We start from the raw sequence: 54,318 nt of genomic DNA on the forward strand, positions 1-54,318 counted from the left end.
GCGCTGAAGTCTGCCCGGCTGCCGGCCCTTTCCCTCGTCAACCATGTGATCGTGTACGTCGCGAGCGGTGGGGGGCGAAGTGAGCGAGTGGGGCGACCGCTCCACCGTGTGCGCGCAAGGGTCCTCGATGGTGAGACGTACCGGGGCCTTGTCGTCGACGAGATCGGGCCCGTGATCAACGGTCCCCGTCCTGCCGGTGACGGGACACCGCGAGCAGGAAAGGCGGCAATACCGGCGAAACCGGTCCGGAGAGGCCATTGATCCACTAGATATCTGGTCATGACAATAAACGAGCCGCATCTGTCCGAATCGAACGGCCTGAGCAGGCGGCGGTTCCTGGCGGTGGGCGCCGCCACATTACCCGCGCTCACCCTGGGCACGTCCCGACCGGCGTTCGCCGCGACGGTCCAGACCGCGGGAGTGGCGCCGGCCGCGCTCGTCGGCTTCGACAACGTGATGAAGACCTACATCGTGGAGCGCGGGATCTCCTGCGCGCAGCTCGCCATCACCAAGAACGGCAAACTCGTGCTGGCCAGGGCCTACCGCTACAGCGACGACCCGGCCGTGCCGACGTTCACGCCCATCTCGCTGTTCCGGATCGCCAGCCTCAGCAAGCACATCACCGCCGTGGCGATCATGAGACTGGCGCAGGACGGCAAGCTGAGCCTGGGTGCGTCCGTCGCCACGCTGCTCGGCCTGCCGACCACGGCCGACCCCCGGCTGGCGAACGTGACAGTGTGGCGGCTCCTGCAGCACACGGGCGGGTGGGACCGCGACATCTCGGGCGACTACCTGTACATGGACCACACCATCTCCAGGTCGCTCGGCGTCTCCCTGCCGATCACGCGCGACCACATCATCCAGTACGCCTGCGGCCGCCCGCTCGACTTCGCCCCGGGCAGCAGGTACGCCTACAGCAACTACGGCTACATGCTGCTCGGCATGATCGTCGAGAAGGCGTCGGGCATGGCCTACGAGTCGTACGTCAAGCAGAAGATCCTGGCGCCCGTCGCCATCAGCCGCATGCGGCTCGGCCGTACCCTCAAGGAGCAGGCCGCGCCCGGCGAGATCGTCTACGAATCGGCGCAGACGAGCCGGACCGTCACGGACGCGTCCGGCACGATGGTGCCCGCGCCGTACGGTGGGTTCAGCATGGAGAACCGCGGGCCGGGCGGCGGCTGGCTGGCCTCGGCCGTGGACCTGGTGCGCTTCGCGCGCATCCTCGACGCCCCCGGCACCGTGCTGAACGCGACCTCCATCGGCAGGATGGTGGCCAAGCCCGAGATCGGCGTCACGGAGAGCGGCTCGTGGTACGGCGCCGGCCTGTGGGTCCGCCAGGTGACGGGGCACCTCAACACCTGGCACAGCGGCGGGTTGCCGGGGACCTACACCTACACCGCCCGGCTCCAGGACGGCTTCACCTACGCCGCCCTGTTCAACCGGAACGAGGAGAGCGGGTCGCTGGACTTCGACGTGCTCAGTCCGCGGATGAACGCCCAGATCGGCAAGGTGACCACCTGGCCGACGACGGACCTGTTCCCTCGCTATCCGTGATCCGGCGCCCCGCGACCCGGCGGCCGGGCGAGGGGATCAGGGGCGCGCTCCGGCACGTCCGGCGAGCGCGGGGACGGCGGCGACCAGGAATTCCCGGATCGAGCGTTCCATCTGCACCGAGTCCCGGTCGAAGAGCCACTGGGCCTGCACGCCGTTGATGAGCGCGATGGTCATCGTGGCGAGCGTCTCCGGATCGCTGGACGAGCGCAGCTCCCCGCGGTCGGCCAGGGCCTGGAACGCCATGGCGTAGAAGCGGCGGAGCATGCGGTAGCGCTCGGCGTAGTACGCGTGCGCCGGATGGTCGGGAGAGGTGGCCTCCCCCGACACGACACAGTGCAACTCCATCAGGCCGGGCTGCAGCTCGTTGTCCACGATGACGGAGAGCATGCCCCGGAGGCTCTCGACGGGGTTGGCGGTGGGATCGAGGGCGCGTGCCGATTCGAGGTAGGCGGTGCCGCGTTCGTCGCGCAGCTCCAGCACGGCCGCGAGCAGCTCCTCCTTGCTGGAGAAGTGGTGCAGCAGGCCCGTGTAGCTGATGCCGGCGCGCTTGGCGATGTCTTTCATGGTCGCGCCGTAGAACCCGGTCTGGCCGAAGGCGTCCACGCAGGCCTCGACGACCCGGCGGCGGATCGCGGCCGTCTTGGCGTACGGCCCGCGGCTGGTGCTCTGGCTCACGGTCTCCTCCGGCGGCGTTAAATTCGTACTCCTATTCGGGTTTGATGGTATCGCGGCGGCGCGCCGACCCTCGCCCGGCGCGCCAAAATAGTATCGCGATTCGAGTTTCGGTGTTACCGTGTGTCGACCCCGCAGTCTCGAGCAAGGACCGAACGATGACCCGACCCGGATTCCTCTGGGGCGCGGCGACCGCGCCACACCAGGTGGAAGGCAACAACGTCAACAGCGACTGGTGGGTTCTCGAGCAGCGCATGCCGGGCATGGAGCGCAGCGGCGACGCGTGCGACAGCTACCACCGCTACGCCGAGGACATGCGCCTGCTGGCCGAGGCCGGGCTCGACACCTACCGCTTCGGCATCGAGTGGGCCCGCGTCGAGCCGTCTCCGGGGCACTTCTCCCGGGCCGAGCTGGCCCACTACCGCAGGATGATCGACACCGCCTTCGACCTGGGGCTCACCCCGGTCATCACGCTGCACCACTTCACCAACCCGCGCTGGTTCGCCGAGGAGGGGGGCTGGATGGGAGAGCGGGCGATCGAGCGCTTCCAGGCCTACGTCCAGGCGGTGACCGGCATTCTCGACGGGGTCGAGTGGGTCTGCACGATCAACGAGCCGAACATGCTCGCCCTGATGGTGACCATGAGCAGGGCGGCGCAGTCCGGCGACGCCAGGTCGTGGATGAGCCCGACCGTGGAGGGCGCCGCGCGACCGGTGCTGCCGAACCCCGACCCGGAGGTCGGCCACCGCCTGGCCGAAGCGCACGACGCCGCCCGCGAGATCCTGAAGAAGCACACCGGCGCGGCCGTCGGCTGGACGGTGGCCTGCCAGGCCCTCACCCCGACGCCCGGCAACGAGGACAAGCTCCGCGAGCTGCGCTACATCCGCGAGGACCTCTACCTGGAGGCGGCCCGCGGCGACGACTTCATCGGCGTGCAGTCCTACTCCAGCCAGGCCGTGGACGAGCACGGCGTCGTCCCGCACCCGCAAGCCCCGGACAGCACCATGACCGGCAACGCCTACCGGCCCGACGCGATCGGCATCGCCGTCCGGCACGCCTGGGAGGCGACCGGGCACACCCCGATCCTCATCACCGAGAACGGCATCGCCACCCCCGACGACACCCGCCGCATCGCCTACACGGACGAGGCCCTGCGCCACCTGTTCGCCTGCATGGACGAAGGCATCGACGTACGCGGCTACATCCATTGGACCGCGGTCGACAACTACGAGTGGGGTCACTGGGGGCCCACGTTCGGCCTCATGACCGTGGATCGCGAGACGTTCGAGCGCAAGCCCAAGCCGAGCCTGGCCTGGCTCGGCGAGGTCGCCCGCCGCGGCGGGCTCGCGTAGGCCCCGCGTCAGGTCGACGCGCGGTGGACGACGTGCGGGTCCAGCGAGGTCGGCGGCAGCCGCGGCCTGCGGCCCGACAGGCTGGCCACGACCGCGTCCGCCAGGGATCGGCCGACCTTCTCCAGGTCGAAGGCGATCGTGCTGAGCGGCGGTTCGGCCGCCTGGGCGAGCGGGATGTCGTCGGCGCCGATGACCGCCAGGTCGCCGGGCGCGGTGAGCCTGGCCCGGCGCATGCCCGTCAGGAGCGCGATCGCGACCTCGTCGTTGTAGGCGCACACCGCCGTCACCGACTCCCGCCGCCACCGTCGCGCGGCGCGGGCCATGGCGGCGGTGTCGAGCTTGGTATCGAGCGCCAGCGGGGGTTCCAGGCCGGCGTGTGCGCAGGCCTCGGCGACGCCGCGCATCCGGTCGTCGGCGATCCTGCGGAGCAACGGGTGCTCTGGCATGGCGTAGCCGAGGCGACGATGGCCCAGGTCGATGAGGTGCTCGGCCTGAAGGCGGCCCATGCGCCGCATGGTGGGATGGGCCTCGACCTCGGTGGTGAAGACGAGGTCCGCGCCCGCCCGGCGCAACGCCTGCGCGGTGTCGTCGTCGAGCGGGTCGAGGCTGGCGACCACCGAGGCGTCGATGGCGGCGCAGACGTCGGGCAGTGACCGGCCGGGCGCTCCGGCCAGGTGGGTGACCAGGGTCAGGCCGGCCTGGGCCAGGCTGGCGGCGAACTGCTCCACGAACCGGGTGATCCCGGGGCCGATCGACAGATGCGGGATGGACAGCAGCACGACGTCGCTGCGACCCGCGGCCAGCGAGCGGGCCGAGCCACGCGGACGGTAGCCGAGCTGCTCGACCGCCTCGAGGACCCGGCGCCTGGTCTCCTCCGGGATCGACTGCCCTGGCGTGTCGTTGAGCACGTAGCTCACGGTCGTGGCGGAGACGCCGGCCGCCCGGGCGACATCAGCGCTGGTGGCCCGCTTTGCTGGGGGTGTCATGTCACTTCATCGTATGACGTGCTGGAACACATATGTGACTCATGTCTCCGTTGCGCAGTTGTTACGGGCGGATGTCTTGCGATCTGGTCCGCGGTCAACGGTAGGTTACTGATGCGCTTAAGTAACGAGCTGCACTTTCTCTGGCCCTGACTTCTCTGGAAGGGGTGTTCATGGCCACTCCCCCCTCTCTCGAACCCCTCGACGCCGAGGCGTCCGACAACCTGCCGAGGGCACGGGCGAGCTACATCTTCTGGATGATGGCCGCCAACTTCGGCATCTCCATGGCGTTCGTCGTCCCGCTGTCGTTCTCACTGGCGGTGCGGATCGACGAGCTCGTCCCCGGACGCGAGGAGGTGCTCGGGTACGTCACGGGCACCGCGCAGACGATCTATCTCGTGCTCAGCCCGCTGCTCGGCGTGTGGAGCGACCGCACCCGCAGCCGCCTCGGCCGCCGCCGCCCCTTCATGCTGGCCGGCCTGGCCCTGGGCCTGGCGGCGCTGGCGGGCATCGCGGTCGCGCCCAACGTGCTGCTCGTGGGAGCCGGCTGGATCGTCGCGATGCTGGGCTGGGCGACGGCCGCGCAGGCGATCCTCAACGTGCAGGCCGACCGCATCCCCGAGGAACAGCGCGGCAAGATCGGCGGCTTCACCGGGCTGACCGGCCAGATCGCCCCCATCATCGGCATCGGGATCACCTCCGCCGTGGCGGGCAGCACGTTCCTCGTCTTCGTCCTGCCCGGTCTCGTCGGCGCGGTGCTGCTGGTGGTCTTCCTCGTCGTGGGCAAGGAGGCCGACACGCGCGGCACCGTCCGCACCGCGCCCGTGTCGGTGCGGACGCTGGCCGCAAGCTACGTGTTCAATCCCCGGAAATATCCGGACTTCGGGTGGAACTGGCTGGGCCGCCTGATGTTCTTCCTGGGCCTGTACTTCAACACGACGTTCACCACGTTCTTCTACGCCCAGCGCCTCGACCTGCCGGTCAGGGAGGTCGCGGGCACGGTGGCCATCATCGGCGTGGCCGGCGTCGTCGCCGCGGCCCTCGGCGCGGTCGGCGGCGGCTACCTGTCGGACAAGCTGCGCAGGCGACGGCTGTTCGCCCTCATCGGCGCGCTCTTCTTCGTCGCCGGCGGGATCGTCGAGGCCTTCGCCCACACCTTCGTGACGCTGATGATCGGCTCCGTGCTGATGCAGCTCGCGATCGCGTTCTTCAGCGCCGTCGACCAGGCGATCGTGCTCGCCGTGCTGCCCAGCCGGGAGGAGGCCGGCCGGTACATGGCGGTGGTGGCGTTCGCGCACAAGCTCCCGAGCGCGATCGCACCGCTCATCGCGCCGTTCGTCATCGGCATCGGCGCGGGCGGCGGCGACAAGAACTACACGCTCCTCTACCTCGCGGGAGCGGCGCTGGCGCTGATCGGCGGGCTGCTGGTGTTCACCCGCGTGAAAGCGGTGCGCTGAGCATGGGCGCACCTTACGACCTTCGGATCGACGCCGGCGGCGACCAGTTCCCGGTCTCCGAGGAGCGGCCGTCGCTGTCCTGGAAGCTCCCGCCGACGTGGAGCGGGCAGGACGGCTACGACCTGCGGTTCCGCGTGGACGGCGAGGAGCGGGCGGTGGCCGACGTCGCCTCCGGCCGGCACCTGTTCGTCGAATGGCCGCTGCCGCCGCTGCGCAGCCGCCACTCCGTGGCGTGGCGGGTCCGCGCCCGGCGCGGCGAGGAGGTCTCGGGCTGGTCGTCCTGGCACGCCTTCGAGTCGGGCCTGCTGGACCGGGACTGGTCGGCACGCTGGATCTCCCCGCGGGAGGACGGCGAAGACCCCCGTCCCGCTCACGTCCTCGCCGGCAGCGCCAACCTGCGCGACGACATCGCCCGGGCCCGGCTGTACGCCACCGCGCTCGGCGGCTACGAGGCGTTCGTCAACGGCACGCGGGTGGGGACGGCCGAGCTGGCGCCGGGCTGCACCTCGTACGGGGACACGCTCCACGCCCAGGCCGCCGACGTCACCGAGCTGCTGCGCGGCGGCGTCAACGACCTGGAGATCCTGCTCTCGGACGGCTGGTACCGGGGCAGCAACGGCACCTGGCGCAAGCGCGACTGCTGGGGCACGGCCACCGCGGCCAGGCTCCAGCTGCACGTCCGCTACGCCGACGGCACCGAGGCGGTCGTGGTCACCGATGCGGGCTGGACCTCGCGCCGCAGCCACATCGTCGCGGCCGACCTCATGAACGGCCAGACGACCGACTTCACCGCCCCGCCCGGCACGCCCCGGCCGGTCCTGGTGGACGCCGTCACGGCTCCGCCGATCAGCTACTCGCCGGCCCCGCCGGTGCGACGGGTCGAACAGCTCGCCCCGCGCTCGGTGACCCGGCACGACAACGGCGCGTACATCGTGGACTTCGGCCAGAACGCCTCCGGCTGGATCGCCCTCGCCGACCTCGGCCCGGCGGGCACCCGCACGGTGATCGACCACGGCGAGCACCTGGACCCCACCGGAGACCTGACCACGAGCCACCTGGACAGCCGGAGGCCGGGCGAGAGCCCGATCCCGTTCACGCAACGCGACGAGGTCGTCTCCTCCGGCAGGCCCGGCGAGGTGTTCGAGCCCCGGCACACCGTCCACGGCTTCCGCTACGCGCGCATATCGCGGGCCGTGGACCCGGCGAGCATCACCATGCGGGTCGTGCACACCGACCTGCGCCCGACGGCGACCTTCGCGTGCAGCGACGACGACCTCAACCGCCTGCACGAGGCCGCCCGCTGGAGCTTCCGCGGCAACGCCGTCGACCTCCCGACCGACTGCCCCACCCGCGAGCGCCTCGGCTGGACCGGCGACTACCAGATCTTCGCCCCGACCGCCGCCCGCCTGTACGACGTGGACGGCTTCAGCCGCAAGTGGCTGCGCTCGGTCCGCGACGACCAGCTCGCGGACGGCCGCGTGGTCAACTCCTCGCCGGACGCCAACCGGCTCAAGATCCACGACGACCCGATGGCGGACGCGATCACCGGCTCGGCCGGGTGGGGCGACGCCGTCGTCCTGGTCCCGTGGGTGCTGTACGAGACCTACGGCGACACCGCCGCCCTCGCCGAGAACTGGCCCGCGATGCGCCGCTGGGTCGAATGGGCGCTCACGACCGCCCGCCAGGCCCGGCACCCCTCCCGCGTCGAACGCTCGGCCGAGCCCCTGCCCCACGAGGAGTTCGTCTGGGACGGCTCCTTCCACTGGGGAGAGTGGCTGGAGCCGAGGCGACGCGCCTCGGACGGCACCCTCATCGACCCCGTGCTGGCCGACCCCATCGCCTGGTACGCGGCGGACAAGGGCGAGGTCGGCACCGCCTACCTGTACCGCTCGGCCGACACCCTCGCCGCGGTGGCGGAGGTGCTGGGCCGAGCCGGCGACGCGGCCCGCTACCGCGAAACGGCGCGAAAGGTACGCGAGGCATGGCAGACCGAGTTCCTGGACGCGGCGGGCCGCACGAAGGCCGGCACCCAGGCGAGCTACGTACGTGCCCTGGCCTTCGGCCTCGTCCCGGAGGAGCTGCGGGAGAAGGCGGCCCGGCACCTCGTCGGCCTGATCGGCACCGCCGGCGGCCACCTCGGCACCGGCTTCCTCTCGACGGCCGACCTGCTGCCCGTCCTGGCCGACACGGGCCATCCCGACGTCGCCTACGCGGTGCTGTACCGGCGGTCGTCCCCCTCGTGGCTCGGCATGCTGGACCGGGGCGCGACGACCATCTGGGAGGACTGGGACGGCGTGTCCGAGGACGGCACCGCCACCGCGTCGCTCAACCACTACAGCAAGGGCGCGGTCATCCGCTTCCTGCACACCCACACCCTCGGGCTGCGCCAGGCCCCGGGCTCCGCCGGGTGGGAGTCCTTCGTCGTCGCGCCGGTGCTCAATGAGGCGATCACCTGGGCCACGGGCACGTACGACAGCCCGCAGGGTCTGATCACCGTCGGCTGGCGCGTCGAGGACGATCACCTGGCCATCTCGGTCGACGTGCCCGGCGGCGCCCAGGCGCAGGTCAGCTTCCCGGACGGCCACACGTTCCACACCGGCCCGGGCCGTTTCTCCCGGCGCCGGCCCCTTTCCCACTGAAGGAGATCATTCATGTCCACTGCCGATGTGTCGGGCAAATCCCTGGCCGAGCTCGTCTCCCTGCACGGGCGACGCGCGGTCGTGACCGGAGGTGGCCGAGGGCTCGGCAAGGCGATCGCGCTCCGCCTGGCCGAGGCGGGAGCCGACCTGCTGATCGGCGACATCGACGAGGAGCTGGCCGTGACCGCCGCCAAGCAGCTCGCCGAACGCCACGGGGTACGCGCGATCGGCGCCGCCATGGACGTCACGGACGCGGCGGCCGTGGCCGCGGCGGCCGACCGCGCGGTCGCCGAGCTCGGCGGCCTGGACGTGTGGGTGAACAACGCCGGGATCTTCCCGAGCGTCCCGCTGCTGGAGATGAGCGAGGAAACGTGGGACCAGGTGTTCGCCGTGAACGCGCGCGGCGTCTTCGTCGGCGCGCGCGAGGCGGCCCGCCGCATGTCGGCGGCGGGCCCAGGCGGCAGTAGGGATGGTCGCGGGGGCGGTGTCATCGTGAACATCGTCTCGACCGCCGGCTTCCGCGCGAGCGCGCCCGGCCTGGCCGCCTACGTCGGTTCGAAGCACGCCGCCCGCGGACTGACGCGCGAGCTGGCCCTGGAGCTGGCTCCGCTGGGCATCCGCGTGCTCGGGGTGGCACCGAGCTTCGTCCCCACGGAAGGCAACATGATGATGGCGGCGGCCGTGATGACCGACGGCGTCCCGCCGACCGACCTCATGCTCGACAGCCCGATCGGCCGGGTCGGCGTTCCTGATGACATCGCGCGCGTCGTCCTGTTCTGCGCCTCGGACCTGTCGGCCTTCATGACCGGCAGCACCTTGCTCGCGGACGGCGGCGACACCGCCTGAGCAGCGGCCGACCGGGTCACGGGAGAGCCGGCGGTCAAGCGGGGCCGGGCGGGAGCTGGACGGTCATGATCAGGCTGCAGGTCCCGGTGCCCGAGCCGCGATAGACATGCGGGACGTCGCCGTTGTACGTGGCGGTCTGCCCGGCCTCGACGGCGTGCTCGGCGCCGTCGATGATCAGGGTCATCCGGCCGGAGGTGACGCTGACGGTCTCCACGACTCCGGCCTGGTGGGAGTCGCTGGCGTATTCCTCGTCCGGTTCCAGCTCCCAGCGCCACACCTCGACCGGGGCCGGGCCCGAGGTCGTCAGCATGAGCCGGGCCTGGCTGCCCCGTTCGCCGGTCCACAGCGGCGCGACGGCGCCGGCGGTCACGACGCGGACGCGGCCTTCGGACGGCCCCTGCATGAGGGCGGACACCGAGATGCCGAGGGTGTCGGCCAGGCGCACCAGGGTGGCCAGGTTGGGGTTGCCCTGGGCTTTCTCCAGTGCCACCAGCGCGCCCTTGCTGACCTGCGCGCGCCGGCTGAGCTCGTCGAGGCTCAGGCCCGCGCGGTTGCGGGCCGCCCGGACGTTGTGCGCCACCGTCCGCAGGGCTGTGGCCGTCTCGGCCATCTGATCACCATCCTCACAGCTGGACCACTTCAATGCACCATGCGGTCGTTTGATTAACCCTATCCGGTCGATCTATTGTACGCTCTGGTCGTTGTACTGGTAGTGAAGGATGTGCTGTGATCGCTCTGCTGCTGGCCCTGGGCAGCTCGCTCGCTTATGGGTGCGCCGACTTCCTCGGTGGTCTCGGTGCCCGTAAGGCTCATGTGCTGCGTACCGTGATGATCGCCGCCCCGGCCAGTCTCGCGATCGAGCTGCTGCTGTGGCCGGTCCTCGGCGCCTCGTTCAGCGCCGGGGCGCTCGGCTGGGGCGCCGCCTCGGGGGTGGCCTCGGCCGCCGCGTTCGCCCTGCTCTACCGCACCCTGGCGATCGGTCCGATGAACGTGCTGTCGCCGGTGACCGCGCTGGTGTCCGCCGTGCTGCCCGTCAGCGCGGGCCTGCTGCAGGGCGAGCACCTGTCCGCCGCCGGGCTGGTGGGCCTGCCGCTCGCCCTCGTGGCGGTGGTGCTGGTCAGCGCCGGACACGGGACGGGTGCGGCGCGCCCGTCCCGCGCCGCGCTGCTGCTGGCCTTCGGCGCGGGCGCCGCGATCGCCCTTCAGCTGATCTTCCTGCATCAGGCGCCGTCCGACAGCGGGGTGGCGCCGCTGATCGTGGGCCGGGCCTTCTCCTCGGCCCTCACCCTGGCCGCGGCCGGGCTGATGCGCCGCAAGCTGGGCCCCGAGCGGCCCGCCTACGCGATGTCGGCCGCCGCGGGTGCGCTGGACTCCGTGGCGAACCTGCTGTTCCTGCTCGCCTCCCGCGGCGGGGACCTCGCCGTCGTCGCCGTGATCGTCGCTCTCTACCCGGCCGGCACGGTCCTGCTCGCCCGTGGCGTGCTCGCCGAACGCGTCGGTCGCGCCCAGCTCGTCGGCCTGGGCACCGCCGCCGTCGCCGTCAGCCTCCTCGCCCTGACCTGACCGAAGCCGCCCGGCGGCACGCGACGGCCTTCAGGAGGCGTCCGGCCCCGAGGAGCCCCGCGGGTCCTCCGTGCCCGCCGGTTCGCGGCCGGCGAGCGCCGTCCAGCGGGCCCGCAGCGCGTGGGCCGCGGCCTTCGGCCTGCGGTCGCGGGTGAACACGCCCTTCCTGTTGCCGTCCACGCGGTGGATGCCGTGGGAGGTCTGGAAGTCGGCGAAGTTCCACACGTGCTCGCCGACGAACGCCTCGATCCGGTCGAACACGCGGTGGTTCATCGCGAGGTAGGCCTGCTGGTACTCCTCGGTCCACGGCGTGTCCCACACCGAGTGCAGGCCGGGCAGGGTGTCGGCGCCGTACTCGCTCATCATGATCGGTTTGCCGAACTTCTCCGCCCAGCCGCGCAGGTCGTGCTCCAGGTAGGTCTCCGCGGTGGCCAGGTCGCCGGTGGCGATGTACCAGCCGTAGTAGCGGTTGACGCACAGGACGTCGAACAGGTCGGCGATGCGGTCGTTCTCGTGCGTGGCGAAGATGACGGCGGCGTAGCAGACCGGACGGGTGGGGTCGAGCTCGCGGGTCAGCTCCACCAGCGGCTCGAAGTACTCGCGGGCGCCCTCTTCGGCGGAGGACGGCTCGTTGGCGACGCACCACATGACGACGCTGGGATGGTTCTTGTCGCGGGCGACCAGCTCGCGGATCGCCTGGGCGTGCGCCTCGCGGGTGGCCGCGCCGAAGGTCTCCGGCGAGAAGGTCGGCCGGGGCGGCACGCCGGAGAGCCCGCCCTGCACCGCCAGGTTGAGCCCCACGGCCGCGGTCTCGTCGATGACGACGATGCCGTGCCGGTCGGCGAACTCCATCACCTCCTCGGCGTAGGGGTAGTGCGAGGTGCGGAAGGAGTTGGCGCCGATCCAGTCCATGAGCTGGAAGTCGTGCACGAGGTAGGCGTCGTCATGGCCCTTGCCGCGCACCGGCGAGTCCTCGTGCTTGCCGAAGCCGGTGAAGTAGAACGGCTCGCCGTTGATGAGGAATTGCGTGCCCCGGACCTCGACGGTGCGCACTCCGAACGGCTCGGTGCAGGTGTCGACCACCCGGTCACCGTCGAGCAGCTCGACCACCAGGTCGTAGAGGTAGGCCGCGCCGGGCCGCCACAGCGTCACGTCGTCGATCCGGAGCACGCCGTTCTCGCCCTCGGCGGCGGCGACCTCCGCTCCCGAGGCGTCCACGGCACGGACCCGGACGTGCCCGGGGGCGCTGGTGCGGACGGAGTAGGCCACCGTCCCGGAGTCCCCCTCGACGCCGGTCACGATCGTGATGTCCTCGACGTGCACGTCGGGGACGCTGCGGAGCCACACCGAGCGGGCCAGCCCGGCGTAGTTGTAGAAGTCGTGCAGGTAGGTCTGCTGCCGCCGCCCGTCGCGCGTGACGGTGACCGTGCCGGGCGGGATGGTGCGGCCGGTCAGCTCGTTGTTCACGCCGATGGTGAGCCTGAACTCCGCGCCCGGCCTCACCCGCTCGGTGATGTCGGCCTCGAACGGGGTGTAGCCGCCCACATGCTCGGCGACCAGGACGTCGTCGACGTAGACCCTCCCTTCGTGCGTGGCGGCGTCCACGCGCAGGAACACCCGCTCGCCCGTCCAGCCGCGCGGCACGCGCACGGTCCGCTGATACCACACCCAGCCGACATGATCGCGGATCGCGGGGTCGGTGAACAGGTCGTTGTAGCTCGCCGGCACCGCGGCCTCGAGCGGGGTGTCGAGCGTCCCGCCCCACGGCCGCTCACCGGCGGCGGAATCGACCGCGAACCGCCACAGGCCGTCCAGATTGACCAGCTCACGGGTGGCGGTGGCACGTGGCCTCAACATCGCGATGCCTCCTTGGCGCGTCTTTGAACGGCCACCCTAGCATCGAAAACCGAATTGCAATACGAGTTTCAAGGGAAGGCCGCTCGATGACTACCCAAGCGGATAGTTTCTTGACCCGACGTGGTAGTAAGCTATCCGAGCGAATAGGAGCGACGACATGACGACAGCAGCAGCTCCCGAAGACCTGACCGCCCGGGCGCGCATCAGGGACGCGGCCATCCAGCACTTCGGCGAACTCGGCTACGAGCGGGCATCCCTGCGCGGCATCGCCGAGACGGCCGGGGTCTCGCCCGGTCTGGTGCGCCACCACTTCGGGACCAAACAGGGCCTGCGTGAGGCCTGCGACGAGCACCTGATCAGGATGATCCGCCAGACCAACGACCATGCCAGAGCCGGCTTCACCTCGGGTGCGCTCGACTCGGCGCTCGCCGCGCGCGCGATCCCCGAGTCCCAGCGCCGCTACATGATGCGGGCGCTGGCCGAGGGCTCGGCGGGCGCTCTGTTCGACGAGCTCGTACGGCTGACCGTGCCGTGGCTGCTCGAAGCCGACCGGAGCCGGCCGGATCCCCCCGCCGTCGACGTGCGGATCCGCGCGGCCATCGCCACGTCGATGGCGCTGTCCGTCGGGATCCTGCACGAGCACCTGTCACGGGCGATCGGCGCGGACGTGTCCAGTCCGCGCGGCGACCGCCTGCTCGCCAGGGGGCTCGTCGACCTCTATTCGCACCCTCTCCTCAGCCTCGAGGACGCGCGCCGGATCCAGGCCGCGCTCGACGAGGCCGAGCGCACATCCTCCGAAGGAGAATCACGATGACTGACGCCATCGCGGTGTCCGGTCTGGTCAAGACATTCGGTACGAGCCGGGCACTGAACGGCCTGGACCTCAGGGTCGGCACCGGCGAGGTGCACGGCTTCCTGGGGCCCAACGGCGCCGGCAAGACGACGACCATCCGCGTGCTGCTCGGCCTGCTGCGGGCCGACGCCGGGAAGGTGAGCCTGCTCGGCGGCGATCCCTGGCGCGACGCCGTACGCCTGCACACCCGGCTGGCCTACGTGCCCGGCGACGTGAGCCTGTGGCCGAACCTCACCGGGGGCGAGGCCATCGACCTGTTCGGCAACCTGCGCGGCGGGCTGGACAGAGCCCGTCGCACGGAGCTGGTCGAGCGCTTCCAGCTGGATCCGACCAAGCGCTGCCGCACGTATTCCAAGGGCAACAGGCAGAAGGTGGCACTCATCGCCGCCTTCGCCTCCGACGTCGAGCTGTTCGTCCTCGACGAGCCCACCTCCGGCCTGGACCCGCTGATGGAGGCGGCCTTCCAGCAGACCGTCCGCGAGGTGAGCGCTCGCGGGGCGACCGTCCTGCTGTCCAGCCACATCTTCTCCGAGGTCGAAGCCCTCTGCTCGGGAGTGAGCATCATCCGTGACGGCGTCACGGTCGAATCCGGCACGCTCGCCCAGCTCCGCCACCTGACCAGGACCTCGCTCGCCGTGGAGGCGACCGAGCCGATCACCGGGCTGGCCGCCCTGCCCGGCGTCCACGACGTGGTGGCCGACGGCACGCGTGCGCGGTTCGACGTGGACTCGGCGCAGCTCCCCGAGGTGCTGCGGCACCTGGCCGGCTTCGACGTGCGGGCGTTGACCAGCCATCCGCCGACGCTGGAGGAGCTCTTCATGCGCCACTACGGCGACGCGCCCGCGGTCGGAGCAGGTCGATGAGCGCCTGCACGGGCACGGGCCGGCTGGTCCGCCTGGCGCTGCGGCGCGACCGCGTCCAGCTGCCGATCTGGATCGCCGGCTCGGTGCTGCTGCTGGCGGCCGGTGCCGCGGCGGTGGCCGACGAGTTCCCCGACGAGGCCGGACGGCTCGCCGCGGTGAAGGGCGCCGGCACCAGCCCGGCCGTCCTCCTCATGCGCGGCACACCGGTCGGCACCGACCTGGGCGCGGTGGTGAACTTCCGCAACTTCGCGTCCATGCTGGTGCTGGCCGGGCTGATGAGCACCTTCGCGATCGTCCGGCACACCCGGCAGAACGAGGAGAACGGCAGAGGTGAGATGCTCGGCGCGGGCAGCGTCGGCAGGTACGCCGGTCTCACCGCCGCTCTGGTCGTGGTCGGAGCGGCCGACCTGCTGCTCGGCGCCGCGCTGACCGGCACCCTGCTGGGGGCCGGCCTGCCCGCCGACGGCGCGGTGGCCTTCGGCGCCGCGACGGCCGCCACCGGCCTGGCCTTCGCCGGCCTGGCCGCGGTCGCGGCCCAGCTGTTCCAGAGCGCGCGCGGGGCCAACGCCTTCGCCGCGACGGCCGTCGGCGTGGCCTACCTGGTACGCGGCGTCGGCGACGCGCTCGGCGAACGAGCACCGGACGGCATCCAGGTGACCAGCGCCTGGCCGTCCTGGCTGTCACCCATCGGCTGGGGCACGCAGGCGCGCCCGTTCGGCGAGGAGGTGTGGTGGGTCCTCGCCCTGCCGCTCGTGTTCCTCGTCGCCTGCATGGCCGTGGCCTTCGCCGTGGCCGGCCGCCGTGACTTCGGCGCCGGCCTGATCCCCGACAGGCCCGGACCCGCTGCGGGCACTCGCCTGCTGGTGAGCCCGCTCGGGCTGGCCTGGCGGCTGAACCGCGGCACGACGCTCGGCTGGCTGATCGGCAGCGCGCTGTTCGGCCTGGGCATCGGCACGCTCGGCGACACCGTCGACGAGGCGATGACCGGCAACACGGGCGTCACCGAGCTCCTGGACCAGCTCGCCAACGCCGGCGGCGCGACCCTGGTGGACACGTTCTACGCCGCGATGATGAACGTCTACGGCGTGCTCGCGGCGGCTTTCGTCATCCAGGCGCTGTTGCGCCTGCGTTCGGAGGAGGCCGGCGGACCGGCCGAAGCGGTGCTGGCCACCTCGGTGGGCAAAGTCCGCTGGGTGTGCGCGCACCTGGCCTGCGCGGCGATCGGCGCGACCGCGCTGCTGGTGCTGGCGGGCGCCGGCATGGGAGTGGCCGATGCCGCCGTCGGCGGCGTCACCGGCGTGGGCCCGCTCGTCGGCGCCGGGCTGGCGCAGCTGCCCGCCGCGCTCACCCTGGCCGGCTTCGTCGTGCTCGTCTTCGGCCTGCTGCCCCGGCTGACCGTCATGCTCGCCTGGGCGGCGCTGGTCCTGAGCATCGCCTTCGGGCTGCTCGGGGAGATCTTCGGGCTGCCCGAGGCGGTGCGCGACCTGTCACCGTTCACCCACGTGCCCCCGATCCCGGCGGCCGCCGTGACGGCCGGGCCGCTCGTGGCGCTGGTCATCGCGGCCGCCGCGCTGACGGCGGCCGGGCTGGCACTGTTCCGGCGCAGGAGCCTGGCCTTGTAGTCCCACGATGGCCGGCCCGCCGCCCTGGTGGTCTCCGCCGGGCTGTCCCGGTGACCTGCGGGCCCGGCTCACCGGCGACACCGGTGGGCCGGGGACCGGGAGAGGGCTGAACGTCCCGGGCGCCTGAGCCCTACTCCGCCAGGCTTCCGCAGGTGAAGCCCTTCTTGCGGTCGGGGGGCCACATCTGGACCTCGGTCAGGATCGTGCTCTCGGAGAACTTGCGGAAGGTCAGCGCCTTGTCGCAGTCATAGATGGCGTACCCTCCCTCGCGCTCGCCGAGCACCATCATCCAGCGGCTGTCGTACAGGGGCTTGCCGCTGCTGTCCTGGAGTTTGGCCCACTGCGTCTGGAAGCCGACGGCGTCCAGCAGGGCGGTGGACTCCCCCTTCTCCAGCACCGCGATCGCACCGTAGATCATCTGGATCATGAGGAGGTAGCCGAGCCCGATCCCGGTGAGCGCCCCGACCAGCACCTTCAGCCCCGCCCGGCCCATCGGTTTGCGGCGCAGCAGGCGGAAAGGCACGAGGTAGGCCAGCACACCGATCCCGGCCGCGATGAGCACGTCACCGGCTTCGACGGTCACTTTCGCGGTGGGATCGGCGGCGTCCAGAGCGGTCATGAAGTACATCCAACCCAGATAGGACGCACCCGCCCATGCCGCTGCGAGCGCGGCGATGATCCACGGCTGCTCCCGGGTCCGCTGCACGGCCCGGCCCACCAAGCCGCGCGTGATCACGTTCAGCAGCCAGCCCAGGCTGATGAGGATCCCGACGACGATGGCGCCGAGGATCAGCAGGGGCAGCAGCGTGCCCAGCAGCCGGCCCAGCAGCACCGACTGGTCGATGCCCGCCTGCTCGGGGGTGATGCCGAAGATCGCGTACATGCCCTGGTAACCCATGTAGAGCAGCGCGTACAACGTCACGCCGAGCGGGACGACGACTGATCCCACCTTTTCGAGCAGGTCGAGCACGCCCACCCTGTCGTCGTCCTCCTGGCGCGACCCCACTTCCGCGGGCTCTGCTGCCACGGGAGCCGGTAAATCGGAAATCTCCTGACTGGGAGAGTTTTGTGTATAGGGCGGAAAAGTCATGGGCGGAAGCATAGGGCGATGGCCTCCTTGGTGCGATCTGGAGGCCCGCGCCGGAGCCCCGTGCCCGGTTCTCGGGTCAGGCCGGATCGGGCCGCGATCCGGACCCGGCCAGCCGGTCCAGCAGCTCGCGGAGCAGGCCGTGCTCGCCGGCCGTCAGCCCTGCCGGGTCTTCGTCGACGAGCGTGCGCAGCGTCAGCGCCGCGCCGGCCCGCGTCGCCGTGGCGGCCGCCCGGTCGGGAGCCGGTTGTCTCGCGGCCGGGTGGAGGACGGCGGCCAGCGCCGCTTCGCGGACGCGATCGGACAGCCCCATGTCGCGTTCGCCCTCGGGCTGGGTGATCAGCGACAGGGTGGTCCCGACGTTCGCGGCCAGGATCTGCTCGGCCGCGTCGTCCACGGGGACGCCCAGCAGGCCACGGCGGGCGGCCTCGGTCAGCAGCTCCCGCAACATGGCGTGCGCGGGCGCGGTGATGGCGCAGGGCCTGCCCGGCTCGACCTGCCCGTACAGCAGCGCGTAGAAGGTCGGATGATCCAGCCCGAAGCGGACGTGACGCTCCCAGCCCTGACGGATGTCGTCCACGGGGTCAGCGGAGCCGCTGGAGGCATGCGGCTGGACGTACTGGGTGAACCCGTGGTTGAGCACCGCGTCGATCAGGCCCTGCTTGCTGCCGAAGTGGTGGTAGAGCGTGGGCGCCTGAACGCCGGCGCGCTCGCACACGGCGCGGGTCGACAACGTGCGGCCGCCGGAGCCGTCCAGCAACTCGGCGGCGGCGAGCAGCAGCCGGTCGCGAGCGTTGCCGCTCCGTCCTCGAGTGGTCATATCGCTATAGTAGCTTCTGTAGCGCTACATTATGTCGTATAGCGAAATTATCGACCCCTGAAGGAGAGCTCATGAACGTCACCGTTCCCGGTGCTGTGGCCCGCTACTTCGAGGCCGACGCGCGCCGCGATCCGGACGCCGTCGTCGCCCTGTTCACCGAGGACGCCGTGGTCACCGACGAAGGCCGGACGCGACGCGGGGCCGAGGAGATCCGGGCCTGGCGAGAAGGCGCCGCGTCGCAGTACCAGTACACGACCGAGCTGCTCGGCGCCGAGGTCGCCGACGAGGACACCGTGCTGGTCACCGGCCGCCTCGAGGGCAACTTCCCGGGCGGCACGGCGGTTCTGAAGTGGCGCTTCTCCCTCACCGACGACCGCATCCGCCGGCTGGAGATCGCGCCCTGACAGGAGGCGGCGGAGGCGTGTGCCAGGGCGCCGAGGCCGGGGCCGCAGACGGGAGCCGCCGAGATGGGAGCCGCGCTCCCACGCACGGGCTACGCGCCGTGGTCACCAGGCGCGTCGGCTCACTTGCCGAGGAAGCATCCCTGGGCTCTGCGGTCTTCTGGCTGAGGGAGAGGCGCCGCAGGAATAGCATGCCTGGTGGGGCCGTTGTGGCCGGTGTGCGCGCCTGGCGGGCACCGTGGCCAGTGATCGCGCGTTCGGTCGCCGCCACCACCACGGGAAACCCCGCTGACCATCCTTGATCCACTGCAGTGCCGGGAGTGTGCATGACCGACCGCCTCACCGCCGTCATGATCAGCCAGGCGGCCGAACGGTTGCGGCCGGTGATCCGCCGTACCTCGCTGGAGCCGAACGAGCGGCTGTCCGGCCTGCTCGGCGGCCAGGTGCTGCTCAAGCGCGAGGACGCGCAGGTCTGCCGCTCCTACAAGGTGCGCGGAGCGTTCAACCTGATCGCCTCGCTCACGGAGGAGGAACGGCGGCGCGGCGTGGTCTGCGCGAGCGCGGGCAACCACGGGCAGGGCGTCGCGTTCGCCTGCGCGCGTCTGGGGATCAGCGGTCGCGTGTACGTCCCGTCCACCACGCCACGGCAGAAGCGCGAGCGCATCGCGGCGCTCGGCGGCGACCGGGTGGAGGTCGTGGTCGGCGGCGGCACCTACGACGAGGCGAGCAACGCCGCGCACATCGACAGCGAGCACGCCGGCGCGATCTACGTGCATCCGTTCGACGACGTCCGGACGATGGCCGGGCAGGGCACGGTCGGCCTCGAGATCCTCGCCCAGGGCGGGGAGGCGCCGGGCACCGTGGTCGTCCCGGTCGGCGGAGGCGGCCTGATCAGCGGCATCGCCGTCTGGCTGCGCGAGCACTCCCCCGGCACCCGCATCGTGGGCGCCGAACCCGCCGGAGCGGCCAGCATGAGCGCCGCCCTCGACCACGGCGGGCCCCTCGCCCTGCCCGAGCTGGACACCTTCGTGGACGGCGCCGCCGTCGGAAGGGTGGGAGACGCCACCTTCCCCCTGGTCAAGGACCTGGTCGACGAGGTTGTCGCGGTCGACGAGGGCGCGGTCTGCACCGAGATGCTGGACCTCTACCAGACCGACGGCATCATCGCCGAACCCGCCGGCGCCCTCGCGGGCGCCGCCGCCCGCGAGCTCCTGCCGCACGCCCCCGGAGGGCCGGTCGTGTGCGTGGTGTCGGGCGGCAACAACGACGTCAGCCGATACAACGAAGTGCTTGAACGCTCTCTCGTGCACATCGGCCTGCGGCACTACTTCCTGGTGACCTTCCCGCAGCGCCCCGGCGCCCTGCGCCACTTCCTGGACGATGTCCTGGGCGAGGGCCAGGACATCATCGCCTTCGAGTACGTCAAGAAGAACAACCGCGAAACCGGCCCGGCACTCGTCGGCATCGAGCTCGAACGGCCAGGCGACCTCGACAGCCTCCTGCTCCGGATGAAGGCCGGCCCGCTCACGGTCGAGCGCATCCCCCCGGGCTCGCCCCTGTTCACGTTCATTCTCTGACCTCCGTCGAGGGTGGCCGAGCCCGGCCCTGGGGCATCCGTCCGGCCGGTTCCTCTAGGGATATCCCTGAGCGGCTCCCGGTGTCCGCCCTTCCGCCTCCGCCCGTACGGTGACGGCACCATCACGTGGAGGGAGGCGCCAGATGACAGCGGCGTACGAGGAGAAGCTCGTCCCGGGCCTGCTGCGCACGTCATGGCGGGAGGGCGCCCTGACCCGGATCCGGGAGCTGGAGGTGCTGTCGGCCTGGGCGCACGGCCAGGGCGAGGACCCGAAGCGGCACGAGGGCATCATCCGGGCGACCGAGGAGCACATCCGGCGGGCCAGGGAGGCCGTCGCCTACGACCGCAACTCCTTTCGGTCCTTCACCGGCGCGCTGTTCGAGGCGGCCAACAGCAACTGCGACGCGGCCGAGGCCAACCTGTTGCGCATGGCCCCGAACTACTTCCTGCTCGGGCAGCTCCCGAGCCTGACCGCCCACGTGACCCGGCACCTGCCGGAGGGCGACCCCCGGCTGCAGGGCTTGGACGAGCTGCGTACCGACCTCGCGATCAAGGGCGAGGGCGCCTGTACCGAGCAGGCCAGGACGCAGCTCGTCGCGCTGGTGCGGGCGGCGAGCTCGGAAGCGGGCCGGGAGTTGATGAGCGTACGCCGCTTCCGCAACGTGCTTCTCGTGGCCACCTTCGTCCTGTCCCTGATCGCCGTGGCCGTCGCGGTCGCGGGCATGCTCTTCAAGGACGTGCTGCCGTTGTGCTTCACGCCGCAACGGGGTGCGGGCGTGTGGCTGGTGTGCCCCACGGGCGAGATGTCGCTCGCCTCGACGCCGCTGCGGCAGGCCGTCGCGGCCACGACACAGCCGTTCGACCTGCTGGTCGTGGAGCTCCTGGGCTTGGTCGCCGCGGCGGTCACCGCCGGGGCGGGCATCCAGGGCATGCGGGCGCGGACCGGCGCGATCGGCCTTCCCGTCGCTCTGGCGCTGTTCAAGCTGCCGTTCGGGGCGCTGACCGCGTTCATCGGGCTGCTGCTCATGCGCGGGCAGTTCGTGCCGGGCCTGAGCGCGCTGGACACCTCGGCGCAGATCATCGCCTGGGCGGTGCTGCTCGGCGGCTCGCAGCAGGTGTTCACCCGGCTGGTGGACCAGCAGGCCAAGATCGTGGTCGGCCGGGTCCGCGGGGCGAGGCAGGTCCGCCAGAACGCGATCAGCGCGTCACCCGCCTGACCACTCCGGGAGCGATCATGGCACTTCCCCTCTTCGGGGTGTCGACGGGGAACCGGCCGTCCGGGCTGGTACCGCCGTACGTCGATCTGTCCGGCTGGACCGAACTGCGGGTTCACGGCGTCGGCGGCTCCACGCCACAGAACCTCCTGGGCGACCTGGCGCCGCAACAGGTCTGGGGGGATCGTCTCGCCGGTTTCTACCGGACGGCGGACACCGCGGGCCGCCACGTCGAAGGCTACTCATGGGGCGGGCTGACGTCCCGGAGCGGGGCACGCGTGCTGTGGCTGCTTCTCCTGCCGTTCACGCTGGCGAACCTGGCGGGGTGGATGTGGCCGTTCGCCGTACAGAGGACGCCGCGAGGATTCCGGGCGTTCCGGCTCTTGGTCCGGATGGCGGCGCTGGCGCTCACCCTCAACGTGGTCCTCCTGGTCGGCGCGCTCGCCATGGACTACGCGGCCTATCAGTGCGCGGGGGACGTGAGATGTCTGGATCCGTGGTGGCCGGACCTCCTGCCGACGGCCGCGGTCACGTCCCATCCCGGACGCCGCCTCCTGGTGGGGGCTCTCGTGCCGCTGCTGGCCATCGCTCTGCTCGCGTGGCTGTCGCAGAGGTCCCAGAGCCGCTACGAGGCGGTCCCGCCACCGGGTACGCCGGATCCGCCCCCGCCGTGTGACCACAGCGCCGCGGGCCTGCCGGCCGGATTGCTGGACCCCGACTTCTGGAACACCGCCCCGTATGTGCGCGTGCTCGGCCGCATCCACGTCGCGGCCGCCGTGGCCCTGCTGGCGATCCTGCTCACCCACACCGTCCGTTCCGCGGTTCCGGCCTCGCCCTCCATGGCGGGGCTGCTGATCCTGGCCCTGGCAGGGGCGATCCTCACCGGCGCGGTCGTGGCGCTCGTACCCGAAAGGGCTGGGCCCGTTCTGCTCAAGCTCGGCTCGGTGCTCGAATACGGATCGTTGCTGGCTGTGACACTGGCCGGGGTGTTCGCATGGCTGACGCCCGGTGCTGCCGCCGCTCCCCCGCAGGAACTGCCCGGCCTGGGCGAGATCATGTCCTGGGTCTACGGCGGGACGGCCCTCACCCTGCTGCTCGTGCTCGCCTGCCTGGTCGCCGGCGCCGTATCCCGCTCCGTGTCCTCACAAGGGCCACGTCGGGCCTTCCGCTGGGGCGCGCCGTTCGTACTGCTCGTCCTCGCGATCGGCCTGACCAACGCCGTGATGATCGGCCTGATCATCAACGTGGCGGACGCCTTCGGCGAGATCCGGTACGCCTCCCGTACCGCCGCCGACGGCTCCGAGCCCGTCATCGTGATCTTCCCAGGGTTCAGAGATTTGGCAGTGCAGCTGAACCTGGTTCCTGTCGCGCTGGCAGTGCTCTTCGCCGGCTGGCAGGCGGCCCGGTGGCGGGCGGGGCGGCGTGAGAGCGCCGCGATGGTTGCCGCGGAGTATCGCGAAATGGACATGCCTGTGCCCGTCACTGCGGACATCTGGTCGGTCTCCGCTGCCGACGGCCCGTCGCCGTCACCGCTCCCCGACGTGGCCACATGGTCCCGCCGGGTCGCCAGAGCCAGGCGTTTCGCGGGGCTCCCGCTCCAGGTCGATCTGTTACTCAGCGCCATCGTCCTGGTCGGCCTGCTGGTGCTGCTGCTGCCGGGCTGGGGCCTGCGGGCGGTCGATGCCAACGGCACCGCCGGCTGGGTGGTCGGCACGGCCACCGTGCTCGCTCCGCTGCTGCCCCTGGTGATCCTCATGCTCGTCCGCGCCTCCTGGAAGGACTCCAGCACCCGGCACAACGTGGGCGTCCTGTGGGACATCGGCACGTTCTGGCCGCGCGGTTACCATCCGCTGGCGCCGCCGTCGTACGCCGAGCGCGCCGTGCCCGAACTGCAGCGCCGCATGTGGTTCCTGCACGACCGCGGAGCGCGCATCCTCCTGGTGGGCCACAGCCAGGGGGCGGTCCTCGCCGCCGCGGCCCTCGCGCAGCGTGGCTCCGTCCGCCCGCCGGACCTGCGGGTCACCCTGGTCACGTGCGGCTCGCCCCTGCGCAAGCTGTACGGCTGGGGCTTCCCGGCCTACTTCACCGAAGAACTGGCGGCGGCCCTGAACAGCGCCGAACACGTCGCCTTGTGGCGGAATTACCACTACCCCACCGACTGGGCCGGCGGCCCCTGCGCGGCCGGGACCAACCCGGCCGTGGACCGTCCGCTGCCGGATCCTCCGACCTGCCGCTTCCTGTACGGCGACACCCCGCCGCAGATCGGCGGCCACAGCGGCTACTGGCGAGACCCCGCCATGTGGCAGGAGATCGACAGTCTGCTGTCTCCTCCTGCTGAGCGGCCCAGTACTGGCCCGCGTCCACCTCCCTCATCACTCCAGCCCTCACTTCAGTCACCGTCCCGCCCGGCCGAGGCCCTTTCCCCCGTCCGCGGGACGACGCCGGTCTCGCGAGGGGACGCGCTGGTGCGCCTGACCGATCTGGAAACCCGGACCGGCTGGCTCGAGCAGCGGTCAGGCCATGGTTCGGCGCAGGTCTATGTCGTGGTGCGCGCCCACCTCGAAGCCGCCCGCAGAGCGCTCGACCATCGTTCCGGCCGGGACCTGCGTGCGCATCCGGGCCAGGCCCAGCGCGTCGTGGAGCATCTCGACGAGGCGGAGACGACCCTCCTGCTCATCGCCCCCACGGACTACGTGCGCGGACAGATGCCGCAGGTTCTCACGTACGTGCGCCGCCTTCCGCTGGGCGATCCCCGCAGGCTGGCCGCCGAGCGGATCGACGCCGGGCTCGGCGGGCGTGATCTGACCGACGTAGACCGTACCGTCCTGATGGCGGCTGTGCGCGCCGCCACCTTGCGGGCGGGGCAGGGGCGGCTGCGGGCAGGCGACCTGTTCCGGCAGTTCGTGGTGGTGGCGGTGGTTCTGGCGTCGCTGCTCGCCGGGCTGGCGATCTTCTGCGCGGCATTCCCCGGCGCGCTGCCGCCGTGCTTTCCGGCCGGAGACGCGCTCGCCTGCCCCACCGGCGTCCGCCCACCGGGCGGCGGGGCGACGCCGTGGGACGTGCCGCTGGTCATGGCGCTCGGCGTGGTCGGCGCGGCCATCGGCGCCGCGGTCTCGCTGCGCCGCCTGTCCGCGCTGCCCGCCTCGCTCACGCTGCTGAAGCTGCCGCTGGGCGGGCTGCTCGCGCTGGTCGGCCTGCTGGCCCTGCGCGGTGGCCTCACCCTTGGCCTGGGCAGCCCGAGTGGTCCCGCCCAGATCCTGGCCTGGGCGGTGCTCTTCGGCTTCGCCCAGCAGATGATCACGTCTCCCATCGACAGGAACGCGCAGAAGGCGCTCACCGAGCCGGACGAGAGCGGCGCCATCGAGGTCAGCTCGGAGGCCCTGGACAGCGCCGTGTCCTCCGCACTCCACAGGGCGCTGCAGCCGCCTCGGCTGATCAACTACCGCGGCGTTCTGTCGGTATGGCTCGAAAGCCTCGGGGGCGCCGTCCTCCAGCCTGACGACGAGGGCCGCTTCCGGTTGCGGCCGGGCGGATCGTACGTGGTCCGCGCCCGGCTGGGCCCCGCCGCCGCGCCTCGGTCGCTGGAGGCGTCGGTCGTCATCGAGCAGGGGGACCCTGCTGAGCGTGCGACCTTCACGGTCGAGCTCGTCGGCATGGGGGTGAGCGGACCGGCGCAGCGCCTCGACCTGGTCGGCGCCGATGCCACCGCCACAGCCGGCCTGCCTTTCGAGCCTCCCGCCGAAGCCGGGGAGCGGGTGCTGTGGGTGCGGCTGGCGCAGCAGGAGCGGCTGATCCAGAACGTCAGGGTCTCCTGGACGGTGTCACCGTGAACCGGGCGTTCCTGCGCATCGATGTCAAGGAGGGGAGAGGCCGCGACACCATCCGGCTCATCCCCAGTACGGGCGAAGCGCGGCAGTATGACATTCCGCGAAACGCTCTCATCCATGCGCGCAAGGAGCTGGAACCCTGCCTCAACGCGCTCAAGGAGTGCATCGGACGCGAGGTCGGGGTCTCACCTGACACGTCTGGAAAAGCGCTGGGACAGTTGTTCCACGACACGAGAAGGCTGATGGAGAACATCTTCCAGAGCCTCGACCGCGTCCTGGAGATCCGCAAGTTCTGCGCGGGTGCCCTGCTCGCCGCGGCCACTGGCATCGAGGTGCCGATCGTGGAGGTCACGGGGCCTACCGGTGAATTTCCCTTCGAGTTGCTTCCCCTGTTCGGGCCGGCTCCGGTTCCCGAGCGCATAGAGGACATCGAGACGTTCAGCCGCCGGTTCCTCAGCTTCGTCGCCGTAGTGCGACGCGCACCGGATGTGCCGGACGCCGCACCGGCGCAACCACTCACAGGGAAGCCGCTGCAGCTCGCCTTCACCTGGTATCAGCCGTTGGCCGCGGTGCAGGACGAACACGACTTCTTCGTCGGACTGGGCGAGCGCGAGCTTCAACTCAACGGTCCCTGGCCGGCCCCGGGCGTGCCGAACGTGGATGTGGTGAACAGGCTGGCGGAGGGCCTGGTCGATCCCCGGCTGCGGTATTCGGCGGCAAGGGCGGACACCGAAGTTCAGGTGCAACATTTCGCCTGCCACTGCGTCGCCGAGCAGGATCGGAACTTCCTTCTGCTGTCAGGCTGCGAGGACGATGAGCCTCGACCGGTCACCCTGGAGACCCTGCAGTCCGCGTACACGACAGCGTGGGAGCCGTACCGCGAACGTCTGTCCGCCGATTCGGTCCGACCACTGGTGTTCCTCAACGCCTGCCGAGCGGGGACGATAGATCCCCAGCGGCTGTCCTCGTGGCCGATGTGGTTCATCCAAAGGCGTCATCGGACCGTGATCGGCCCCATGACCAACGTGCCCGACGTGACCGCCGCCCAGTTCGCCCGCCTGTTCTATGAGGCGCTGCTCGCGAACCAGAGCGCCGGCAAGGCTCTCGTCCTGGCCCGGCGCGAGCTCCTGTCCAAGTTCGCCAATCCCCTGGGCCTGCTGTACGTCCTGTACGGCCAGCCCGATGTCGTCATCCCCCCGCCACCGTGAAGGAGACGCTTATGCCCGACACCGACCTCTGGATCATTGGCATCTCGGAGGAGAGCACGGATCGATCTCTGGGCACATTCCTCTTCCGGCGGGCGAAAGTGTCCGCCACGACGCTGCGGAGCAACATCACCGGATTCGTGGACGCCCTGAGCGAGGCCATGGCCGACGTTCCGCAGGCGTTGTCCGGCTACACGATGGAAAGCGTTCAGGTCATCGCAGAGATCAGCGCCAAGGGCAAGCTGAGCCTGCTGGGTTCCGGGGGTGAGGCCGGGGGCAAAGGCGGGATCATCTTCACGTTCACCCGGGCCAAGCCGCCGTCCGATGACGCGGACCGGCCGGAGCTCCCGGACGGTCATCGATCGTGAACTCACCTGCCGGGGCGTTCGGTGGCCCTGCGGTGATGAGGTCTGGCTCGGCCTGCGGTGCCGAACCGTGGCGGCGGGGTCCTCCGCCGGCGGATTGATGACGGCTTTCGGCTTCGGATGTGGCGCTTCGGGTAGGGGGTGCGCATGACGACACTCATGGATCGGGTGCGCGCGTACCTGCGCAGCCCCAAAGGCAGAGCGAACGTGGAAAAGGCAAAACGGATCGCCCGCGACCCGCGTAACCAGCAGAAGGCTCGGAGTTTTCTGGAGCGGTTCCGGGGGCGGCGTCACTGATCCGGGCGTGCGGCACACCGGCCACCCGGTGATCGAACCGGGGTTCGGCCGGACCGCCACGGTCGTCTGACGCCGGTCAGCGCCCGACGAGGTTCATGTGCGCCTCGCCGTACCGATCGCCGGCCACACCCACCTTGGCAGCCAGGGCGTCCAGTTTCGGGCATAACTTTGCGACATTTCCTTGCAGCTCAGCCCCAAGGCCGACACCTGCAAGTTCTGTCCCAATGTCCTGGTGTGCACCGCTACCGCCGTGACCCGCGATGCGCTGTCATGACCGGCCGACAAGGGATCATGCCCGGGAGGCCGGTGGGCGGATCCGCGGCGCCTCGGCTCAGTCGATGACGGCGGTGGCCTCGACCTCGACCAGCAGGTCGGGTTCTCCCAGCGCCGCGACGCCCAGCAGCGTGATCGGCTTGACCGGGTCGACCCCCAGCTTCGCCGCCGCGCGGGCGACTCCCTCGCCCAGCAGCGGCATCTTGTCGGGTGTCCAGTCGACGACGTAGACGGTCAGTTTGGCCACGTCGTCGAAGGATCCGCCCACTGCAGCCAGGGCGGTGCCGATGTTGAGGTACGCCTGCTCGACCTGGGCGGCCAGATCACCCTCGCCGACTCGTCCACCCTCGGCGTCGCGGGCCACCTGGCCTGCCAGGAACACCAGCTTCGATCCGGTGGCGATCGACAGCTGGCGGTAGACGTCGGGTTTCGGCAACCCGTCGGGGTTGACCAGCGTCACGGTCATGTCCGCTCCTTGCGCATCGGCACAGCATGTTCGGTCCCAGCCGATAACATAGCAAAGCTATGTATTGTGAGGCCATGGTGAGGTTGAAGGACCCCGCGGTCCGCTCGCTGCTCATCGACCGGGCCGCGCAGATGCTCGCCGCCCGGCAACCGGTCACGCTCCGCTCGCTGGTGGCCGGAACCGGCGTGTCGACCATGGCCGTCTACACCTATTTCGGCGGCATGGACGGCCTGTGGTCGGCGATGCGGCAGGAAGGCTTCACTCGCCTGGCGGCCAGGCTCGCCGCCGTGTCGATGTCCGCGGATCCGGTACGGGACCTGGCCGCCCTCGGCGCCGCCTACGTGTCCAACGCCATGGCCGGTCCCGATCTCTACCGGGTCATGTTCGACGCCGGGTTCGAGCTCGAAAACGCCGCGGCCGCGGACGACACGCTGCACTGCCTGGTCCGCACCGTCGAGCGGGCCACGGCCGCCGGCCGCTTTCGCGACGACGTCGACCCGCTGGAGCTGGCCACGCAGAGCTGGACCATCGGACATGGCCTGGCATCACTGGTCGCCACCGGCCCCCTGCCCCATCAGTCGCTGGCCCATGGCGTGCCGCTGCTGACCGCCCTGTTCACCGGTGCGGGCGACCACCCCGAACAATGCCGCCGGTCGGTCGAACGCGGCTGGCACCCCTGACCTCCGATCGCGCTCCGAGCTTCTACGAGCGGCTCGGGCTGAGCCGCACGTCAGGCCGGGTCATGGGATGGCTGCTGACCGCCGACAGCTCCGGTGCGGACGCGCCGGAGCTGTCCGAGGCGCTGGCCGTGGCCAAGAGCAGCATGAGCGTCGCGCTGCGGCAGCTGGAGCAGGCGGGCCTGGTGGAGCGGTTCCGGGTGCGGGGTGAGCGGCGCGACCGCTACCGGCTGGCCGAGGACGTCTTCGCCCGCGCCTTCCGCGCGAAGATGGCCGAGTTCGAGAGCTTCCGGGCACTGGCCGAGCAGGGGCTGCGGGCAGTGGGCGACGACCCGGCCCGCCGGCGGCGGCTGGAGCTCATGCGCGACATGTACGCGTTCATGATGGATCGGTTCCCCCGCCTGCTGGACGAGTGGGACGAACTCAAGGACAAGCGTTGAGACCGTTACTGATCACTGTGGGCAGTCGCGGCGATGTCCAGCCGTACCTTGCCCTGGCCCGCGGGCTGCTGGCGGCCGGGCACCGGCCGGTGCTGGCCGCGCCCCGGCGCTTCGCACCGCTCGCCGCCGCCCACGGGGTGGAGTTCGCGCCGCTGAACGACGAGATGCTCGCGCTCCAGGACTCCGTCCAAGGGCAGGGCGTGCGCGCCGCCATCACCCGCATCACCTGCCCGGACACAGCTCAGGCTTGAAGTGGAGCGGGGTGACCGAGAGGGTCAGGCGCCCTCGTGGCACCGCCCCGCCAGAGGCAGGTCCTTCTCCACCGTCGCCGGCCGGGTCTCGGCGGCTGCGGCAGCGCGGCCTGGCGGGCGGCACTGGATGTCGAGCACGCGACAGGCGATGCTCATGACAGCGACTCCAAGATCTTGACGGCGCGGCTGTTTCCGTCCTCGCCTCGAACGGCGTGTCCCAGGCGCGCGGCGGCCCGTGCCATGGCCGCGTCACTCACGGCCGCGCGAATGGCGGCGGCCAGCCCTTCGGCGGTGAGACGCCGCTGGGGCTGCGGCGGCGGGGCGACACCGGCCGCGTGCACGCGGGCGGCCCAGAACGGCTGGTCGGCCACGAACGGGCAGACCACCTGCGGCCGCCCGGCGGCCAGTGCCGCGCCGGTGGTGCCGCTGCCGCCGTGGTGCACGATCGCTGCCATGCGCGGGAACAGCCAATCGTGCGGCGCCTGGTCGAGCTGGAAGACCTCGTCCGGCAGGTCGCGCACCCGCAGACCGCCCCACCCGGACGCCACCACCGCCCGCACCGCGGCCAGCCGCACGGCCTCGATCACGATCCGGCCGATCCGCTCGGGGTCGTTGCCCGCCATGCTGCCGAACCCGATGTACACCGGGGCCTGCCCCGCTTCCAGGAACGCGGCCAGCTCCGGTGAGGGCGCCCAGCCGGGCGGGGCGGGCAGATACCAGAAGCCCGTGGTGTGCACCCAGGCCGGGTAATCCAGCGCCGCCGGCAGCACGTGCGCGCTGAAACCTTGCAGCACGGTGGCCGGGCTGCCGTCCGGGCGGCGCAGGAAGTCGTGCCTGCCGCGCCGCCGCGGCAGCTCCAGCCGATCGCGCAAGGTGTCGCCGAGGCCGTGGAAGGAGCGCAGCAGCAGCTTGACCGCCAGGTAGGAGGCCCGGTTGACCGCCTTGGGCAGCGCCACCGGCACCATCGGGTTGCGGAAGGCGCCGGTCGGCACCCACACCGGCTGCAGCACCGCGGGCACCGCCGGCACACCCAGCCGTTCGGCGAAGTGGTGCCCGGGGATGCTCGGCGTGTGCACCACGAGGTCCGCCCCGGCTTCGGCGACGGCGGCCATGTCGTCGAAGACCTGGGCCATGAGCGACTTGCTGCGCCGCATCACCTCCAGCGCGACCTTCTTGCCGCGCAGTCCCCGGTAGTTGGTGTCGATCGCCTCGCGGATCCCGGGGTCGTCCATGAGCTTGTTCGTCCCGTCGTCCACCGGGGCGTAGGTGATCCCGTGCGGCTCGGCCAGGCCGGCCATCGCCGCCGGAGCGCCCAGCACCGCCTCGTGCCCGGCCCGTCGCAGCGCCAGCGCCAGCCCCGCGTACGGCTGCACGTCACCCCGCGTCCCGTGCGTGAGGATGAGCACCTTCATCGCGACCTCCGCTCGTTCCTGCCCCGGGCCGGCGGCGCCGGCTCAGCGGCGACCCTGCCGCGCATCGCCCTCTGACCATATGCTCAGGATGTTAACCACGTGGTCAGCGTTGGGCAAGGACGGCGACCGCCGCGAGCGCGCTCCCGGCTCACCGCGCCGACATGACGGATGCGGCGGGATTTCCCGCTTCGGCAGGACAGAATCGGAGGCATGTCAGTCGAGGTGAGCCCGCGGGTCGTGGTGCGGCGGGAGCCGGCCGAGGTGGCGGCGTACATGTTCGATCCGGCTCACGACCTGGAGTGGACCGGTGGCATCACCGCCAGCCGCCCCGCTCGGCCTGGCCCGCTGCGGACGGGCGACCAGGTGGAGCGGACCGCCCGGTTTCTCGGGCGCGGTTTCACCTACGCCTACGTCGTCACCGCGCATGAGCCCGGCCGCATGGTGGAGCTGGCGGTGGAGCGGCCGTTTCCGATGACGATCCGCTACGAGCTGGCCGGCCATCCGGACGGCACTCTGGTCACCATCCGCGCCTCCGGCGAGCCCGGCTGGTTCTTCCGCTGGGCGACGCCTCTGCTCAGACGCCAGGTCCACCGGAGCATCAGCGCTGACCTGGACCGCCTGCGCGCCCGGCTGGAGGCCTGACCGGCGCTGCTTCGGCGAGCTCGGCCAGCAGCTCCTGCTTGCGCCCGGGCGGGAGGTTGCGCCAGTCGGTGTCGGTCAGGGCGCCTTCCATCGCCCACAGGGCGTTCAGCGACAGCCCGGGAACGGCCGCGTCCTGCAGGCGGCGATAGACCTCCACGGCGCCCAGCTCGGCGAGTTGCCCCGGCTCCCGGACACCTGCCAACGCCAGCCACTCCTCGCTCTTGGGCCCCAGATTGCGCAGATCGCGCAGCCTCATCGCGCACCACCCTCCAGCGGCAGGCCGAACCGGCGGTACAGGCCGAGGTCGGGGAAGCCGACGATCTCCGCCACACCGTGCGGGGTCAGGGACAGCACCATGATCCCGTAGCCGCGGCAGGTGCCGGTGCGGTCGGGCAGGTAGGCCGCCAGCGCCGGCTGGCCGTTGGCCGCGATCTCGACCAGGGTGATGAGGTCGAGCCGCCCGCCGGCCGGCCGCGTGGCGAAGAACTCCGTCACCGCCGTCCGGCCGGTGATCTCGACCTGCTCCGGCGGCATCCGGAGGATCACGTCTTCACGCAGCAGGGCGGCCAGCGCGTCGAGGTCGCGCCGCTGCCAGGACCGCACGAACCGGCGGAGCAGCTGTCTCTCGTAGTCGATCAGCGGACGCTCCGGCCGGGCGGCCTGCGAGCGAAGGGCGGCCCGGCCGCGTTGCAACGAGCTGTTGACGGCCGGGACGCTGAGCTCGAGCAGGGCGGCGACCTCGGCGGCGCTCCAGCACAGCACCTCGCGGAGAATGACCACGGCCCGCTGGGTGGGCGGCAGCAGCTGCAGCGCCGCGACGAACGCCAGCGCCACCTCCTCGCGCCGCTCGGCGACCAGGGCGGGGTCAATCTCGTCGAGCAGCGTGTCGGGGTAGGGCTGCAGGTGGGCGATCTCGGCGTGGACGGCCGGGAGGCGCTCCCGCCGCTCGACGGCCCGCAGACACGCCATGGTCGCGACCCTGTGGAGCCAGTGGTGCAGCGGCGCCCGGCCCTCGAAGCCGCCCAGGCCGCGCCAGGCCCGCAGCAGCGCTTCCTGCAGCGCGTCGTCGGCCTGGTCGATCGAGCCGAGCATGCGGTAGCAGTGCAGGTGCAGGGCTCGCCGATGCGGCCCGACCAGGGCGTCGAAGGCGGCGCGATCGCCACCTTGCGCGGCGGCCAGCAGACGCGCCTGCTCGATGTCGGTGTCCTCGGCCGTGCTCACGGCAGCGAGCCTAGCGACCGGGTACGACATCCAGCCGGAGATCGGGGAGGGGTCGTCGGCTGCCGCACCCTGGCCCGTTCCTGCCCCGAACCAGGGCGTCTACCTTTTGTGCATGATCCGTCAATGCGCAGGCTCTAGCTTCGTGCGCCATGTCCAGTCACCAGGTTGCAATAGATCACACTGATACACCCCCGCTCGCCGAGAGTCACGCCTCGCCGGAGCAGGACAGCGACGGCGGCGTTCTCGGGCTGATCGAGCGCATCGGCTCCGTCATCGTCCCCATCGGCGTGACGCTCTACGCGGTGCTCTACCTCGGCGTCGAGCAGATGTACGGGGTCTTCGGCATCAATCCGCAGCAGGTGGGCATCGATCAGTCCGTCCTTCTGGGCCGGCTCATGGGCACCCTGATCCTGATGCTGCTGATCCTCGTTCCCACCCTCGGGCTCGTCGTGGGGTTCTGCTGGGTGGCCGACAAGCTGACCGGTGGCGCGCTCGGGAGGCTGCTGGGAGCCGTCCGGCGGCGGCCGTGGCTGTCGGCCTCGATCGCCGCGTTGTGGTCCGGTGGGACCTACTGGGGGCTGTTCAACATCGTCGGCGACCTCGACCTCACCGTCATGGTCGTCATCGCCGTGGGGCTCGGCGTGCTGACGTTCCTGGTGCCGTTCCGGCTGCTGCGCCGCAAACCGGTCGGGCGCGCCGCCACGAAGGTCCTCGTCGGCGCCCTCACCGGTGTCGGCCTGGGCTTTCTGCTGATCTTCGCGATGGTACGGGGCGCGATCGAGGTCCAGGAGACCGGCCAGGCCAACGAGCTGCTCGGCTACGTCGGCTTCCAGGACCAGTGGACCGTCATCAAGAACGCCGAGAACGACAAGCCGCTCTACGACGGCCGCTGGATGATGCTGCTCGGCGAGAGCGAAGGCACGTACGTCTTCTACGACTGCGACAAGCTCGAGACCTTCCGCCGGCCCATAGAGACGACCAACCTGGGCGAGATCCAGCTCGAGCCGGAGCGGGAGAAGGGCTTCACCTGCGGCGGGCTCGCCAAGGACTGACGCGGCGACTTCCCTCGACCGTGGGAACGGGAGTGCGGGCGCCTCTCGGCGTCCTGCCTCCGGCCTTGTCCTTCCGCCCGGACATGTCACGACTTCTATCGATTTTCGGCGAAAGGGTATGGGCAAGTCGAAGATCTCGACTTATATTACGGCGCAGAGCAGCATTACCCCTCCCCGTTCCAGCGAATGAGACCCGGCATCCGTCGATGGATCGCAGCCGTCCCGGCGATGCCACACCCCCGCCCACGCCGAACGCGGCACCCTCTCCGAGATGGGACAGGCCATGCGGAAATCACCCCTGTTATCCGTCTTAATGATCACCGCTCTCGCCTGCCTGGTCGTACCCGCTCAAGCGCACGCGGCGGTCCCGCCGCAGGAGCCGGGCATCACCCTGCGCACCTACGACGTCCAGGTCGAGCTGTCCAAGCTCTGCACGCTCAAGCCCGGTCAGACCCCCAACGTCGACAAGCTGATGCCCACGATCGACTGGACCTCCGACGCCGACTTCGGCCTGACCGACATGTTCGTCACCGAGGCCATCGGCAACATCGACATCCCGGCCCCGGGCACGTACGAGTTCCGGCTCACCAGCGACGACGGCTCGCGGCTGAGCATCGACGACACCGTCGTGATCACCAACGACGGGCGGCACGGGCCGATCGCCGTGGACGGCACGATCACCCTGACCACCGGCTACCACGCGCTGCGCGTCGACCACTTCGAGCACCTGTACGGCCAGCAGCTCAAGCTGGAGTGGAAGCCGCCCGGAGCCTCCGCGTTCACCCTCGTACCGACCTCGGCGCTGAGCACCGACGCGGACGTGGTCAGGGTCACCGCCCCCGGGCGCAAGGACTGCGAGAGCGGCGCCGACTCCCCCGGCGACGGGCTGCCCCTGGAGTCGGTACACCCTGACTTCACCCTCACCGACCTGCGCCCGGCCGGTTTCCAGCCGCAGGTGACCGCGATGGACTGGCTGCCCGACGGCCGGCTGGCGATCACCACGTGGGGCGGCTCGGAGACCAAGACCGGCGAGGTCCACCTGCTCGGCAACGTCACCGGCGAGACCTCACCCGCGCGGGTGACCACCAAGAAGATCGCCGAGGGGCTGCAGGAGCCCATGGGCATCAAGTACGTGGACGGCAAGCTCTACGTCTCGGAGAAGTCGCGGCTGGTGGAGCTGAACGACACCGACGGCGACGAGGTCGCCGACACCCTCAGGACCGTGGCGAGCTGGCCGTTCGGCGGCAACTTCCACGAGTTCGCGTTCGGGCTGCTCTACCGCGACGGCCACTTCTACCTCAACCTCTCCGTCGCCATCAACTACGGCGGCGCCACCACCGACCCGCAGCCGGCGCCGGACCGGGGCACGACCATCAAGGTCAGCAAGGCCACCGGCAAGGTCGAGTACATCGCCGGCGGCCTGCGCACGCCCAACGGGCTCGGCTGGGGCCCGGAGGGTGAGCTGTTCGTCACCGACAACCAGGGCGGCTGGCTCCCGGCCTCGAAGCTGGTGCACGTCAAGAAGGACCGGTTCTTCAACCACTACACCAACCCCGACGGCCCGTTCGACGGCAACCTGGTGAGCCCGCCCATGCTGTGGCTGCCGCACAACGAGATCGCCAACTCCCCCAGCACCCCGCTGCTCATGAAGCGGGGCAGGTTCGCGGGGCAGCTGCTGTTCGGCGACGTCACCTACGGCGGGATCCAGCGGGCCTACCTCGAGAAGGTCAACGGGGAGTACCAGGGCGCGGTCTTCCGCTTCACCCAGGGACTCGAGGCGGGGATCAACCGGATCAGCCTGGGGCCCGACGGCGCCGTCTACGCGGGCGGTCTGGGCGCCGGCGGGAACTGGGGCCAGCCGGGCAAGCTCACCTACGGCCTGCAGAAGCTGACCCCCGGCGGCGACAAGGCGTTCGACATCCTGAGGATGCGGGCGGTGGAGGGCGGGTTCGAGCTGGAGTACACGCAGCCGCTGTCGGCGGAGACCGCCGCCTCGCTGGCGGCCAGGTACCAGGCCACCCAGTGGCGGTACGTCGCGGCCGCCACCTACGGTGGCCCCAAGGTGGACGAGGAGCCGCTGACGGTCACCTCCGCCAAGCTGACCGCCGGCGGGAAAAAGGTCACGCTCAAGATCCCGGGCCTGAAGCCGGGGCGCGTGGTGCACCTGCGGTCACCGCGTCCGTTCAGCTCGGCAGCGGGGCAGCCGCTGTGGAGCACCGAAGCCTGGTACACGCTCAACTCGATGGTCGGCGGCCCGGCGGCGGACACCACGTACGAGGCGGAGAGCGCGTCGCACAGCGGCGGCGCCAAGCTCAACACCGACCATCTGAGCTACTCGGGCAGCGGCTTCGTCGACGGTTACTGGACCGCGGGAGCGGCCACGCGGTTCGCCGTACGGGCGGCCGAGACCGGCACGTACCACGTGGGCCTGCGCTACTCCAACGGCCCGAACCCCGCGCCCGGCACCAAGTCGCTGAGCGTGTACGTCAACGGGACCAAGGTCAGGCAGGTGCCGTTGCCCACCACGGAGACGTGGGACCTGTGGGCCACCCGGGTCGAACCGCTCGCGCTGAAGGCAGGCGCCAACACCATCGCCTACACGTACGACAGCGGCGACGCGGGCAACGTCAACCTGGACTCCATCACCGTGGCCGCGCGGCCGGTGCTCGAGGCGGAGGACGCCCAGCTGCGCGGTGGCGCGAAGGTGGGCACGGACCATCAGGGTCACACCGGCAAGGGTTACGTCGACGGCTACACGACCGCGGGCGCGAGCACGACGTTCACCGTGCGGACGGACTCCCCCGGCCGGCACAACGTCGGGCTTCGCTACGCGGCCGGCACCGGCACGTCGGTGAGCGTGTACGTCAACGGGGCCAAGGTCCGGCAGGTGCGGCTGGCCGGCACCGGCGGCCCGGACGCCTGGGCCGTCCAGACCGAGGCGCTCGACCTGAAGCGGGGCTCGAACAGGATCGCCTACAGGTACGACTCCGGCGACGCGGGACAGCTCGGTCTCGACCACCTCACCGTGTCGAAGGCGCGGCGGATCACGCTGTTCGACGGATCCCATCTGGCGGCGTGGGAGAAGCGGGCAGGCGGGACGGCGACCTGGCCGGTCGCCAACGGCTCCATGGAGTCCTACGGCGGCGACATCCGTACCCGGCAGACGTTCGGCGACTTCAAGCTCCACGTCGAGTGGTACGAGCCGGACTACCCGCCGGACGTGACCGGGCAGCAGCGCGGCAACAGCGGTGTCTTCCTCCAGGAACGCTACGAGGTGCAGGTCCTCGAGTCCTTCGGGGACACCACACCGGCCGCCAACGAGGCGGGCGCGATCTACTCCAAGCGCGCGCCCGACCGCAACATGGCCACCGCCTCGGGAACGTGGCAGACCTACGAGATCACCTTCCGCGCGGCCCGCTACACCAGCGCGGGGGTGAAGGTGGACGACGCGCGGGTGACGGTCGTCTGGAACGGTGTGGTGGTGCACGACGACGTGGCCATCGACGGCGGGACCGGCGACAACATCCCGGAGAGCGCGGCGTCGGGCGGGATCCGCCTCCAGGACCACGGCGATCCCGGCGAGAACCCTCGATTCCGCAACGTGTGGATCGAACCCGTCACCTGACACCGTCCGGCCCGGCCGGTCGCCCCGCCCCCGCGCGTGGGCGGCCGGCCGCGGCCGTTGCTCAAGGAGGACCATACGGGGGCAGGGGCGGCTCAGCTGAGACCGACGGTCTGCCGCTCGGGCTCGATGACGGCGACAATGCGGTCCTCTGCCCGGGAATAGGGCTGTCCGATGTACTTCATCGAGATCCGGTCGATGATCTCCCACGCCGCGTCGCCGTCGAGCCACTCGATGACCCGGCCGCGGACCATGACGGGCTGGAGCGGGTTGTCGGCGGGCGCCACGGAGAGCGCCACCCGCGGGTCGCGGCGCAGGTTGCGGGCCTTGCGCGACTGCGGGCCGGTGAGGAAGACGACGTGGTCGCCGTGGGTGCCGACCCAGAGCGGGACGGTGTGGGGCGAGCCGTCCGGCAGGACGGTGGCGAGGTGGGCCAGCGAGGTGCCGTCGAGGACGCGGCGTACGTCGGGGGTGAGCATGTTCTTCTCCTTGCGGTTGTCGGTGGGTCAGCGCTCGACCTGGTAGTGGAGGTGGGTGACGCCCGGCGCCGAGACGGCTTCGAGCAGGCGGAGGCGTACGTGCCCGGGCAGTTCCTGGAAGAAGGGGCGGCCGCCGCCGAGCAGGATCGGCACCTGGTGGAGGATCACCTCGTCGACGAGCCCGGCTCTCAACGCCTCGGTCGCGACGCCGCCGCCCATGAGGCCGACGTCCCTGCCGCCGGCGGCCTCGCGGGCCGCCGCGACGGCGTCCTCGATGCCGGTGGTGACGAGGGTCTGCCGCTCGGTCATCTCCGGTGCCGCCCGGTGGCTGAGGACGAACAGGCGGGCTGCCGGGTGCGGGCTGCCGCCGCCGAAACGGTCGGAGTCCTCGTACGTGTTGCGCCCCGCCACGATCGCGCCCACGCGTCCGGCGAGGGCGTCGAAGACCCGGGCACTGGGCTCGCTCAGCCGGAACCCGTCGAACACCTGGCTGGGCGTGTCGCCGTGGAAGTACCAGTCGAACAGCATCGACCCGTCCCCCAGCCCGCGCCCAGCGCCCGGATCGCGCCCGGTGATGTAACCGTCGACCGACACCGCGTGGGCGCTGATTACCTTGCTCATCTGCGCGATCCTTTCGGAGTTCCTTCAAGAGACTCCATGACCGTAGCACTCGGAGTTCCCTAAGGGAACCCCAATTTGGTAGAGTGCTCCCATGCAACGCACGAATTTCGGGCAGATGGCCTGCTCCATCGCGCGCACCCTCGACGTGATCGGGGAGCCGTGGTCTCCGCTCGTCCTGCGTGACGTGTGGGTGGGGATGAGCCGGTTCGAGCAGATCCAGGCCGACCTCGGGATCTCGCGCAAGGTGCTGACCGAGCGCCTCAACCACCTCGTCGACGAGGGCGTGCTCGAGCGCCGCCCCTACGACAAACGGCCCCGCTACGAGTACGTCCTGACCCAGAAGGGCACCGAGCTGGTCGACCTGCTCATGGTCATGACCTCCTGGGGGGACAGGTGGCTGGCGGGCGAGGCCGGCCCGCCGGTGCTCTACCGCCATCACGCCTGCGGCGAGATCAGCAGCGTCGACCTGCGCTGCGCCCACTGCGGCGAGCCGATGCACGCCGGCGACATCGACCCCGTGGAAGGACCGGGCGCGGCCGTCTGACGAGACGCCTCCAGGTCTTCCGGCAGCCTCCACTCCACCCCGCCGAGCAGGGTGCGCGATTTCGCTGGCGCCGGGCGCACGGGCGACCGCTGGTCAGGAACGAGTCCTGAGGCGTTCACCCGCAGACAGCTCGACGAAGACCCTTCGGTCGCGCTCGTCGCGTCACGCCGCCCCCCGGCTGCGCGGGCGGCCCGCGTCCTTCCCCCACCCCCGCACCGACGCGCTGAGCCGGCAGCCCCGTACGGGGGCGGGCGTCACGGTCCTTCCCCCTGGTGGTCGTGGGGGCCGGAGGTCAGGTCGGCAACGGTCTGGGTCAGGTGCCGGGCCAGGACCTCGGCGGCGGTGTCGGCGTCGCGGGCCAGGGCCGTCTCCTCCAGGCGGCGATGTTCGGCGACGCCGTCGCGGCCGGGGGCCCGGTGGGCCGACCAGCGGCGGGCCAGCTCGCTGGCCGTCCACAGCCGGTCGAAGGTGTCCAGCAGCACCGGGTTGCCGCATCCCTCCAGCAGCGTCCGGTGGAAGACGCGGTGGGCTTCGGACCACGCGCTGCTCAGGTAGTCGCCCTCCTCCGGCACGTACACCGGGGTGCGGACCAGCCGGTGATGGGCCGCGCGCACCCGCGCCTCCCAGTCGACGTCGCCATGCTCGATCGCCAGGCGCAGCATGACCGGCTCGATCGTACGGCGGGCCTCGGCGATCTCCTGCCAGCGCCGATCGGAGAAGTCCGGGACCGCGAAGCCGCGGTTGGGCAGCCGGACCGCGATGCCCTCGCCGACCAGCCGCACCAGGGCCTCGCGCACGACCGCCAGGCTGACCTGGTGCCGCTGGGCAAGTTCCTGCGGCTTGAGCGCTTCGCTCGGGACGTACTCGCCCCTCATGATCGCTTCCCGGAGCCGGGCGTGCACGCGCTCGGAGAGCATCTGCTTCGACGAAGTGTCGGCCGTCTGCGTCATGCCGCCCAGCATAGACGATTCGACAAATAATCGATTATTCGTGTTATGGTCGATTGTGTTCGGACGGCGCCCCTCGACGGCGCCGTCCGGCCGACCCCACCATCTCCGTAGAGGAACAATGCGATGAGCATCAACAACCCCTTCGCCCGGCTCCCCGAGGTGCCCTCCTTCACCGTCACCAGCACCACGCTGGCCGACGGCACCCCCTGGCCCGCCGAGCAGATGTCCGGCGGTGTCCCGGGCGGCAAGGACGTCTCTCCGCAGCTGTCATGGAGCGGCGCCCCCGAGGGGACGAAGAGCTACGCCGTGACGGTGTACGACCCGGACGCGCCGACCGGCTCCGGGTTCTGGCACTGGGCCGTGGCCGGCATCCCCGCCACCGTCACCGAGTTGCCCGAGGGCGCGGGCGACGAGACCGGATCGGGCCTTCCCGAGGGCGCCTACCAGCTGCCCAACGACGCCCGTATGGCCCGCTTCATCGGGGCGGCCCCGCCGGCGGGGCACGGCCCGCACCGCTACTTCGTCGTGGTGCACGCCCTCGACGTCGAGACCATCGGCGTCCCGGCCGAGGCCACCCCTGCCTACCTCGGCTTCACCATCGCCGGCCACATCCTCGGCCGCGCGGTCCTGACCGCCACCGCCGAGACCCCCGCCTGACCGCCACCGCCGAGATCCCCCGCCTGACCGCCGAAGCCGGGAACGGCCGCAGGAGGCCGACATGCCCGGTTCGGTGCCGGGTCAGAGCATGAGCTGGTCGATGGTGATCGGCAGGGAGCGGAGGCGCCGGCCCGTCGCGTGGTGGACGGCGTTGGCGATGGCCGCCGCCACGCCGACGAGGCCGACCTCGCCGACGCCCTTGGTGCCGATCGGGGTGGCCCGGTCGGGCTCGCCGACGAAGATCACGTCCAGGTCCGGGACGTCGGCGTTGACGGGGATGAGGTAGTCGCCGAAGGTGGCGTTGGCGATGCGGCCGGTCTCCGGGTCGGTGGCGGTGTCCTCGAACATGGCCTGGCTGATGCCGCCGACCGTGCCGCCGATGATCTGGCTGGTGGCCGTCTTCCCGTTGAGGATCCGGCCGCCGTCGATGGCCGAGACCACCCGCGCCACCCGCAGCAGCCCGAGGTCGGGGTCGATCCGCACCTCGACGAACTTGGCCCCGAACGCGCCCGCCACCGCCATCCCGAGCTCCTCCGGCTGCGGCGGCGTGCTCCTGCCGTCGGCGCTCAGCTCCTCCAGGCCGTGCCGGGCCAGGATGTCGGTGTACGCCTCACCCTGCTCGGGGGCGCCGGCGAGGTGGACGCGCCCCTCGCTGACGGTGACGTCGCCGAGCCCGGCCCCGCGCAGCGGCGAGTCCGCGTCGTCGCGGACCAGGTCGAGGAACTCCCCGATGAGACGCCGGCAGGCCAGGTGCACGGCGTTGCCCAGCGCCCCGGTGAGCCCGGACCCGCCGGCCTGCGGCGCGTATGGCATGTCCGAATCGCCCAGGTCGAACCGCACCCGCGCGACGTCCAGTCCGAGGGATTCGGCCGCCAGCTGGGTCATGACCGTGTACGTGCCGGTGCCGATGTCGGTGGCCGCGCTGCGCACGAACGCCGACCCGTCCCGGTGCAGCGAGGCGCGAGCCTGGCACGGCACCTGGTAGGCGGGATAGGAGACCGCCGCCAGGCCGTACCCGACCAGCCAGCGGCCCTCGCGCATCGAGCCGATCTCCGGGTTGCGGCGTGACCAGCCGAACCGCTCGGCGCCCACCTGGTAGCACTCGCGCAGCGCGTTGCTCGACCAGGGCAGGCCGGACAGCGGGTCCACCTCGGCGAGGTTGCGCAGCCGCAGCTCCAGCGGGTCCATGCCGAGATCGTAGGCGAGCTCGTCGAGGGCCGATTCCAGGGCGAAGTTGCCCTGGCCTTCGGCGGGCGCCCGCATGGAGCCCGGGCAGGGGATGTTGAGCCGTACCTGCCGGTCCCGGGTGCGCACGTTGGGGCAGGCGTAGGAGACGGCGGCGCAGAGCGAGACCGGCTCGTAGTCGTCGTCCTCCATCGCCACCGACGAGACGCCGTCGGCGTCGATCGCGACCAGGTCGCCGTCCCGGGTGGCGCCGATCGTGATGTGCATGACGCTGTACGGGCGGTGGCCCACCGAGGTGAACATCTCCGGCCGGGTCAGCACGAGCTTCACCGGCCGGCCGGCCTCGCGGGCGGCCAGCACGGTCAGGATGACGTGCGGCCACATGCGCAGCCCGGCGCCGAACCCGCCGCCCACGTACGGCGCGAGCACCCGGACCCCGCTCTCGGGGATCTTGAAGATCCGCGCCAGCGACGTGCGCACGGTGTGCGGCCACTGGGTGGAGTCGTGCACGGTGAGCGAGTCGCCCTGCCACAGGGCGATCGGGCGAACCCGGCGGCCACGTCGCCGCGCTCGGTGTCCAGGCCCCACGGGTCGGTGACGATCTCCGCCCGGGGGTCGTCGAGGTCGAGCAGGGCCTTGGCGGTCTCGTACTCGACCCGGACCAGCGTGGCGGCGTGCCTGGCCTGCTCGGCGCTGTCGGCCACGACGATGGCGACGTGCTGGCCGTGGTGCAGGACGCGGTCGTCCTGGAGCGGGGCGGGCGGGGACGGCCCCAGCAGGGTCATCGGCCCCCGCTCCAGCTGCGGCGCGGTGCGGTGGGTGATGACGGTCAGCACGCCCGGCGCGGCCTCGGCCGCCGAGGTGTCGATGGCGCGGATCCGCCCGGCGGCGACGGTCGCGCGGACCAGGGCCGCGTGCGCCATGCCGGGGTAGGCGAAGTCGTTGGGGTAGTGCGCGCTGCCCGTCACCTTCAGCGGGGCGTCCACGCGGTCCAGGCCCGCACCGATGATCGCGGTCATGCTTCCACTCCTGCGGTGGTCTCCAGCGTGCGGACGAGGGTGCGCCTGGCCAGGTCGACCTTGAACGCCGTGCCGGGCAGCGTCCTGGCTCCCTCCAGCGCGGCGTCGGCGGCGGCGTGGAAGGTGTCGCGGTTCGCCGGCGCCCCGAGCAGGACGTCCTCGGCGGCCCAGGCCCGCCACGGGACCGTGCCGACCCCGCCCAGTGCCACCCGGGCGTACCGGATGGTGCCCTCCTCCACCACCAGGGCGGTCCCGGCCGAGGTCAGCGCGAACTCGTAGGAGACCCGGTCGCGGACCTTCAGGTAGTGCGAGCGCGCTCCCTGCGGCAGCAGCGGCACCTCGATCGCGGTGATCAGCTCGCCGTGCCGCAGCACGTTCTCGACGTGCGGGGTGTCGCCCGGCGGGAGATGGAACTCGGTGAGCGGGATGCCGCGCGGCCCGTCCATGCCCTGCACGTGGACGACGGTGTCCAGGGCGACCAGTGGGATCGCGACGTCGGAGGCGTGCAGCGCGATGCAGTGCTCGCTGGTGCCCAGGATCGCGTGCATCCGGGCGAACCCGGTCATGGCAGCGCATCCCGATCCCGGATTCCGCTTGTTGCACGCCTCGACGGTCGGGTCGCGGAAGTAGCGGCACCGGGCCCGCTGCAGCAGGTTGCCGCCGATGGTGGCCAGGTTGCGCAGCTGGGTGGAGGCGCCGAGCAGCAGGGCCTCCCGGACGAACGGCAGGCGCTCGGCCACGACCGGATCGGCGGCCAGCTCCTCCATGGTGGTGGTCGCGCCGACGCGGACGGCCGTGCCGGTGTGCGTGACGCCGCCCAGCGGCAGCCGGGTGATGTCGACGAGCCGGGCGGGGCCCAGCACGCCGTCCTTCATCAGGTCCAGCTGCGTGGTGCCGCCCGCCAGGTAGGAGGTGTCCGGGTCGGCGCTCACCAGGGTCACGGCCTGGCCGGCGTCGGAGGCGCGCACGTACTCGAACGGACGCATCCCTCAGCCCCCCGCCGCCACGTCGCGGATCGCCTTGCGGATGTTCGGATAGGCCCCGCAGCGGCACAGGTTGCCGCTCATGAACTCGCAGATCTCCTCCTCCGAGCCCGCCCGGCCCTCGGCCAGCAGCGACACGGCCGACATGATCTGCCCCGGGGTGCAGTAGCCGCACTGGAACGCGTCGTGCCGCGCGAACGCGGCCTGGACGGGGTGCGGTGTCCCCGACTCCGACAGGGACTCCACGGTGGTGACCTCGCGGTCCTCGCACTGCGCGGCGAGCGTCAGGCACGACACCACCCGCCTGCCGTCCAGCAACACCGTGCACGCGCCGCAGGCGCCCTGGTCGCAGCCCTTCTTCGCACCTGTCAGGCCGAGGTGGTCGCGCAGGGCGTCCAGCAGGGTGACCCGGGCGTCCAGCCTCAGCCCGTGCGGGACGCCGTTGACGCGGAGGGTGATCTCCACCTGCGGGACTTCGGACGTCGTCTCTTCGTGCGGGTGTGCTGTGCTCGCGGCTGTCTTCATAGCGCCTCGATTCCGAGTTCTCGATCGAACGCCGCTGAGTTCGCACATTACCTATCAAAAGAGACAAAAGTCGCAATCAGCCATAAAAGTCTGCACTAAGGGCGGGAAAGCCCTGCCCTCATGAGGCCAGGCGATGATCGATCGTGGCGATGACGGTCAGCACGACCACGACGGCGGCCATGGCGGCCCAGCCCGCGAACGACGCCGCCACCCCCAGCGGCACCTGGTTCCGAAAGGGTAGCCGTCCGGGATCGCGCGGCGGAAACGAGCTCCTGGCGGTGCGAAGCGGCACCACGGTGTCTCCTACGGAAGCTGCCAGAGGGCCCCGAAGACCCCGTCCGGGTCGTAGCGGTGCCACAGGTGCCTGACCCGGTCGCCGGTCGCGCCGGGGTAGATCCGCTCGAAGGCGTCCTTGTCCGGCCGGCTCTCGAAGCCGACATAAGCACCGTCGACCCGTCCGGCCAGCGGGCGCCAGGCCACGTCCAGTGCCGCGCCGCGACCCGGCGGGAACACCGAGGCGACCACCAGCGTGCCGTGCCGCCGGTGCGCGTACGCGGTCGCGTCCGCCGGCACGTCGTTGACCGCCCCGCCCACGGACCGCAGCTGGACCAGCGCCCGGCGCGGCCCGCTCGCCACGGCCACGATCGCCGCCGCGTCCTCGTCGGTCATGGCCGTCAGCAGCCCGTTGGTGGTCATGCTCGGCTGCTGGCCGACGTTGGCGTGCAGGTGCGCCATGGAGACCAGGGCGGAGTACGGGGCGATCTGGGCCTGCTGGTCCAGCGTGGCGCCGATCCGGAGCAGCGGCTCGACCGCCGCCCGCAGCCGCTGCTCGCCGCCGCCGGCGACCACGGCGGTGATGGAGGCGACCAGGGACCGGCTGTGCGGCAGCAGGGTGACGGCGGTGGACAGCTCGCGCGGGGCGGAGGCCAGGTGGTCGGCCCATCGCCGCAGCGCGCGGCCGTCCCGGTCGACCTGCACGGCGATCTGCGCGTATCCGATGTCGCGCAGTTCGATCGCCTCGATCTCGAAGGCGACCACGATGCCGGCCCCCGCGCCGGCACCGCGCACCGCCCACAGCAGATCCGGCTCGTGCTCGGCGTCGGCGCGCACGGCGGTCCCGTCGGCCAGCACGACCTCGGCCGCCCGGATGCGGTCGATGGTCAGGCCGTAGTGACGGACCAGCCAACCGATGCCGCCGCCGGTCGCCAGCCCACCGGCGCCCACGTTGCCGTGGTCGCCGGAGCTGATCGCCAGCCCGTACGGTGACAGCGCCTGAGCGACCTGCGCCCACCGCGCTCCCGCCTCCACCCGGACGAGCCGCGCCGCCCGGTCGATCACCTGGACCCGGTTCATCGAGGACAGGTCGATGACCACGCCGCCGTCGTTGGAGGAGCGCCCTGACAGGCCGTGACCCCCGCTCCGTACCGATAAGGGCAGGCCCCGCTCGCGGGCGAACCGCAGCGCGGCGGCCACCTCCGCCGTGCTTCCGGGAAGCAGCACGGCGGCGGGGCCGGCCACGGTCGTGTACGTGGAGCGCAGCAGCCGATACCGCTGGTCCCCGGGAACGACGATCTTGCCCTGCAGCTCGGGCGGCACCGGGGAGAGCTTGGGTGTCATCGCTGCCCCCGCGTCCTGGCGACCTGCTCGCGGACGGCCGGGACGACCTCGGCGGCGAACACGTCGAGCTGGACCCGGTGCTCGGCCACCGGCCAGAAGACGAACGTGTCGAAGCCCAGCTCGACCGCCCATTCGGTGAGCGTGTCCGCCCACCGGCGCGCGTCGCCGGCCAGGCCGGGCCCGCCGCGGACGTCGCCGATCACGCCGATCACGTTGTAGATCCTTCGTATCCCCGCCGGGTCGCGGCCCGCCGCGCGAGCCGCCTCGTCGATGGTCTTCTGCTTGCCGGGCACCTCGGCCGGCGGGACGTAGATGTTGAGGGGTGAGACCCAGCCGTCGGCGGCGCGGCCGGTCACGGCGAGCATCTTGGGGCCCTGAGCGCCGAGCCACAGGGGGATGGGAGCGGGCGGCACGGGACCTGCCGCGTACCCCTCGATCGTGTGCTGGTCGCTGCGCAACCGCACCCCGCCGCCGCTCAACGCGGCCCGCATGACGTGCAAGGACTCCTCGGTGTAGGCGACCATCTCACCGCCGCCGCGCCGCCCGCCGCCCATGCCCGCGATGGCGTCGGCGAACGCCCCGCCACCGACTCCGAGGACGGTCCGGCCCCCGGCCAGCACGCCGAGCGAGGCCGCGGCCTTGGCCAGCATCGCCGGCGGGCGCAACTGCAGGTCCGCGACATCGGTGAGGAACGAGACGCGCCGCGTCCGCGTGGCCAGATGGGTGATGAGGGTCCAGGCGTCCAGGTGCCCGGGTTGGTAGGCGTGGTCCTGGACGGCCAGGTAGTCCAGTCCGCCGTCCTCGGCGGCCGTGGCCAGCAGCCTGGTCTCGTCAAGCCGGTTCACGTCGGGGTCGAGGCTCAGCCCGAAGGACAGGGTGTGTCCGTAATCAGTCATGACTTCATGCTCCGGATGCCGGCGCCATTAGGCAAAGGCGAGGTTAGTGACTTATCTTTGATAAGTGGCTAACGAAACACTCCAGGGTGCCCGCCCGGCCATTCACGAGCCGAGCTGCCGGAGCTTCCAGGACATCGTCGAGCTCGTCGGCCGCCGGTGGACCAGCGCGATCCTGCTCGCCGGCCGGCGCGGTGCCCGCCGGTTCGGCGAATACCGGGGGTCGGTGCCGGGGATCTCCGATCGGCTGCTCGCCCAGCGCCTGAAGGAGCTCGAAGCCGAGGGCCTGATCACCCGCACCGTGATCCCCTCCACCCCGGTGCAGATCCGCTACGCCCTCTCCCCCGACGGCGAGGAGCTGATGCGGATCCTGCAGCCGCTGGTGGACTGGGGCTACCGGCGCGGCGGGCCCCATGAGGACCGGTCCGCCGGCACCGTATGACCCGCGTGCGGCTCGGCCGCGTACGCGTTGTGGGAGCTCGTCCTGCCCCTGCTGGACCCCCCTCGGCGGATCACGTGCGCCGGGATGCCGATCGTCCACCGGGCCGGTCCCGCCCGCGGAGCCGCCACCCGGCTGCCTGCCGGAGCCCGCGCCGGCGGCGTCCCGGATCCTGGTTCGTCCGGAGCCCGGGAGTCGCGGGGCGGGAGGCTAGCGTTCGCTTCCCAGCAGGCGCACCGCTTCCAGCGCCAGGGCCAGGTCCACGATGTCGCGCGGCCGGGTGAGCGAGCGGCCGGTGAGCTGCTCGATCCTGCGTACCCGGTTGATGATCGTGTTGCGGTGGCAGAACAGCCGCCCGGCGGCCCTGGCGGCGGAGCCGTCGCAGGCGAGCCACGTCTCCAGCGTGGTCAGCAGGGTGTCCCGGTCGGCGGGGTCGAGGGCGAGCAGCCGCCCGAGCGCGCCGTCCACGAGGTGGCCGGTGACGTCGGCCTGGCTGATCATCAGCACGGCCGGGACCCGCTCGTCCAGGCGGGCGATCTCGGGTCCCCCGTCGACGCACGTCCGCATGGCCAGGGAGGCCAGGTCGTGCGCGCTCCGTACCTGGTCCAGGCCCTCCACGACCGGGCTCACGCCCGCCACGCCGCTGACGATGAGGCTCAGCTCCTGGCACAGCTCGTCCAGCGTGGCCTGGCCGAGCGCGACCACGGCGACCTCGTGCGCGGGGCGCATCCGCCACATCAGCCGCATGGCGCCCAGGGTCGCGGGCAGCCGCACGTCGTGGTGGCGGGGGAAGCGGACGGTGACCACGGCGTAGCGGCCCCGCTCCGGCAGGTCGAGGGCGGCCGCGGCGGTCCGTACGACCCCGGTGTCGGCGGTGCCGTCGAGCAACGCGTCGAGGAGGGCGTTGACCCGCTCCTGGCTGCGGCCGAGGATCTCCTGCTCGCGGCGGCCGTAGATGTCGCAGGTCACCATGGACTGCCGGTCGATCGCGTGCCACACGTGGCCGGCCGCGCGGACCAGGACGCCCAGCCGCTCGGGGCGCTCCCGCTCCATGTGCTCCACGATCGCCGACCAGGTGACCTGGCCGGCCAGGCGGTACATGCGCAGCAGGGAGTCCAGCGGCAGCCCCTGCTCCGCCCTGCGCTGCGCCATGGATGCGGTGAAGACCAGGTCCCGCCGCTCCGAGGGCTCCTGGAGGATCGCCGTGATGCCCTGGCGCACGCCTTCGAGGGTGCTCTTCCAGTGCTCGTCGTAGGGGACGCAGGCGCAGTAGACCGCGTCGCCGCCACGCGTCCGGCTGACCAGTTCGTCCGTCAGCGCGGGCAGGCGTTCGAGCAGGGCCCTGGCGGCGGTGTGCAACGTCTGGCGGACGTCCTCGTCCACGACCGAAGAGGGACGCATCCCCCGAGGCTGCCATCCCCCTTCTACTAGAACAAGGCTCTGTAGCGTTTTGTGATCTGCCGTTGTGCGGCTGCACAACCGGCCCGGCGCCGGGATGGGCAGGGAGCCTGACTTCACCGCGGCATCTGGACGACGGTGCACGTCAAAGGTTTGGGTGAGCCGGCATGAGGTCTTGTGAGGGGATCGAATGGCGGAGCTGACCGTGGACGATCTCGCGGTGGACTACGGTCCCGTCCGGGCTCTGGACGGGGTCTCCATGCGCGTCCCGCCGGGGTCGGTCGTGGCCGTGCTCGGCGCGAACGGCGCGGGGAAGACGACGCTGCTGCGCGCGGTGTCGGGAACGCTCCGGTTCCAGCGCGGGCGGGTGGCCAGGGGCTCGATCGGGGTGGACGGCACGCGCATCGACGGGCTGGCCGCCGCGACCGTGGTACGGCGGGGCGTCACGCACGTGCCCGAGGGCCGCCGCGTCTTCGCCCGCATGACGGTGGAGGAGAACCTGCGCGCGGGCGGCATGGGCACCCCGCGCAAGGCCGCGGGGCGGGCCAGGGAGCGGGTCCGCGAGCTGTTCCCGGTCCTGGCCGAGCGGGCCCACCAGCGGGCGGGGCTGCTGTCGGGCGGCGAGCAGCAGATGCTGGCCATCGGCAGGGCGCTGATGGCCGAGCCGTCGGTCCTGCTGCTCGACGAGCCGACGCTCGGCCTGGCACCGCAGATGGCGGCCAGGATCGCCGCGACGATCAGGACGATCAACGAGGCGGGCACCTCGGTGCTGCTGGTGGAGCAGAACGTCGCCACGGCGCTCTCACTGGCCTCCTACGCGTACGTGCTCGAGGTCGGCTCGATCGCCCTGGAGGGACCCGCGGCCACGCTGGCGGACAGCGACGAGGTCAGGCGCCGCTACCTGGGCGTCGGCGGCGAGTCGCCGGTGCTGAAGGCCAGGGCCGGGCTGTCGAGGTGGTCCGCGTGACCCCGACGTACCGACCGGATGGTATGCCCGCGCTGGAGGTCCGTGACGTGACGGTCCGGTTCGCCGGTCTGACGGCTCTCGACGGCGTCGGTTTCACGGTCGCGCCCGGCACCGTGCACGCGATCATCGGGCCCAACGGCGCCGGCAAGTCGACCTGCTTCAACGTGCTGTCCGGGGTCTACAAGGCCACCTCGGGCAGCGTCAGGTTCGGCCGGGACGAGCTCACCGCGCTGCGCCCGCACGAGGTGGCGGCGCTCGGCGTCGCCCGCACCTTCCAGAACATCGCGCTCTCCCCCCGCCTGCCGGTGCGCGACAACCTGCTGCTGAGCCGCCACCGGCTCACCCGCGCCGGCTTCGTGTCGGCCGGGCTCGGCCTGCCGCGCGCCCGCCGCGAGGAGCGGGCCCACACCGCCCGGGTGGTGGAGATCGCGGAGTTCGTCGGGATCGCCCCGCTGCTGGCCACCCCCGTCGGCCTGCTCCCGTACGGCGTGCAGAAGCGGGTGGAGCTGGCCAGGGCGCTGGCGATGGAGCCCCGGCTGCTCCTGCTCGACGAGCCGGTCGCCGGGATGAACAGCGGCGAGCGGGTGGAGATGGCCGAGCTGATCGTCTCGGTCAGGGAGAGCCTGGGGATCTCCATCCTCCTGGTCGAGCACGACATGGGCATGGTCATGCGGCTGGCCGACCGGGTCACCGTCCTGGACTTCGGCCGCCGCATCGCCGACGGGCCGCCCGCCGAGGTGCAGAACGACCCCCAGGTCATCGGCGCGTACCTGGGCGCAGAGGAGGTTGTGTGATCACGTTCCTGGAGCTGCTCGTCAACGGGATCTCCATCGGGGCCGTCTACGCGCTGATAGCGCTCGGCTTCGTCGTCATCTTCAAGGCGACGGAGGTGGTCAACTTCGCGCACGCCTCGCTGCTGCTGGCCGGCGGCTACGTGGTGGCGCGGCTGCACCCGTACGTCGGCTTCTGGCTCGCGCTGCTGATCGGCGTCTGCGCGGCCGCGGTCATTGGTGCGCTGGTGGAGTTCCTGGTCATCCGCCGGTCCAAGGCCGGCTCGCACAGCGTGCTGGCCATCGTGACCATCGGCGTGGACATCATGCTGACCACCGAGCTCACCCGGCAGATCGGCACCGAGGTGCTGGCCATGGGCGATCCGTGGGAGTCGCGCGTGCTGCACATCGGGGGGATCACGATCGCCGAGACCAGGATCGTCGCGCTGGTCACCGCCGGGGCGCTGATCGGGGCGTTCCTGCTGGCGTTCAAGTTCACCGGCTGGGGCGTGGCGATGCGGGCCACCGCCGAGGACCCCGAGACGGCGGCCCTCATGGGGGTGCGGCTGGGCCGCATCTCGCTCAGCGCCTGGGCGGTGGCCGGCGCGCTGGCCGCGGTGGCCGCGCTGTTCCTGTGCGTCTTCCCCACGCCCGGCCTGGACCGCAGCTCCTCGCTGGTGGCGCTCAAGGCCTTCCCCGCCGCCATCCTCGGCGGCCTCGACTCCACCACCGGCGCCCTGGTCGGCGGCCTGATCGTGGGCGTCACCGAGGCGCTCATGACCGGCTACCAGAACGACCTGGCCTTCCTGGGCAGGGGGATCGGCGACGTCTCACCGTTCCTGATCATGATCGTCATCCTGCTGCTGCGGCCCGCGGGCCTGTTCGGGACCAAGGAGCTGGCCCGTGTCTAGGCTCCCCGTGTTCAGGATCGCCGTGTTCAGGATCGCCGTGTTCAGGATCGCCGTCCTGCTCGCCTTCGTGGCCGTCCCCTTCTATCTCGAGGGCTTCTGGCTGCAGGCCGGGCTGTTCGCCATGTCGGCCGCGGTCGGCGCGATCGGCATCAACCTGCTGACCGGCGCCACCGGGCAGCTCTCGATGGGGCACGCGTTCTTCCTGGCCGTGGGCGCCTACGCCTACGTGTACTTCGCCGCCGAGCCCACCCGGACGCTGGGCGGCCTGGGGCTGCCCACCCCGGTGGCCGCCGTGCTCGCCGTCGCGGTCGCCGGGGCCGCGGGCGGGCTGTTCAGCCCGATCGCCAGCCGGCTCAAGGGCGCCTACCTCGGCATCGCCACGCTGGCGCTGATCTTCGGGGGCCAGCACCTGCTGTTCAACGCCGGGCCGGTGACGGGCGGGTTCAACGGCAGGGCCGTACCGCCCATGGAGATCTTCGGGTTCGCCTTCGCCGACGCGCCCGAGCTGGTCCTGCTGAACGTGCCGTTCGGCGCGCTGGAGCGGCTGTGGTTCCTGGGCGGGCTGACGCTGCTCGCGGCGGCGCTGTTCGCCCGCGGCGTGCTGCGCGGCCGTCCGGGGCGGGCCATGAACACCATCCGCGACCACGAGATCGCGGCCGGGGTGATGGGCGTGCCCGTCACCCGCTACCGGGCCGGGGTGTTCGCGCTGTCGTCCATGTACGGCGGGCTCGCGGGCGTGCTGCTCGCCCTGGTCTTCCAGCGGACCGTGCCCGACTACTTCGGCATCCTGCTCTCCCTCGACTACCTCGCGATGATCGTGATCGGCGGCCTCGGCTCGGTGGGCGGCGCGGTGATCGGCGCCGTCTTCGTCTCGCTGCTGCCGCAGCTGCTCACCCGCTACAGCGACGCCATCCCGCTGGTCGCCGCGCCGGGCACCGCCGGCGTCTCGCCCTCCGAGGCCGCCCGCATCCTGTACGGCGCGGTCGTGGTCACCGTCGTGCTCTTCCTCCCGGGCGGCCTGCTCGGCCTGTTCCACTCGCTCCGCAGGAGGTTGTCCGGCCTCCGGCTGCCCCTGTCACCCACTCCGTCCCCCGACACCAGGAGCTCACATGTCCCGTAACCGCACGGCCGCCCTGTCCGCGCTGGTGGCGCTGGGGCTGCTCGCCACCGCCTGTGCCAGCGGCAAGGCCACCGGTGGCGACCAGGCGCCCGCCGGCGCCACCGGCGGCGTCAAGACCGGCCCCGGCGTGACCGCCGACACGATCACCCTCAGCCTGCTCACCGACCTGACCGGCCCGTACGCCTCGCTCGGCAAGAGCCTCACCCAGGCGCAGCAGCTCTACTTCGAGCAGGTCAACCAGGCGGGCGGGATCTGCGGGCGGAAGATCGAGACGATCGTGCGCGACCACGGTTACGACGCGCAGAAGGCGATGGCCTCCTACGCCGAGGTCGCGCCGAAGACGGCCGCGATCCCGCAGTTCATCGGCTCACCGATGGTGACCGCGCTGAAGGACAAGATCACCGCCGACAGGATCCTCACCCTGCCCATGGCGTGGGCGACCGGCCTGCTCGGCAGCGAGGCCATCCAGGTCACCGGCACCACCTACGACGTCGACATGATCAACGGCGTCGACTTCCTGGTGAAGGAGAAGGGGATCAAGGCCGGGGACAAGATCGGTCACCTGTACTTCGAGGGCGACTACGGCGAGAGCGCCCTCGACGGCTCCAAGTACGCCTCGGACAAGCTCGGGCTCTCCCTGGTGGAGCAGAAGATCAAGGCGACCGACCAGGACATGACCGCCCAGGTGGCGGCGTTCAAGAAGGCGGGGGTCAAGGCCGTGCTGGTCTCGGTCGGCCCGCGCCAGGCCGCCTCGCTTGCGGGCGTCGCCCTGGCGGGCGGGATGGACGTGCCCTTCGTGGGCAGCAACTCCGCCTACAGCCCGCAGCTGCTGCAGACCCCGGCGGCTCCCGCGCTGCTGAAGGACTTCTACTACGTGACCGCGGGCGCACCGATCAGCGCGCCGCTGCCGGCGTACCAGAAGCTCATCACCGACTACCAGGCCAAGTACGCCGGCCAGCCGCTGGACAGCGGCGTCTCGGCCGGGTGGACGGCGGCCATCATCGTCGGCGACGCGCTGCGCAAGGCGTGTGACGCCAAGGACCTCAGCCGGGAGGGCATCGTCGCCGCCCACCGGTCGCAGAAGGCGTGGGAGGCCGGGCTGGGCGGGACGCCCATGGACTTCAGCGTCTTCGACCGGCCCGCCTCGCGCTCGTCCTACGTCGTCAAGCCGGACAAGCAGGCCGTCGGCGGTGCCACGATCTTCAAGGAAGCGGCCGTGTCCGGCCTCGCCGAAGAGTACTCCGTGCCGTCGGCCGGCTGATCATGGCCGCGTTACTGGAGGTCGGCCGGCTCACCGTGCGGTTCGGTGGGGTCAGTGCCCTGTCGGGCATCGACCTCGCCGTCCGCGAGGGCGAGCTCGTCGGCCTCATCGGGCCCAACGGCGCGGGCAAGAGCACCCTGTTCGACTGCCTGACCAGGCGGTGCGAGCCGCAGGAAGGCTCGCTGCGGCTCGGCGGCGAGGAGCTCGCCCGCCTGCCCGCCCACCTGGTCGCCGGGCGCGGCATCGCCCGCACGTTCCAGAACTCCGCCCTGTTCCCCAGCCTGTCGGTGCGCGAGAACGTCATGACCGGCGCTCACCGGCACGGCCGGGCCGGGTTCTGGGCCGCGGCGCTCGGGCGGGCCGCGGCCGAGGAACACCGGACGGGTGCCGCGGCCGACGCGCTGCTGGACCGGTTCGACCTCGCGCGCTACGCCGACCATCCGGCGGGCGGCCTGCCGTACGGGGTGACCAAGCGCGTCGAGATCGCCCGCGCGCTGGCGGGCGAGCCGCGGCTGCTGCTGCTCGACGAGCCCGCGAGCGGGCTCGCCCCCGGAGAGGTGCCGGCGCTCGCCGACCTGATCAGGCAGATCCACTACGAGCGCGGCGTCACGATCATCGTCGTGGAGCACCACATGGACTTCGTCCTCGCGCTGTGCCGCAGGATCGTCTGCTTCGAGCTGGGCCGCAAGATCGCCGACGGCCCGGCCGGCTCGGTGCGGCAGGACCCCGCCGTCATCTCCGCCTGCAAGGGGATGGCCTGGTGAGCGGCCTCGACGTGCGGGGGCTGCGCGCGGGGTACGGCGCGGCCCGGGTGCTGCACGGCGTCGACCTGGCCGCGGGAGAGAACGAGATCGTGGTGCTGCTCGGCCC

The 54,318-nt window shown here is 71.5% G+C and carries 54 protein-coding genes (1 of these 54 running past the window's edge); 32 read left to right on the forward strand and 22 right to left on the reverse strand.

Annotated elements, in window-relative coordinates; all coding sequences use genetic code 11:
* The first annotated feature begins 279 nt into the window (after positions 1–279).
* Complete coding sequence (locus ACBJ59_RS30220) at positions 280–1,554, forward strand: serine hydrolase domain-containing protein (protein WP_375113597.1); 1,275 nt, start codon at positions 280–282, stop codon at positions 1,552–1,554.
* A gap of 36 nt (positions 1,555–1,590) precedes the next feature.
* On the opposite strand, the gene ACBJ59_RS30225 is transcribed toward ACBJ59_RS30220, so the two are convergent.
* Positions 1,591–2,229, reverse strand: coding sequence for a TetR/AcrR family transcriptional regulator (locus ACBJ59_RS30225; RefSeq protein ID WP_375113598.1), 639 nt, complete (start codon positions 2,227–2,229; stop codon positions 1,591–1,593).
* Positions 2,230–2,384: 155 nt separating this feature from the next.
* Here ACBJ59_RS30225 and ACBJ59_RS30230 point away from each other — a divergent pair, with 155 nt between their 5' ends.
* Entirely contained in the window at positions 2,385–3,578 is a 1,194-nt protein-coding gene (locus ACBJ59_RS30230; protein WP_375113599.1) for a family 1 glycosylhydrolase, read from the forward strand.
* 8 nt (positions 3,579–3,586) lie between these two features.
* On the opposite strand, the gene ACBJ59_RS30235 is transcribed toward ACBJ59_RS30230, so the two are convergent.
* Complete coding sequence (locus ACBJ59_RS30235) at positions 3,587–4,564, reverse strand: LacI family DNA-binding transcriptional regulator (protein ID WP_375113600.1); 978 nt, start codon at positions 4,562–4,564, stop codon at positions 3,587–3,589.
* Positions 4,565–4,734: 170 nt separating this feature from the next.
* On the opposite strand from ACBJ59_RS30235, the gene ACBJ59_RS30240 reads away from it, so the two are divergent.
* Genes ACBJ59_RS30240 through ACBJ59_RS30250 form a run of 3 tightly spaced genes read left to right on the forward strand, consistent with a single transcriptional unit; the run spans position 4,735 to position 9,503 of the window.
* Entirely contained in the window at positions 4,735–6,018 is a 1,284-nt protein-coding gene (locus ACBJ59_RS30240; protein WP_375113601.1) for an MFS transporter, read from the forward strand.
* Positions 6,019–6,020: 2 nt separating this feature from the next.
* On the forward strand, positions 6,021–8,657 hold the full coding sequence (locus ACBJ59_RS30245; protein WP_375113602.1) for a family 78 glycoside hydrolase catalytic domain: 2,637 nt from the start codon (positions 6,021–6,023) through the stop codon (positions 8,655–8,657).
* A 12-nt stretch (positions 8,658–8,669) separates the two neighbouring features.
* Entirely contained in the window at positions 8,670–9,503 is an 834-nt protein-coding gene (locus ACBJ59_RS30250; protein WP_375113603.1) for an SDR family NAD(P)-dependent oxidoreductase, read from the forward strand.
* Between the two features lie 34 nt (positions 9,504–9,537).
* On the opposite strand, the gene ACBJ59_RS30255 is transcribed toward ACBJ59_RS30250, so the two are convergent.
* Positions 9,538–10,113, reverse strand: coding sequence for a helix-turn-helix domain-containing protein (locus ACBJ59_RS30255; RefSeq protein ID WP_375113604.1), 576 nt, complete (start codon positions 10,111–10,113; stop codon positions 9,538–9,540).
* Positions 10,114–10,229: 116 nt separating this feature from the next.
* Between ACBJ59_RS30255 and ACBJ59_RS30260 the strand changes: the two genes are divergently transcribed.
* The gene (locus ACBJ59_RS30260; protein WP_375113605.1) at positions 10,230–11,066 is read left to right on the forward strand and encodes an EamA family transporter; all 837 of its coding nucleotides are present in this window, start codon (positions 10,230–10,232) and stop codon (positions 11,064–11,066) included.
* Positions 11,067–11,096: 30 nt separating this feature from the next.
* Here ACBJ59_RS30260 and uidA read toward each other — a convergent pair whose 3' ends face one another.
* On the reverse strand, positions 11,097–12,923 hold the full coding sequence (gene uidA / locus ACBJ59_RS30265) for a beta-glucuronidase (protein ID WP_375113606.1): 1,827 nt from the start codon (positions 12,921–12,923) through the stop codon (positions 11,097–11,099).
* Positions 12,924–13,080: 157 nt separating this feature from the next.
* Between uidA and ACBJ59_RS30270 the strand changes: the two genes are divergently transcribed.
* From ACBJ59_RS30270 to ACBJ59_RS30280, 3 genes are read left to right on the forward strand one after another with little or no spacing between them, the layout of a single operon-like run.
* Positions 13,081–13,737: a TetR/AcrR family transcriptional regulator gene (locus ACBJ59_RS30270; RefSeq protein ID WP_375113607.1), complete on the forward strand. Its 657-nt coding sequence runs from the start codon at positions 13,081–13,083 to the stop codon at positions 13,735–13,737.
* Positions 13,734–14,639 carry an ATP-binding cassette domain-containing protein gene (locus tag ACBJ59_RS30275; protein ID WP_375113608.1) on the forward strand — a complete coding sequence of 302 codons (906 nt, stop codon included), beginning with the start codon at positions 13,734–13,736 and terminating at the stop codon, positions 14,637–14,639. The genes ACBJ59_RS30270 and ACBJ59_RS30275 overlap by 4 nt, the downstream gene beginning before the upstream one ends.
* Positions 14,636–16,261: an ABC transporter permease gene (locus ACBJ59_RS30280; protein WP_375113609.1), complete on the forward strand. Its 1,626-nt coding sequence runs from the start codon at positions 14,636–14,638 to the stop codon at positions 16,259–16,261. Before ACBJ59_RS30275 ends, ACBJ59_RS30280 begins: the two co-directional genes overlap by 4 nt.
* A 130-nt stretch (positions 16,262–16,391) precedes the next feature.
* Here the strand turns inward: ACBJ59_RS30280 and ACBJ59_RS30285 are convergent, their stop codons facing one another.
* Both ACBJ59_RS30285 and ACBJ59_RS30290 read right to left on the reverse strand, forming a co-directional pair.
* Entirely contained in the window at positions 16,392–17,288 is an 897-nt protein-coding gene (locus tag ACBJ59_RS30285) for a hypothetical protein (protein WP_375113610.1), read from the reverse strand.
* A 139-nt stretch (positions 17,289–17,427) separates the two neighbouring features.
* Positions 17,428–18,168 (reverse strand): TetR/AcrR family transcriptional regulator, encoded by a 741-nt coding sequence (locus tag ACBJ59_RS30290; protein WP_375113611.1) that lies wholly within the window; start codon positions 18,166–18,168, stop codon positions 17,428–17,430.
* A gap of 71 nt (positions 18,169–18,239) precedes the next feature.
* On the opposite strand from ACBJ59_RS30290, the gene ACBJ59_RS30295 reads away from it, so the two are divergent.
* The 7 genes from ACBJ59_RS30295 to ACBJ59_RS30325 all read left to right on the forward strand — a co-directional run bounded on the left by ACBJ59_RS30295 (position 18,240) and on the right by ACBJ59_RS30325 (position 27,053).
* Complete coding sequence (locus tag ACBJ59_RS30295) at positions 18,240–18,572, forward strand: nuclear transport factor 2 family protein (RefSeq protein WP_375113612.1); 333 nt, start codon at positions 18,240–18,242, stop codon at positions 18,570–18,572.
* A gap of 323 nt (positions 18,573–18,895) precedes the next feature.
* Positions 18,896–20,146 (forward strand): threonine ammonia-lyase IlvA, encoded by a 1,251-nt coding sequence (gene ilvA, locus ACBJ59_RS30300; RefSeq protein WP_375113613.1) that lies wholly within the window; start codon positions 18,896–18,898, stop codon positions 20,144–20,146.
* A gap of 142 nt (positions 20,147–20,288) precedes the next feature.
* Entirely contained in the window at positions 20,289–21,362 is a 1,074-nt protein-coding gene (locus ACBJ59_RS30305) for a hypothetical protein (RefSeq protein ID WP_375113614.1), read from the forward strand.
* Positions 21,363–21,379: 17 nt separating this feature from the next.
* On the forward strand, positions 21,380–25,189 hold the full coding sequence (locus ACBJ59_RS30310) for a hypothetical protein (RefSeq protein WP_375113615.1): 3,810 nt from the start codon (positions 21,380–21,382) through the stop codon (positions 25,187–25,189).
* A complete protein-coding gene (locus ACBJ59_RS30315; protein WP_375113616.1) occupies positions 25,186–26,394 on the forward strand; it encodes a CHAT domain-containing protein in 1,209 nt (402 codons plus the stop codon). Before ACBJ59_RS30310 ends, ACBJ59_RS30315 begins: the two co-directional genes overlap by 4 nt.
* Positions 26,395–26,405: 11 nt before the next feature.
* Positions 26,406–26,759 (forward strand): hypothetical protein, encoded by a 354-nt coding sequence (locus ACBJ59_RS30320; RefSeq protein WP_375113617.1) that lies wholly within the window; start codon positions 26,406–26,408, stop codon positions 26,757–26,759.
* 144 nt (positions 26,760–26,903) lie between these two features.
* Positions 26,904–27,053 (forward strand): hypothetical protein, encoded by a 150-nt coding sequence (locus tag ACBJ59_RS30325; RefSeq protein WP_375113618.1) that lies wholly within the window; start codon positions 26,904–26,906, stop codon positions 27,051–27,053.
* Between the two features lie 331 nt (positions 27,054–27,384).
* Here ACBJ59_RS30325 and ACBJ59_RS30330 read toward each other — a convergent pair whose 3' ends face one another.
* Positions 27,385–27,792, reverse strand: a complete 408-nt coding sequence (locus tag ACBJ59_RS30330; protein ID WP_375113619.1) for a RidA family protein — start codon at positions 27,790–27,792, stop codon at positions 27,385–27,387.
* 74 nt (positions 27,793–27,866) lie between these two features.
* On the opposite strand from ACBJ59_RS30330, the gene ACBJ59_RS30335 reads away from it, so the two are divergent.
* The 3 genes from ACBJ59_RS30335 to ACBJ59_RS30345 are packed head-to-tail and all read left to right on the forward strand — an operon-like array spanning position 27,867 to position 29,160.
* Positions 27,867–28,472 carry a TetR/AcrR family transcriptional regulator gene (locus ACBJ59_RS30335; protein ID WP_375113620.1) on the forward strand — a complete coding sequence of 202 codons (606 nt, stop codon included), beginning with the start codon at positions 27,867–27,869 and terminating at the stop codon, positions 28,470–28,472.
* A complete protein-coding gene (locus tag ACBJ59_RS30340; protein ID WP_375113621.1) occupies positions 28,436–28,909 on the forward strand; it encodes a GbsR/MarR family transcriptional regulator in 474 nt (157 codons plus the stop codon). The genes ACBJ59_RS30335 and ACBJ59_RS30340 overlap by 37 nt, the downstream gene beginning before the upstream one ends.
* A complete protein-coding gene (locus ACBJ59_RS30345; protein WP_375113622.1) occupies positions 28,906–29,160 on the forward strand; it encodes a glycosyltransferase in 255 nt (84 codons plus the stop codon). The genes ACBJ59_RS30340 and ACBJ59_RS30345 overlap by 4 nt, the downstream gene beginning before the upstream one ends.
* A gap of 24 nt (positions 29,161–29,184) precedes the next feature.
* Here ACBJ59_RS30345 and ACBJ59_RS30350 read toward each other — a convergent pair whose 3' ends face one another.
* Together ACBJ59_RS30350 and ACBJ59_RS30355 are read right to left on the reverse strand one after the other, a co-directional pair.
* Positions 29,185–29,316, reverse strand: a complete 132-nt coding sequence (locus ACBJ59_RS30350; protein WP_375113623.1) for a hypothetical protein — start codon at positions 29,314–29,316, stop codon at positions 29,185–29,187.
* Positions 29,313–30,572: a glycosyltransferase gene (locus ACBJ59_RS30355; protein ID WP_375113624.1), complete on the reverse strand. Its 1,260-nt coding sequence runs from the start codon at positions 30,570–30,572 to the stop codon at positions 29,313–29,315. Before ACBJ59_RS30355 ends, ACBJ59_RS30350 begins: the two co-directional genes overlap by 4 nt.
* Before the next feature lie 210 nt (positions 30,573–30,782).
* Here ACBJ59_RS30355 and ACBJ59_RS30360 point away from each other — a divergent pair, with 210 nt between their 5' ends.
* Positions 30,783–31,214, forward strand: a complete 432-nt coding sequence (locus tag ACBJ59_RS30360) for an SRPBCC family protein (RefSeq protein WP_375113625.1) — start codon at positions 30,783–30,785, stop codon at positions 31,212–31,214.
* On the opposite strand, the gene ACBJ59_RS30365 is transcribed toward ACBJ59_RS30360, so the two are convergent.
* Together ACBJ59_RS30365 and ACBJ59_RS30370 are read right to left on the reverse strand one after the other, a co-directional pair.
* Positions 31,171–31,470: a TfoX/Sxy family protein gene (locus ACBJ59_RS30365; protein ID WP_375113626.1), complete on the reverse strand. Its 300-nt coding sequence runs from the start codon at positions 31,468–31,470 to the stop codon at positions 31,171–31,173. The two genes, ACBJ59_RS30360 and ACBJ59_RS30365, sit on opposite strands and share 44 nt — an antisense overlap.
* The gene (locus tag ACBJ59_RS30370; protein WP_375113627.1) at positions 31,467–32,435 is read right to left on the reverse strand and encodes an RNA polymerase subunit sigma-70; all 969 of its coding nucleotides are present in this window, start codon (positions 32,433–32,435) and stop codon (positions 31,467–31,469) included. Before ACBJ59_RS30370 ends, ACBJ59_RS30365 begins: the two co-directional genes overlap by 4 nt.
* Before the next feature lie 149 nt (positions 32,436–32,584).
* On the opposite strand from ACBJ59_RS30370, the gene ACBJ59_RS30375 reads away from it, so the two are divergent.
* Together ACBJ59_RS30375 and ACBJ59_RS30380 are read left to right on the forward strand one after the other, a co-directional pair.
* Positions 32,585–33,487, forward strand: a complete 903-nt coding sequence (locus tag ACBJ59_RS30375; RefSeq protein ID WP_375113628.1) for a hypothetical protein — start codon at positions 32,585–32,587, stop codon at positions 33,485–33,487.
* A 313-nt stretch (positions 33,488–33,800) separates the two neighbouring features.
* The gene (locus ACBJ59_RS30380) at positions 33,801–37,112 is read left to right on the forward strand and encodes a family 16 glycoside hydrolase (protein WP_375113629.1); all 3,312 of its coding nucleotides are present in this window, start codon (positions 33,801–33,803) and stop codon (positions 37,110–37,112) included.
* A gap of 92 nt (positions 37,113–37,204) precedes the next feature.
* Here ACBJ59_RS30380 and ACBJ59_RS30385 read toward each other — a convergent pair whose 3' ends face one another.
* Both ACBJ59_RS30385 and ACBJ59_RS30390 read right to left on the reverse strand, forming a co-directional pair.
* Complete coding sequence (locus ACBJ59_RS30385) at positions 37,205–37,588, reverse strand: PPOX class F420-dependent oxidoreductase (protein ID WP_375113630.1); 384 nt, start codon at positions 37,586–37,588, stop codon at positions 37,205–37,207.
* Positions 37,589–37,615: 27 nt separating this feature from the next.
* Positions 37,616–38,209: a dihydrofolate reductase family protein gene (locus tag ACBJ59_RS30390; protein ID WP_375113631.1), complete on the reverse strand. Its 594-nt coding sequence runs from the start codon at positions 38,207–38,209 to the stop codon at positions 37,616–37,618.
* A gap of 91 nt (positions 38,210–38,300) precedes the next feature.
* Between ACBJ59_RS30390 and ACBJ59_RS30395 the strand changes: the two genes are divergently transcribed.
* A complete protein-coding gene (locus ACBJ59_RS30395; protein ID WP_375113632.1) occupies positions 38,301–38,753 on the forward strand; it encodes a winged helix-turn-helix transcriptional regulator in 453 nt (150 codons plus the stop codon).
* Positions 38,754–39,007: 254 nt separating this feature from the next.
* Here ACBJ59_RS30395 and ACBJ59_RS30400 read toward each other — a convergent pair whose 3' ends face one another.
* A complete protein-coding gene (locus ACBJ59_RS30400; RefSeq protein ID WP_375113633.1) occupies positions 39,008–39,703 on the reverse strand; it encodes a GntR family transcriptional regulator in 696 nt (231 codons plus the stop codon).
* A 123-nt stretch (positions 39,704–39,826) separates the two neighbouring features.
* Here ACBJ59_RS30400 and ACBJ59_RS30405 point away from each other — a divergent pair, with 123 nt between their 5' ends.
* Complete coding sequence (locus tag ACBJ59_RS30405; RefSeq protein ID WP_375113634.1) at positions 39,827–40,360, forward strand: YbhB/YbcL family Raf kinase inhibitor-like protein; 534 nt, start codon at positions 39,827–39,829, stop codon at positions 40,358–40,360.
* Between the two features lie 81 nt (positions 40,361–40,441).
* Here ACBJ59_RS30405 and ACBJ59_RS30410 read toward each other — a convergent pair whose 3' ends face one another.
* From ACBJ59_RS30410 to ACBJ59_RS30440, 7 genes are all read right to left on the reverse strand, one after another.
* Positions 40,442–42,025: a xanthine dehydrogenase family protein molybdopterin-binding subunit gene (locus ACBJ59_RS30410; RefSeq protein WP_375113862.1), complete on the reverse strand. Its 1,584-nt coding sequence runs from the start codon at positions 42,023–42,025 to the stop codon at positions 40,442–40,444.
* Positions 41,908–42,564, reverse strand: a complete 657-nt coding sequence (locus tag ACBJ59_RS30415) for a hypothetical protein (RefSeq protein ID WP_375113635.1) — start codon at positions 42,562–42,564, stop codon at positions 41,908–41,910. The genes ACBJ59_RS30410 and ACBJ59_RS30415 overlap by 118 nt, the downstream gene beginning before the upstream one ends.
* A complete protein-coding gene (locus tag ACBJ59_RS30420) occupies positions 42,561–43,550 on the reverse strand; it encodes an FAD binding domain-containing protein (RefSeq protein ID WP_375113636.1) in 990 nt (329 codons plus the stop codon). The genes ACBJ59_RS30415 and ACBJ59_RS30420 overlap by 4 nt, the downstream gene beginning before the upstream one ends.
* Positions 43,551–43,553: 3 nt before the next feature.
* Positions 43,554–44,072, reverse strand: a complete 519-nt coding sequence (locus ACBJ59_RS30425; protein WP_375113637.1) for a (2Fe-2S)-binding protein — start codon at positions 44,070–44,072, stop codon at positions 43,554–43,556.
* A gap of 118 nt (positions 44,073–44,190) precedes the next feature.
* Positions 44,191–44,364, reverse strand: coding sequence for a hypothetical protein (locus tag ACBJ59_RS30430; RefSeq protein WP_375113638.1), 174 nt, complete (start codon positions 44,362–44,364; stop codon positions 44,191–44,193).
* 11 nt (positions 44,365–44,375) lie between these two features.
* On the reverse strand, positions 44,376–45,689 hold the full coding sequence (locus ACBJ59_RS30435; protein WP_375113639.1) for an FAD-dependent oxidoreductase: 1,314 nt from the start codon (positions 45,687–45,689) through the stop codon (positions 44,376–44,378).
* Entirely contained in the window at positions 45,686–46,585 is a 900-nt protein-coding gene (locus ACBJ59_RS30440; protein ID WP_375113640.1) for an LLM class flavin-dependent oxidoreductase, read from the reverse strand. Before ACBJ59_RS30440 ends, ACBJ59_RS30435 begins: the two co-directional genes overlap by 4 nt.
* Positions 46,586–46,649: 64 nt before the next feature.
* Here ACBJ59_RS30440 and ACBJ59_RS30445 point away from each other — a divergent pair, with 64 nt between their 5' ends.
* Complete coding sequence (locus tag ACBJ59_RS30445; RefSeq protein WP_375113641.1) at positions 46,650–47,024, forward strand: winged helix-turn-helix transcriptional regulator; 375 nt, start codon at positions 46,650–46,652, stop codon at positions 47,022–47,024.
* 207 nt (positions 47,025–47,231) lie between these two features.
* On the opposite strand, the gene ACBJ59_RS30450 is transcribed toward ACBJ59_RS30445, so the two are convergent.
* A complete protein-coding gene (locus ACBJ59_RS30450) occupies positions 47,232–48,422 on the reverse strand; it encodes a PucR family transcriptional regulator (RefSeq protein ID WP_375113642.1) in 1,191 nt (396 codons plus the stop codon).
* A 187-nt stretch (positions 48,423–48,609) separates the two neighbouring features.
* On the opposite strand from ACBJ59_RS30450, the gene ACBJ59_RS30455 reads away from it, so the two are divergent.
* The 7 genes in view from ACBJ59_RS30455 to ACBJ59_RS30485 are tightly spaced (at most 23 nt apart) and all read left to right on the forward strand, a layout consistent with a single transcriptional unit that may run on beyond the window.
* Positions 48,610–49,386, forward strand: a complete 777-nt coding sequence (locus tag ACBJ59_RS30455) for an ABC transporter ATP-binding protein (RefSeq protein WP_375113643.1) — start codon at positions 48,610–48,612, stop codon at positions 49,384–49,386.
* Positions 49,387–49,409: 23 nt separating this feature from the next.
* On the forward strand, positions 49,410–50,180 hold the full coding sequence (locus ACBJ59_RS30460) for an ABC transporter ATP-binding protein (protein ID WP_375113863.1): 771 nt from the start codon (positions 49,410–49,412) through the stop codon (positions 50,178–50,180).
* Positions 50,177–51,067: a branched-chain amino acid ABC transporter permease gene (locus ACBJ59_RS30465; RefSeq protein ID WP_364117128.1), complete on the forward strand. Its 891-nt coding sequence runs from the start codon at positions 50,177–50,179 to the stop codon at positions 51,065–51,067. The genes ACBJ59_RS30460 and ACBJ59_RS30465 overlap by 4 nt, the downstream gene beginning before the upstream one ends.
* Complete coding sequence (locus tag ACBJ59_RS30470; RefSeq protein ID WP_375113644.1) at positions 51,060–52,187, forward strand: branched-chain amino acid ABC transporter permease; 1,128 nt, start codon at positions 51,060–51,062, stop codon at positions 52,185–52,187. Before ACBJ59_RS30465 ends, ACBJ59_RS30470 begins: the two co-directional genes overlap by 8 nt.
* Positions 52,177–53,448, forward strand: a complete 1,272-nt coding sequence (locus ACBJ59_RS30475) for an ABC transporter substrate-binding protein (protein WP_375113645.1) — start codon at positions 52,177–52,179, stop codon at positions 53,446–53,448. The genes ACBJ59_RS30470 and ACBJ59_RS30475 overlap by 11 nt, the downstream gene beginning before the upstream one ends.
* 2 nt (positions 53,449–53,450) lie before the next feature.
* The gene (locus ACBJ59_RS30480) at positions 53,451–54,212 is read left to right on the forward strand and encodes an ABC transporter ATP-binding protein (protein WP_375113646.1); all 762 of its coding nucleotides are present in this window, start codon (positions 53,451–53,453) and stop codon (positions 54,210–54,212) included.
* On the forward strand, positions 54,209–54,318 hold the beginning of the coding sequence (locus ACBJ59_RS30485) for an ABC transporter ATP-binding protein (protein WP_375113647.1). It continues 565 nt past the right edge of the window; only the first 110 of its 675 coding nucleotides appear in the window; its start codon is at positions 54,209–54,211; its stop codon lies off the right edge, out of view. Before ACBJ59_RS30480 ends, ACBJ59_RS30485 begins: the two co-directional genes overlap by 4 nt.

The organism is Nonomuraea sp. MTCD27, from assembly GCF_041950495.1.
Classification (GTDB): Bacteria; Actinomycetota; Actinomycetes; order Streptosporangiales; family Streptosporangiaceae; genus Nonomuraea.

Excerpts from the sequence above, each read along its gene's own strand:
- ACBJ59_RS30220 (WP_375113597.1), top strand. The coding sequence starts at position 280 with ATGACAATAAACGAGCCGCATCTGTCCGAATCGAACGGCCTGAGCAGG.
- ACBJ59_RS30230 (WP_375113599.1), top strand. The coding sequence starts at position 2,385 with ATGACCCGACCCGGATTCCTCTGGGGCGCGGCGACCGCGCCACACCAG.
- ACBJ59_RS30235 (WP_375113600.1), bottom strand. The coding sequence starts at position 4,564 with ATGACACCCCCAGCAAAGCGGGCCACCAGCGCTGATGTCGCCCGGGCG.
- ACBJ59_RS30240 (WP_375113601.1), top strand. The coding sequence starts at position 4,735 with ATGGCCACTCCCCCCTCTCTCGAACCCCTCGACGCCGAGGCGTCCGAC.
- ACBJ59_RS30245 (WP_375113602.1), top strand. The coding sequence starts at position 6,021 with ATGGGCGCACCTTACGACCTTCGGATCGACGCCGGCGGCGACCAGTTC.
- ACBJ59_RS30250 (WP_375113603.1), top strand. The coding sequence starts at position 8,670 with ATGTCCACTGCCGATGTGTCGGGCAAATCCCTGGCCGAGCTCGTCTCC.
- ACBJ59_RS30255 (WP_375113604.1), bottom strand. The coding sequence starts at position 10,113 with ATGGCCGAGACGGCCACAGCCCTGCGGACGGTGGCGCACAACGTCCGG.
- uidA (WP_375113606.1), bottom strand. The coding sequence starts at position 12,923 with ATGTTGAGGCCACGTGCCACCGCCACCCGTGAGCTGGTCAATCTGGAC.
- ACBJ59_RS30270 (WP_375113607.1), top strand. The coding sequence starts at position 13,081 with ATGACGACAGCAGCAGCTCCCGAAGACCTGACCGCCCGGGCGCGCATC.
- ACBJ59_RS30275 (WP_375113608.1), top strand. The coding sequence starts at position 13,734 with ATGACTGACGCCATCGCGGTGTCCGGTCTGGTCAAGACATTCGGTACG.
- ACBJ59_RS30280 (WP_375113609.1), top strand. The coding sequence starts at position 14,636 with ATGAGCGCCTGCACGGGCACGGGCCGGCTGGTCCGCCTGGCGCTGCGG.
- ACBJ59_RS30290 (WP_375113611.1), bottom strand. The coding sequence starts at position 18,168 with ATGACCACTCGAGGACGGAGCGGCAACGCTCGCGACCGGCTGCTGCTC.
- ACBJ59_RS30295 (WP_375113612.1), top strand. The coding sequence starts at position 18,240 with ATGAACGTCACCGTTCCCGGTGCTGTGGCCCGCTACTTCGAGGCCGAC.
- ilvA (WP_375113613.1), top strand. The coding sequence starts at position 18,896 with ATGACCGACCGCCTCACCGCCGTCATGATCAGCCAGGCGGCCGAACGG.
- ACBJ59_RS30305 (WP_375113614.1), top strand. The coding sequence starts at position 20,289 with ATGACAGCGGCGTACGAGGAGAAGCTCGTCCCGGGCCTGCTGCGCACG.
- ACBJ59_RS30310 (WP_375113615.1), top strand. The coding sequence starts at position 21,380 with ATGGCACTTCCCCTCTTCGGGGTGTCGACGGGGAACCGGCCGTCCGGG.
- ACBJ59_RS30320 (WP_375113617.1), top strand. The coding sequence starts at position 26,406 with ATGCCCGACACCGACCTCTGGATCATTGGCATCTCGGAGGAGAGCACG.
- ACBJ59_RS30325 (WP_375113618.1), top strand. The coding sequence starts at position 26,904 with ATGACGACACTCATGGATCGGGTGCGCGCGTACCTGCGCAGCCCCAAA.
- ACBJ59_RS30330 (WP_375113619.1), bottom strand. The coding sequence starts at position 27,792 with ATGACCGTGACGCTGGTCAACCCCGACGGGTTGCCGAAACCCGACGTC.
- ACBJ59_RS30335 (WP_375113620.1), top strand. The coding sequence starts at position 27,867 with ATGGTGAGGTTGAAGGACCCCGCGGTCCGCTCGCTGCTCATCGACCGG.
- ACBJ59_RS30340 (WP_375113621.1), top strand. The coding sequence starts at position 28,436 with ATGCCGCCGGTCGGTCGAACGCGGCTGGCACCCCTGACCTCCGATCGC.
- ACBJ59_RS30350 (WP_375113623.1), bottom strand. The coding sequence starts at position 29,316 with ATGAGCATCGCCTGTCGCGTGCTCGACATCCAGTGCCGCCCGCCAGGC.
- ACBJ59_RS30355 (WP_375113624.1), bottom strand. The coding sequence starts at position 30,572 with ATGAAGGTGCTCATCCTCACGCACGGGACGCGGGGTGACGTGCAGCCG.
- ACBJ59_RS30360 (WP_375113625.1), top strand. The coding sequence starts at position 30,783 with ATGTCAGTCGAGGTGAGCCCGCGGGTCGTGGTGCGGCGGGAGCCGGCC.
- ACBJ59_RS30365 (WP_375113626.1), bottom strand. The coding sequence starts at position 31,470 with ATGAGGCTGCGCGATCTGCGCAATCTGGGGCCCAAGAGCGAGGAGTGG.
- ACBJ59_RS30375 (WP_375113628.1), top strand. The coding sequence starts at position 32,585 with ATGTCCAGTCACCAGGTTGCAATAGATCACACTGATACACCCCCGCTC.
- ACBJ59_RS30380 (WP_375113629.1), top strand. The coding sequence starts at position 33,801 with ATGATCACCGCTCTCGCCTGCCTGGTCGTACCCGCTCAAGCGCACGCG.
- ACBJ59_RS30385 (WP_375113630.1), bottom strand. The coding sequence starts at position 37,588 with ATGCTCACCCCCGACGTACGCCGCGTCCTCGACGGCACCTCGCTGGCC.
- ACBJ59_RS30390 (WP_375113631.1), bottom strand. The coding sequence starts at position 38,209 with ATGAGCAAGGTAATCAGCGCCCACGCGGTGTCGGTCGACGGTTACATC.
- ACBJ59_RS30395 (WP_375113632.1), top strand. The coding sequence starts at position 38,301 with ATGCAACGCACGAATTTCGGGCAGATGGCCTGCTCCATCGCGCGCACC.
- ACBJ59_RS30400 (WP_375113633.1), bottom strand. The coding sequence starts at position 39,703 with ATGACGCAGACGGCCGACACTTCGTCGAAGCAGATGCTCTCCGAGCGC.
- ACBJ59_RS30405 (WP_375113634.1), top strand. The coding sequence starts at position 39,827 with ATGAGCATCAACAACCCCTTCGCCCGGCTCCCCGAGGTGCCCTCCTTC.
- ACBJ59_RS30415 (WP_375113635.1), bottom strand. The coding sequence starts at position 42,564 with ATGACCGCGATCATCGGTGCGGGCCTGGACCGCGTGGACGCCCCGCTG.
- ACBJ59_RS30420 (WP_375113636.1), bottom strand. The coding sequence starts at position 43,550 with ATGCGTCCGTTCGAGTACGTGCGCGCCTCCGACGCCGGCCAGGCCGTG.
- ACBJ59_RS30425 (WP_375113637.1), bottom strand. The coding sequence starts at position 44,072 with ATGAAGACAGCCGCGAGCACAGCACACCCGCACGAAGAGACGACGTCC.
- ACBJ59_RS30435 (WP_375113639.1), bottom strand. The coding sequence starts at position 45,689 with ATGACACCCAAGCTCTCCCCGGTGCCGCCCGAGCTGCAGGGCAAGATC.
- ACBJ59_RS30440 (WP_375113640.1), bottom strand. The coding sequence starts at position 46,585 with ATGACTGATTACGGACACACCCTGTCCTTCGGGCTGAGCCTCGACCCC.
- ACBJ59_RS30450 (WP_375113642.1), bottom strand. The coding sequence starts at position 48,422 with ATGCGTCCCTCTTCGGTCGTGGACGAGGACGTCCGCCAGACGTTGCAC.
- ACBJ59_RS30455 (WP_375113643.1), top strand. The coding sequence starts at position 48,610 with ATGGCGGAGCTGACCGTGGACGATCTCGCGGTGGACTACGGTCCCGTC.
- ACBJ59_RS30460 (WP_375113863.1), top strand. The coding sequence starts at position 49,410 with ATGCCCGCGCTGGAGGTCCGTGACGTGACGGTCCGGTTCGCCGGTCTG.
- ACBJ59_RS30475 (WP_375113645.1), top strand. The coding sequence starts at position 52,177 with ATGTCCCGTAACCGCACGGCCGCCCTGTCCGCGCTGGTGGCGCTGGGG.
- ACBJ59_RS30480 (WP_375113646.1), top strand. The coding sequence starts at position 53,451 with ATGGCCGCGTTACTGGAGGTCGGCCGGCTCACCGTGCGGTTCGGTGGG.